Source organism: Streptomyces novaecaesareae, from assembly GCF_000716875.1.
Lineage (GTDB): Bacteria > Actinomycetota > Actinomycetes > Streptomycetales > Streptomycetaceae > Kitasatospora > Kitasatospora novaecaesareae.
In genome coordinates this window covers 57672-114748 of sequence record NZ_JNWQ01000005.1, presented here as the reverse complement: position 1 = coordinate 114748, position 57077 = coordinate 57672, and the positions used below count along the sequence as shown (strand labels likewise).

Below are 57077 nucleotides of genomic sequence, written 5' to 3'. Positions count from 1 at the left end.
GACCTCGGGCACGGCCGCAACTGGCCGATCGGCTACCACGACCTGGAACCCCACTACCGCGCCGCCGAACGGGAACTCGGCGTCGCCGCCGACGCCGAGGAGCAGCGCGACGCCGTCGGCCTGCCCATCCCGGACGACTACGACTTCCCGATGCGCGCCGTCCCGGGCAGCTTCCTCGACCGGCAGCTGGCCCGCGCGCTCGACGGCCGGACCGTCCGCGACCCGGCCATGCCCGGCCCCGCCCGACTCGCCGTCACCGGCACCCCGCACGCCCGCAACGGAGTCCCGACCCGACCGGGCTCCGCCGAGGGCCCGCTCTGCGCGGGCAGCGCCGGCTGCGTCCCGGCCTGCCCGACCGGCGCCAAGTACACCCCGCTGCGCACCCAGGCCCGCTGGGCCGCCGGGGTCGAGCTGCGCACCGAGGCGGTGGTCAGCCGGGTGTTCGCCGACCCGGAGACCGGGCGGGCCGGGGGAGTGGAGTACCTGTCGGGCGGCAGTGCCCACCGGGTCGAGGCGGACCTGGTCGTCCTCGCCGCGCACGCGATCGAGAACGCCCGGCTGCTGCTCCTCTCCGGCCTGGCCAACCGCAGCGACCAGGTCGGCCGGAACCTGATGGACCACCCGGCCCTGCTCACCTGGGGCCTGATGCCCCGCCCGGTCGGCCCCTACCGGGGGCCCGGCTCCACCAGCGGCCTGGAGGCCTTCCGCTTCGGCCCTGGCCGCGACCGCCGGGCGCCGTTCCGGATCGAGATCGGCAACTGGGGCTGGTCCTGGGCCGGCGGAGCGCCGGAGGCCGAGGCCACCGCCCTGCTCGCCGCCGGTGTGCGCGGCAAGGAACTGCGCGAACGCCTCGGCGACCGGCTCGGCCGCCAGTTCTCGCTCCAGTTCGAGCTGGAACAGCCCGCCGACCCCGCCAACCGGGTCACCCTCGACCCGGACCGGCGCGACCCGCTCGGCCTCCCCGGCCCGGCCATCCGCTACGACCTCTCCGACTACGTCCGCGAGGGCATGGCCTCCGCCCGGGCCGTGTCCGACCAGCTCTTCGCCCTGTTGGGCGCCGAGGACCACACCGCCTACCCGGCGGGCGGATGGCCGGGGCGGCTCGAACACCGGGGAGCCGTCCACGGCTACCGGGGCGCGGGCCACGCCGGCGGCACCCACCTCATGGGCGACTCGCCCGCCACCTCCGTGGTCGACCACTGGCAGCGCTGCTGGGACCACCCCAACCTGTACGCCGTGGGCTGCGGCTCGATGCCCTCGCTCGGCACCTCCAACCCCTCGCTCACCATGGCCGCCCTCGCGCTGCGCAGCGCCGAGCGGATGCACCGGGACCTGCTGGAGCTGCGCCGCCCGGCGGCCGTGACGCCTCCCCTGGTGGTGACGCCTCCAGTGGTGACGCCTCCGGCGGTGGTGACGTCCCCGACCACCGTCCGTACCCCCGAATCCCCCGAATCCCCTTCGCCCTCGGAGTCCTCATGACCGGCCTGCCGCTGCCGCCCGTACCGGAGCCGTACCACCTGCCCTTCCACTACGGCGCGCTGCACAACATCGGTGTGGACTACCTGGTCGATCGCGAACGGGCACGGGAGCTGCTCGGCAAGCGCCACCCCGGGCTGAACGTCGCCGCCTTCGACGGCGGGGCCTGTGTGTCGCTCAACTACCAGCTGTACTTCGCCCAGTACCCGAACGGCGGCGGCATCACCCAGGAGCTGGAGATCAACCTGATCGCCCACCCGGTGTTCGCCGAGGACCGGATCCCGCTGGTCAACTACGGCCAGTACGCCCGGGGTTACGACCAGACCAAGCTGCTCGGCATCGCCCGGCTGCACGTGCTCTGCGACAACCCGCTGGCCATCGACGCCGGGCGCCGCCTCTACGCCGAGCCCAAGCACCCGGGCTGGTTCGAGACCACCCTGCCCTCCCTCAACGCGCCCGCCGTGCGCGAACGCTGGTCCGTCTCCTGCCGTCGCGCCACCCTCGGGACCGACGGGCTGCGCCGCCACGAGGAGGAACTCCTCGCCCTGGACGTGAACCTGGCCGGCCTCACCCCCGAACCCGTCAACAACACCCCGATCACCGGCTACGGCACCGACGACGAGGGCAAGCTGCTCGCCGGCCCGCTCAACGTGTACCAGCCCTACCGCTACTACGCCCTGGACGACCGCAGCGCCGAACGCGTCCGTCTGGACCTCGGCAACCCCGCCGAGGAGTCCGCCCGCGACCTCGCCCACCTGATCGCCGACGCCCCGGCGGCCGGGGTGTGGACGTACCAGTCCCCGCCGGTCGCCGCCCACAACCGGGCCTACTACGTCCGCTGACGGCCGGCCACGCCACCACCGGACGCACCGCCGCCCGCAGGGGCGTCGTGTACGGCCGGGCCCGAGGTCGGCCGGGCCGCTGCTGCCAGGGTCGCGCCTCACGGCCCTGGACGACCTGGTCGACCTGGTGGCCGTGCGGCTGAGGGCGGGCGACCGCCCGTACGCGGCGGTGCTGACGCTGGCCCGCCGGCCGGAGCTGACCGTCGAGCGGCTGAACCGGCTGGGGCACCTGCCCGGGGCCTCGACCTGGCCGCGGCGGGGGATCACCCGGGCGCTGGCGGCGCGCCCGGACCGGTGAGCGCGGCCGACGCCTGCCCGCCAGGCTTCCGCCCGCCGGGTTGAGGCCCGTCGAGCTGATCCCCGTAGAGCTCCTGCCCGCCGCGTTGGGCCGTGGCGGTCCGGGCGGTGGTGGGTGCCCGGGACCAGCGGCCGGCGAGGATCGTGCCGACGAGCAGCTGGAGTTGGTGGTAGAGCATCAGCGGCAGCACCATCAGCCCCGCCGCCGGTCCGAACAGGACGGTGGCCATCGGCAGTCCGTTGGCCAGGCTCTTCTGCGAGCCGCACAGCACCGCCGCGATGCCGGCCGCCCGGTCGAGCCCCAGCAGCCGCGCACCGAGCCAGGTGGCCGCCAGGGTGGCGGCGAGCAGGCCGAGCAGCACCGCGAGGAGCCCGAGGAGGGCGGCCGGGGTCGCCAGGTGCCAGATGCCCTGGGCCACGGCGGTGCTGAACGCCGTGTAGACGACGAGCAGGATCGAGCCACGATCCAGTGGGGTCAGCACCCGTTTGTGCCGGGCCAGGAAGCCGCCGATCCACGGGCGCAGCAACTGCCCGAGCAGGAACGGCGCGAGCAACTGGAGCCCGATCCGCAGCAGCCCGTCGGCGGAGAGTGCGGCGCGCGAGCCCAGCAGCCAGGCTGCGAGCAGCGGGGTGAGCACCAGCCCGGCCAGGCTGGAGTAGGTGCCCGCGCAGATCGCCGCCGGGACGTTGCCCCCGGCGGCGCCGGTGAGCGCCACCGAGGACTGCACCGTCGAGGGCACCAGGCAGAGGAACAGCACCCCGGTCTGCAGCTGCGCCGTCAGCGGGACGGGCGTGAGCAGCGCGCCGGCCAGCCCGAGCAGCGGGAAGAGGCCGAAGGTGGTGGCCAGCACCAAGCCGTGCAACCGCAGGTGGCGTAGCCCCGCCAGCGTCTCCCGGGTGGAGAGCCGGGCGCCGTAGAGGAAGAACAGCAGTGCCACCGCGAGGTCGCAGGCCGCCTCGGTGACCCGCGCCGATCCGCCCGAGGCCGGGAACAGCGTGGCCAGGCCGACCGTTCCGGCCAGCGCGGCCAGGTACGGATCGAGTCGGCACCGCGGCAGTCGGTGATGGGCCGGAAAAGCCGTCACGGGCCACCTCCCACCACCGGACGGAGTGCGGGCCCGGCCGACGGGCCCGGCCCCAGCAGGCCGCCCACCAGGGAGCCCGCACCGTCGTGGTCACTGCCCGCCGAGCCGCTGCCGTTCTGGAGGTTGCCCGTCCGGTCGATCTCCACCCAGGAGTCGGCGTTCGAGTTGTCCACGACCGTGATCAGCCCGCCACCCGCCGCCGCGGGCGCTGCACCGCCCGCGAGCAGGGCGCACGCCCCGAGCAGCCCCACCGCGCCGGCCCGCAGCCCGCCGGCCCGCAGCCCGCCGGCCCGCAGCCCGCCGGCCCGCAGCCCGCCGGCCCGCAGCCCGCCGGCCCGCAGGGCGCCGACCCACGGCGCAGCGGCCGGCGGCGGGGAGGGCCCGCGCAGCCCCGGCCTCACGCCGGCACCGCCATCAGCCCGCGGGACCGGGAGATGTTCCGCTCCAGCAGCTCGGTCGACTCCCGGACGCCGACCTGCGGGCCCTCCGAGGCCGTGGCGGGCAGCCGCCCGTCGGCGCTCTTCAGCCCGGCCAGCGCCTCCTCCATCGCCCGGTGCGCCGCGAACAGGCACGGCGTGCTGTAGATGGCCACGTCCACGCCCAGGTCCGTCAGCTCCGAGAGCGACAGCCGGGGGGACTTTCCGCCCGCGATCTGGTTGAACAGCAGCGGCTTGTCGCCGACCGCCGCGCGGATCCGGCGGATCCACTCCTCGCTGCGCACGCCGTCGACCAGCACCACGTCGGCGTCGGTGGCGGCGAGCGCCCGGGCACGGCGCAGGATGTCCTCCTCCTCGGTGGCGTCGGTGCGGGCGACCACCACCAGGTCCGTCCGGCTGGCGAGGACCAGCTCCAGCTTCTCCAGGTACTCCTCCAGCGGGAGGACGAGCTTGCCGTCGGCGTGGCCGCAGCGGCGCGGCCGCTTCTGGTCCTCCAGGATCACGCCGGAGGCGCCGGTGCGTTCGAGCCGCCGCACGACGTGGCAGGCCACTTCGGGATCGACGTAGCCGTCGTCGATGTCGACCAACAGGTGGTGCCGGGGGAAGGCGCCGCGCAGCCGTTCGACGAAGCCGACCATGTCGGGCCAGGCGATGAAGCGGTGTTCGCGACGGTGTCGCCGGAGCGGGCGGGCGCGGACCCGCCGCTCGGGGGCTCAGGGCTCAGGGGCTCAGAGACTCAGGCGTTCGGCAGCGGCGGTACGGCGCGCCGCTCGCGCAGGGTCCGGAGCATCCGGCGGGTCGCCCTGGTGGCGACCGGCGGTAGCAGCTCCAGCGCCAGCCGCCGCGAGGTCGAGCGCTCGACCGGCGGCTTGACCTGGTAGTTGAGGCGCAGCACGGGGGACCCGGCGATGGTGTCCTCGTCCACGGTGTAGCCCCCGGCCCGCCAGTCCCGCCGCAGCAGGACCTCCCGGACGGCCGAGGCGTCGCCCCAGGTGCCGTAGAACTTCATCGGGGTGAGCAGGACCGGCCGCAGCCCGCCGGTGAAGACCGCCTCCCAGACCGCGGCCGAGACGCCGGGGGTGTGCTCGGAGCGGTAGTCGTCCAGGGCGACCAGGCCGTCCTCGGCGAGTGCGGCCCGGGCGACGGCGATGTCCCCGGCGACGTGCTCGTACAGGTGGGAGGCGTCGACGTGGACGAACCGGCAGCTGTCCGCGGGGATCCGGCCGTCGGCCAGCGCCGAGGTGGGCGCCTGCACGATCTCGGGCAGCTCGCGGTGGAAGGCGAGGTAGTTGGCCTCGAAGGCGCTTCGGGTGAGCGTCTTCCGGTAGGACATGGCCATCTCGGCGGCGTTGTCCTCGTCGTCCGCCTCGGAGTCGAACAGGTCGCAGACCGTCAGCCGCTCGCCCGGCTGCAGGTGGTCGCCGAGCAGGACGGCGCTGCGGCCCAGGTAGCTGCCGAGCTCCAGGATGTCGCCGGTGACGCCGGCCGCGCTCTGGGTGGACAGCAGGTGCCCGAAGGCAGCCCGGTCGAGACTGAAGAACCAACCGGGGATGTCGTCCCGCTTCAACGGCGCGGGGCGGGCGGCTGCGGGCTCGGCAGTGGGCACGGCGGCCTCCAGGGGGACGGCGGGGCGCGGTGGCGGGTCACGCCGCGGAGGGGACGCCGAGGACGTGAGGCGGATCATCATAGCCACGCCGGGGCCCGGTGGAACCAGGAACGGAAGGGCCTGATTCCGACGGCGTGCTCCCGGGTCGGCCAGGTCAGCCGGGGCGGCCGGGGCGGCCGCGTCAGCCGGGCAGGCCCGGAGGCCCGAGCCGCTCCAGCTCCGCGATGGTTCCGGCCAGCCAGCTCCGCTCGGCCGTCGAGGACGCGCGGGCGACCAGCAGCATCCCGCGCCGGAAGGGGTTCGGCTCGCGCTCCGCGGTGACCGGGTGGCCGTCGCCGTCGTAGAAGAAGCTGCTGGGTGCGGTGAGGAAGGCCAGTCGGCGGTGGAGGACGGCGGCCTGCCGGGCCGGGTCGGCGAGGTGGTGCAGGAATGCGGCGAGCGTGAAGAAGCGGATCTGGTCGGTGATCTCGGCCTGTTCCGGGTCGGCCAGCCGTCGCAGCAGCTCGGTCCGCCCCTGACCGGTCAGCTCCAGGGTCTGGCGCGGGGCGGCGCCGGTGCCGGGTTCGGTGCGGCGGGACAGCAGGCCGGCCTTCTCCAGCCGGGTGATGGCGGGGTAGAGCGCGCCGTCGCTGACCGGGCGGACGTGACCGGTCAGGCCGGTGATCCGGGACTTCAGTTCGTAGCCGTGCAGCGGCTGGTCGTACAGGAAGCCGAGGATCGCGAGGGTCAGCACGGTCGAAGCCCTTCCGTCGGAGTGCGCCCGGTGGAGTGCGCCCGCTGGAGTGACATATTACCTCTTGCCGATGTGCCTCGAAGCGAGGTATCTCTATTCGAGGCTGCCGTTCGGGACCGGGCCCTGGTCCCACCGGGGGCGGTGGAACAGCCGAATCAGGGGAGGAATCATGCGCGGGCATCCGGCCCGGCTCACGGCGCTGGCCGTACCCGTCTACGCGGAACTGCTCTCCGGGGTGATCGCCTCGGTGATCGGCACGTTCTGGGTGGCCGGCCTCGGTGGGGCCGCGGTCGCCGCCGTCACGCTGGCCGGCACCGTCGAGAACCTGCTGCTCGGGCTCGTCCTGGTGGTCGCCTCCGGAACCAGCGTCCGGCTCGCCCGCGCCCTCGGCGCCGGGGACCCCGCCGAGGCCGCCCGGACCACCCGCGCGGCCTGGCGGCTCTGCGCCGCGGGCAGCCTCGTGCTCGCCGTGCCCGGGTTCCTGCTGCGGGACCGGCTGGCGGGCGCCTTCCTGGACGGCGAGGCCGCCGCCCGCGCCGCCGAGTACTTCACCGTCGCCTTCCCGGCCTTCGTGCTGTTCTTCGGTCAGCGCGTCGCCGACGAGTTCTTCAAGGGCGCGGGCGACACCCGCACCCCGATGCGGATCGCCCTGCTCTCCAACGCGCTGCTGCTGGCCCTCGACCCCCTGCTCGTCCTCGGCCCCGGTCCGCTGCCCGCCCTCGGCGTCCCGGGCGCGGCGCTGGCCCTGGCGCTCTCACGCGCGATCGCCCTCGCCGTCACCCTGCGACTGCTGCTGCGCAGGCGCCCGGAGCAGCCGACGGGCGGCGGAACCGGGGGAGTGGGCGGCGCCGCGGTGCGGATCCTGCGGGCGGGGACGCCGTTCGGCCTGGACTTCACCGCCCGGATGGCCGTCGGCACGGCCCAACTCGGGCTCGTCGCGGGCTTCGGCGTCGCGGCGGTGGCCGGGTACGGGGTCGGCTACCGCGTCCTGCTCGTCGTCACCATGGCCTTCTACGCGCTGCGCCAGGCCGCCGCGATCGAGGCGGCCCGCCTCACCGGCGCCGGTGCGGGCGCCGCGCTGCGCACCCTGCACCGGGACACCGGCCGCCTCGCCGCAGGCCTCGGTGCGGTGGCGGCGCTGCTGTCCGCGGCGCTCGCCGTCCCGCTGACCGCGCTGTTCACCGACGACCGGGCGGTGGCGGCGCAGTCCGTCGGCTTCCTGCGGATGGCGGCGCTCTACCTGCTCCCGTACGCCCTGGTGGTGGCCCTCGGCGGGGTCCACCAGGGCGCGGGGGCCGGCCGGCCGCTGGTGTTCTCCGTCCTGTTCGGGCTCGGCGTCCAACTCGGCACCTCCGCGGCCTTGTCGGGGCCGCTGGGAGTGTCGGGCGTCTGGCTCGGACCGGCGGCCGGGGCGGTCGTGCAGCTCGCGCTGCTCTCGCTCCTCACGCGCGGCCGGGCGCTGTCGGCGCAGCAAGCGCAAGCGCAGGTGCAGGAACCTGAGGCGGCACCGGTGCCGATCCCGGGCGACGCGGCGCGGGCACGTCCGCCGATCGAGTGACGCACGGCGTCGCGCCCGTCCCCAACTCGCTGCCGTGGCCCGGGCGGAGACGCCGACCGGGAGTGCTCCCCGCTCACCGCGTCAGGCCGGCTGTGCCAGAGTGGCGGCCATGGCACTCACCCCGGACGGGCGTCCGATCCCGCCCCCGAACGCCGATGAACGCGCCATGTTGGAAAGCTGGTTGGACTTCCAGCGGGCCACCCTCGCCACGAAGGTCGCCGGGCTCGACGACCAGCAGGTGCGGCTGGCCGCCGTGCCGCCGTCGACGATGACCCTGCTCGGCCTGGTGCAGCACGTGGCCGAGGTCGAACGCCAGTGGCACCAGCGGGTGTTCGCCGGCCGGGACGTCCCGCCGGTGTACGGCGCGGACAACCCGGACGGCTACCGGCTGGACCCGGCACGGGGGTTGGCCGAGGCGCTGGCGGACTGGCGGACGGAGGTCGAGCTGGGACGCGAACTGACCGCCGGGGCGGCGCTGGACGCGGCCGGTCAGCTCTCCGCGCAGGACGGGGCGGTACTCGACTCGGAGACCGTCTCGCTGCGCTGGATCCTGGTGCACCTGATCGAGGAGTACGCCCGCCACAACGGCCATGCCGACCTGCTCCGCGAGTGCACCGACGGCGTCACGGGCGTGTGACGGACTCCCGCGCCGGCGCGCCGACCCGGCCCGGCAGTCGGGCGGCGAGCAGCGCCCCTGCTGCGGCCACGGCGGCCATCGCCAGCGCGGCGGGGGTCAGTGCCGCGCCCGGATCCGCCCGTCCGGCGGTGGTGGTGGCGAGGGCGATGCCCACGGCCGGGCCGATGTTCATCACGGTCTGCTGCAGCCCGCCCGCGACGCCCGCCTCGGCTGCGTTCGCGCCCCGCACCACGGCGGCGGTGGCCGTGGCCATCACCGCGCCGAAGCCGGCACCGAGCAGCAGGAAGCAGGTGGCGATCGCGACCGTCCCGGCATCGGGCCCGAGCCGGGCGGTGAGCAGTGCGCCCGTGGTGAGCAGGACCATCCCCGACAGCACCACGCTCCGTTCGCCGTGACGCTTCGCCAGCCGGGCCGAGCCGGCCGCCGCGAGGATCATCGCCACCGCGAGCGGCGCCGCCCGCAGACCGCTCTGCAAGGGGTCGAGCCCCAGCACGTCCTGCAGGTAGTAGCTGGCCGGGAACAGGACGCCCTGGAGTGCCGCCGAAGCCGCGAGCAGGACACCGAGCGGCGCCGCGACCGTCGGTGAGCGCACCAGGGCGGGCGGCAGCAGCGGGCGGGTGGTGCGCCGCTCGTGCCGGGCCAGGGCCGCGGCGAGGAGCCCGGCTGCCGCGAGGCCGAGGACCGTCGGGGCCGACCAGCCCGTCTCCGGCAGGCCGACCAGGGTGTGCACGAGGCAGGCCAGGGCCAGCGCGAGCAGGGCCGCGCCCGGCAGGTCGAGACCGCCGGAGCGAGCCGGACCCCCGGAGCGCCCGGCCGCGGACGGCGCCGCGAGGACCGGCATGGCCGCGGACGGCACGGCCAGGACCGCCAGGAGGGCGGCCGCCGCGGGCAGGACGCCGAGCAGGAAGACCGACCGCCAGCCGAAGTGCGCGGTGAGCGCGCCGCCGACCAGCGGCCCGGCCGCGCCCGCCAGCCCGATCGCGGCGGTGCGCACCGCGATCGCGCCGGACAGCCGGTCGGCGGGCCAGGAGGCGCGCAGCATGCCGAGGGTGGCCGGCTGCAGCAGGGCACCCGCCACGCCCTGGATCACACGCAGGGCGATCACCCAGCCGATCCCGGGGGCGAACGCGATCCCGGCGGAGCTCGCGGCGAAGCCCGTCACGCCGAGGGCGAAGACCCGCCGGTGCCCGTACCGGTCGCCGAGGCGGCCGGCGAAGACCAGCAGGGCGGCGACGGTGACGAGGTAGCCGGTGCCGGCCCACTGGACGGCCGTGACGGAGGCGTGCAGGTCGTGCCGGAGGGCGGGCTGGGCGACGGTCAGCACCGTGCCGTCGAGGGCGACCAGTACGGCACCGGTGACGCTCGCGGCGAGGGTGAGCCGTCGGTTGCGGTGCGGCGTCACCGGGTGGCCGGGCCGAGGTGGGCGTCCAGGGTGGTGCGCAGCACGGGTTCGATGGACTCGCCGCCGGTGATGAGCCGCAGGCTGCCCCAGGCCCGCAGCTGGGCGAGGCCGTGCAGGTTGGACCAGAGGGCGGCGGTGGCGGCGGCCGGATCCTCGGACTGCGGGTGCACCTCGGAGACCAGCCTGACGAAGGTCAGGAACAGCGGCATCGTGGTCCGGCGCAGCTCCGCACCGCTGCCCTCCAACAGGTCGTGACGGAACATCAACTCGAACATGCCGGGATTGGCGGCGGCGAAGCCGAGGTAGGCGCGGGCGAGCCCGTCGAGGCGGGTGCGGGCGTCGGCGTCGGTGGTGGCGGCGAGCGCGTCGGCGCCGGCGAGGGTGTCGGTGAGCCGGCCGAAGCCCTGCTGCGCGATGGCGGCGAGCAGCTCGCGGTGGGTCGGGAAGTAGCGGCGGGGCGCTCCGTGCGAGACCCCGGCGTGGCGGGCGATCTCGCGCAGCCCGAGCGCCTGGACGCCACCCGTGGCCACCAGCTCGACGCCGGCGGCCACCAGTCGGGCCCGGAGGTCCTTGTCGTGATCGGTCATGGACACTGTCTACCAGTCGGCCGTAGACAGTGTCTACTCGCCTGCCCGGAGGTACCGCCGGCCGGTGCGCCCGGGCAGAATCGGCGGCATGGACGAAGGCGGCGAGTCGGCCTGTTGGCTGGACCGGGTGTGCCCGGAGTGCGGCCGGCTACGCGAGCGGCCCGACCCGGTGCCGCGCGAGCCCGGGCCGGACCCGTGCGAGCCCGGGCCGGAACCGTGCCAGCCCGGGCCGGAACCGTGCGAGAACTGCGGCGCCGGAGCGGCCGAGGCCCCCGGGCACACGGCGCCGGGCAGCTGAACCCCGGTCCGGCCGAACGGCCGGACCGGGGCAGCGGACACGGAGCGGGTCTGGTCGCGGCCCGACGGCGGCCGGCTACTGCGGCGGCTCGTCGCGGAACTGGTTCTTCAGCTGCTCCTGAGACGTGTCCACCTGGCCGCTGTACTTGCCCTGGGTGCGCTCGTCGACGGCGTCGCCCGCCTTGTCGACGGCCTTGTCGGCTTGCTCCTCATGGCCCTTCAGCAGGCTCTTGAGCTTATCCATCATGGACATGTGGTCACACTCCCGGATGAGACGGCCCCACTCCTCCAATATCACCGCGCATCCGCCGACGCGCATCCCGCAGGGCGTGCGGCGGGCTTGGCAAGGCGATTCCGGTCCTGTCAAATCGGGAGTTCACGGCCCGTCGGAAGGAGTCGCTTTGAAGCTGCGCACCCGTCGCTCGACCTCCCCGTTCGACCGCACCACCCGGTACGACCGCCCCACCCCGACCCCAGCCCCGGCCCCGCCACCGCGCCCGCGCACCGCCGTCACCCGGCGCACCGCGGGCGCCGCGCTGACCGTGGCCGCCCTGGTCGTACCGTTACTGCTGGCCGGTGCGGGGAGCGCCGCCGCCGACCCGGACCCGGCGCGCCGGGGTGCCAAGCTGGCCGCCCGGCTGGTCGAGGCCAGCGACGCCGAGACCGCCCACGACACCCTGGCCGCGCTGCAGCGGATCGCCGACCGCAACGGCGGTACCCGGGTGGCCGGTTCGAAGGGGCACGACCAGTCCGCGCAGTACGTCTACGAGCAGGCCCGGCGGGCCGGGCTCAAGGTCTCCAAGCAGGAGTTCGAGTACACCTTCTTCGAAGCCCGTTCGCAGCGCCTCGACGTGCTGTCCCCGAAGGCCGAGTCGGTGCCGGTGATCGCCATGACCTACTCGGTGGGCGGCCCGGAGGCGGGCCTCACCGCAGAGTTGGCCGTCGCCCCGGTCGGCGCCACCACTGGCTGCGCACCCACCGACTACCCCGCGGGCGCGTTCACCGGCAGGATCGCGCTGATCCGGCGCGGCGGGTGCAGCTTCGCGCAGAAGCAGGCCGCCGCCGCGGCGGCGGGCGCGGCCGGGGCGCTCATCTACAACAACGCCGACGGCGACCTCAACGGCACCCTCGGGGACCCGACGGCCGGGAAGGTCCCGACCGGCGGGATCACCAAGGCCGCGGGCGAGGCACTGGCCGCCGAGGCCGCCGCCGGGCCCGTCCGGGTGACCCTCGACATCCGCACCTTCATGGAGCCGCGCAGGACCTGGAACGTCATCGCGGAAACCCGGGGCGGCGATCCGGACAACACCGTGATGGTCGGTGCGCACCTCGACTCCGTCCCGGCCGGCCCCGGCATCAACGACAACGGCTCCGGCTCGGCCGGCATCCTCGACGTCGCGCGGAACCTCGGCGGCCACCCGGTGAAGAACAAGGTCAGATTCGCCTGGTGGTCCGCCGAGGAGTTCGGCCTCAAGGGCTCCGAGGCGTACGTGAACTCACTCTCCGAGGCGGATCGGAAGAAGATCCGGCTCTACCTCAACTTCGACATGATCGCATCCCCCAACTACGCGCAGTTCGTCTACAACGGCTCCGGCAGCGCCGGCGGCGGTGCGGGCCCCGCGGGCCCCGCGGGCTCGGCGCAGATCGAGCGGGACATCACCGGCTACCTGGACGGCCTCGGCCTGCCGCACGACCCGACCGCCTTCGACGGCCGCTCCGACTACGGCCCGTTCATCGACGCGGGCATCCCGGCCGGCGGCACCGACACCGGTGCCGAGAAGATCAAGTCCCCCGAGCAGGCGGACCGTTACGGCGGCGCGGCGGGCACCGCCTTCGACTCCTGCTACCACAAGGCCTGCGACAACCTGGGCAACATCGACATGGAGGCCTTCGACGTCAACATCGACGTGATCGCCCACGCCGTCGGCACCTACGCCTGGGACCTCTCCTCGCTGCAGCGGCCCGTACCGGCCCAGCGCCCGGCCGCACCCGCTCCGACCGTGCAGGCCCCGACCGCAGCCGGGGCGAGCGACTCCGGTATCGACGGCGCGGGTGCCGCCGGAGCGAGCGGCCACGCCCACGGGGTGACGGCCTGAGGCCCGGGTGGGCCCGCTGCCGTCCTCGGGCGGCGGGCCCACCCGCCCACCGGAGCCGCTGGAACCGCCGGAGCGGCCGAATCCGCCGGAGCGGCCGTACGCTCCGTGCCTGCCGAACGCGGTGCAGCCATCCGCTCCCTCCCCTCCGTCATCGCCCCTGGTGGGCGCCGGTGCGGTCACCGTAGCGGAGACCACTGACAATCCGGCCCCGGGCCTGTACGGTGCCGCGCGGAGCGCATCCGCCGAGACCCGGTGGGTGCGTCGAGCGCGGTCCTGCCACCATGGGACCGAGATCACGAGACCGTGACACCCTCGGAGGAGTCAGCAACATGAGCACGCACTACGACGTCGTCGTCCTCGGCGCGGGCCCCGGCGGCTACACCGCCGCCGTCCGATCGGCACAGCTGGGCCTGAAGGTCGCCGTCATCGAGGCCAAGTACTGGGGCGGCGTCTGCCTCAACGTCGGCTGCATCCCCTCCAAGGCCCTGCTGCGCAACGCCGAGCTGGCCCACATCTTCACCAAGGAGGCCAAGACCTTCGGCATCAAGGTCGAGGGCCAGGTGACCTTCGACTTCGGCGAGGCCTTCCGCCGCAGCCGCTCGGTGGCCGACGGCCGGGTCAGGGGCGTCCACTACCTGATGAAGAAGAACGGCATCACCGAGTACGACGGCTGGGGCACCTTCGTCGACGACCGCACCATCCAGGTCGCGCTCAGCGGCGGCGGCTTCGACGTCGTCACCTTCGACCACTGCGTCATCGCCGCCGGCGCCACCACCCGCCTGCTGCCCGGCACCAGCCTGAGCGACCGCGTGGTCACCTACGAGGAGCAGATCCTCACCGAGCAGCTGCCGGAGAGCATCATCATCGCGGGCGCCGGTGCGATCGGCGTCGAGTTCGCGTACGTGCTGCACAACTACGGCGTGAAGGTCACCATCGTCGAGTTCCTGGACCGCGTGGTGCCGCTGGAGGACGTCGAGGTCTCCACCGAACTCGCCAAGCAGTACCGCAAGCTGGGCATCGAGGTGCTGACCTCCACCCGGGTCGAGTCGATCGACGACAGCGACCCGAACGCCAAGGTCCGCGTCACCGTCACCAAGGACGGCGAGCAGCGGGTGCTGGAGGCCGACAAGGTGCTCCAGGCGATCGGGTTCGCGCCGCGCGTCAACGGCTACGGCCTGGAGAACACCGGGGTCAAGCTGACCGACCGCAACGCCATCGCGGTGGACGGCCGCGGCCGCACCAGCGTCGAGCACATCTTCGCGATCGGCGATGTGACCGCCAAGCTGATGCTCGCGCACGCCGCCGAGACGATGGCCGTGATCGCCGCCGAGACCATCGGCGGGGCGGAGACCATGGAGGTCGACTTCGCCATGATCCCGCGCGCCACCTACTGCCAGCCGCAGATCGCCTCCTTCGGCTACACCGAGGCGCAGGCCCGCGAGCTGGGCTACGACGTCAAGGTCGCCAAGTTCCCGTTCACCGCCAACGGCAAGGCGCACGGCCTCGGCCACCCGATCGGCTTCGTCAAGGTCATCAGCGACGAGAAGTACGGCGAGCTGCTCGGCGCCCACCTGATCGGCCCCGAGGTCACCGAGCTGCTGCCGGAGCTGACGCTGGCCCAGCAGTGGGACCTGACCGTCCACGAGGTCGCCCGCAACGTGCACGCCCACCCGACCCTGGGCGAGGCCGTCAAGGAGGCCATCCACGGCCTTGCCGGGCACATGATCAACATGTGACGCACCGGACCCGGCACCGGACCTGACACCGGACAGCGCCCTGTCGAGCAGCCGCTCGGCGGGGCGCGCCGGGTTCGGGGGATTCGGGGCCGCCGCTGCTCAGGCCCGTCCCGCGATGAGGCCCAGCCGGCCGTCGAAGCGCCGGTAGAGCACCCGGCCGCGGCCGCTGACGGGGTGCGCGAAGAACAGGAACGGCAGCTCGGCGCCCTCCAGCCGGTCGACGGCCTGCGCCTCGGTGAGGCGGGGCGCGCCGTGCGGGCTGAGGGTGATCGGCGCGGTGCGGCGGCCGGGCGGGCCGGCGGCGACGGTGCGGGCGAGGCGGTAGCCGGTCGGGCCGACGCGGTAGACGACGGCGTCGGTCTCCGTCGCCGGATCGGTGAACAGGTGGATGTCGTAGTCCATCGCGTCCATGGTCCGGGCAGCCGCCTCCGGCGAACACCACACCAGCGAGGGCTCCTTGCGCCGGACGACCCGGCCGCCGGGGACGTCGCCGGGGCCGCCGGGGACGGCGGAGCAGGCGGGATCCGCAGGGACGACCGGGACGACGGGGACGACCGGGCCAACGGGAACGGCAGCGCCGGGGGCCGCCGCCCGGTGGGCCGGCCAGGGGCGCGGCGCCCAAGCGCCGGTGACGGCCCGGATCCTGCCGCGCAGCGCCTCGGCCACCCGGTCGAGGGAGTCGCCCAGCCCGGCCGCGACCTCCTGGACCCGGATCCGCCGGCCGTCCACCTCGGCGTTGGCCTGGGCCAGCACACCGTCGGCCACGGCCGCGAACCTGACCCGCAGCGCCTCCACCAGGGTCCCCACGCCCGGAGCCGCCGCCGCGGCGGCGACCCGGACCCGTGCCTCGGCCAGGTCCTCACCGGTCAGCCCCTCGAACGCCCTCACCGTGACCAACTCGCCCATCAACCAGGCCCTTCCGCTCCCTGTCGGCACACTCCGGCGACCAGGATCCCGGGCACCGGCGCACCCGGCCAGGGCCCAACGACCCCACCTCGGGGGCCGGATGGGCCAGGAGCGGCGAGGCCCCGGCGGGCGCGTGACGGGCGCGGCCCGGTCAGCCCAGCCGGGTGCGCAGCCAGGCCTTGACCTCGGGGGTCACCGGGTCGGTGATGTCGCCGAACTCCTCGTGCTTGAGGAGGAACTTGGCGACGTACGGGCAGATCGGCACGAGCCGCTTCCCGGCCGCGCGTACGTCCGTGAGCGCCTCCTGGACGAGGCGGGAGGCGAGGCCCTGGCCGGCGAAGGCCTCGTCGATCTCGGTGTGGAAGAAGACGCGCTGCTCCTCGTGGTCCCGGTACTCGGTGAATCCGGCGAGCTTGCCGTCCACGAGGATCTCGTAGCGGTTCCGGTCGTCGGCGCGCTCGACGACGGTGCTGGCGGAAGTGGTCACGGTGGGGCCCTTCGGTCGTCCGGGGTGTCCGTGGAGACGGGCTGTCTCCGAACTCGGGGTGCTCCTGAACCCGGGATGTCGCTGGAGTCGATCATCGGCATCCTGCCAGGCCGCCCCCGCCTTGGTCACCCCCCGCCGTCCCCACCCTCCGCCCGGCCCTTCGCACGGGAGTGCCCGTGGCCGCTGTGGTCGCGGAGGTCGGGTAGGTCGGGCAGGTCGCGGAGCTCGCCGAGCACCGCCCAGGCGACGGACACCACCGGCACCGCCACCACCGCGCCCAGGATGCCCGCCAGGACGGCACCGCCGGCCACCGACAGGGCGATGACCACCGGGTGGATCCGCACGGACCAGCCGAGCACCAGGGGGTGCAGCAGGTGGCCCTCGATCTGGCCGATGACCACGATCAGGACGAGCACCAGCAGCGCGGTCACCGGGCCGCGGGCGGCCAGCGCGACCACGGCGGCGACGGCCAGGGCGATCGGGGAGCCGATCAGCGGGATGAGCGCTGCCGCGAACTCCAGCACCATCAGCGGCAGGACCAGCGGCACCCGCAGGACGGCCAGCGCGATGCCGACCAGCACGGCGTTGGTCGCCGCCACGATCAGCACGCCACGCGTGTAGCCCGCGAAGGTCCGCCAGGCCGCGCGTCCGGCCCGGTCCCAGACCGTGCCGCTGTGGCCCGGGAGCTGCCGCCGGGCCCAGGCCCACATCCGGTCGCCGGAGTGCAGGAAGAACACCGAGCAGAACAGGGCGAGCGCCAGCCCGGTGACCAGTTCGACGACCCGGCCGGCGCCGCTGAGCGCGGTGCTGACCAGTGTCGCGCGGTGGGACGAGATGAACTCGCCGATCTTGGCCCGCAGGTCGGTGACGGTGCCCGGCCGCAGGTGGAAGGGGGCGCCGGTCAGCCAGTGGTCGATCCGGCCGAGGCCGCCGCGCAGCTCGTCGCTCAGCCGGCCCCACTCCGCGGCGACGGTCGTGCCGACCAGCGCCAGCACCCCGCCGACGACCACGATGGTGCCGACCAGGGCCAGCAGGACGGCGAGCGAGCGGGGAGTCACCCGGGCACAGAGGTCGACCAGCGGGCGCAGGACCGAGGTGATCACCAGCGCCACGAACAGGGCGACCACCGGCAGTTCGAGCCGGGCGAGGACGTCCACGACCAGGTAGGCGCCGACACCGAGCAGCCCCAGCCGCCAGGCGTACCCGGCCGCCGTCCGCAGCCCGGAGGGCACCCGCTCCCCGGACGGCGCCCGGTTCTCCCGGGCCGGCCCCGGACCGGTTCGACCCGGGGCCACCCGGGGACGGCGGCTGCCGAGCGGCCCGGCCCGCCGGGCCGGCCTGGCGCCGTTCATGCGCACGGGCGTCCTTCCTGGGCTGTGCCGTTCACCGGGCCGCCGCCGTGACGAACACCGCCGACGAACACGGCCGACGAGCCCTGTCGGCGGCTCCGGGGCGGCCGCTGCGCCGGGTGTGGTGGCGGACCGCTACCCGGCGCTGGCCGCCAGGGCTTCGCGCACGGTGACCAGGCAGGGATCGCAGTACCGGTCCGGCCCCGCGGCGTCGGCGCCGTCCCCCGCCGGAACGACCCGCTGCGACGGTTCGAGGAACCGCCCGCACAGCGATGACGTCGAGTCGTCCTTCGCCACCACGTGCCACACCACGGCGGGCGGGGAAACCGCCGGGTCGTGCTCGGCCCACATCTCGTACACGGCGCTACCTCCGGATCGCTGGGGCTCGGTCAGTCCATGCAACCCCGGTGTCTGCCGGTCGGCCACCGGGCCGGGACCGGTGGGATGGTTGTGGCCCGGTGCGCCGGCCTCCCGGGGGCGGAGCCGCGGCACCGCGGGCCCCGCTGCGCGGACACCGCCGGGCCCGGGGAGGGCCCGGCGGTGCCGGGGTCGTCGTGTGCGTGCGGGACGGATGGTCAGGCGCGACGGCCGCGCCTGCGGCGGGCGAGGAACACCACGCCGCCGCCGAGGGCCAGCAGTGCCACGGCCGAGGCCGCGATCGGCAGGGTGTTGGAGTCCGCGCCGGTCACGGCCAGGCCCGGGCCGGTCGCGCTGCTCGTGGGCGCCGCGACGGCGGTGCCGGAGCCGTCGGTCGAGCCGGCCGGGGTGGAGGCGGAGGAACCGGTCGGGGTGGCCGGGCCGGTCGGGGTGGTCCCGCCGGCCGGCTGGCCGGTGGTCGGGTCGAGCACGAGGGCCGCCGGCTGCGGGTTCTTGAAGTCGAACATGCCCTCGATGGAGCCGGCGTGCTCGTCGAAGGAGGCGTCGCCGATCCGCCCGGTCTTCCAGTTGTCCTCGACGAAGCGCAGGACCGAGGTCTGGTCGGTCTGGGCGTGGTCGACGAAGTTGGCCTTGGCGTACGGCGAGAGGACCATCAGCGGCAGTCGCGGGCCGTAGCCGCAGCGGTCGGCGTACCCGCCCCAGCCGGCGTCCTTGCCGCACTGGCCGGCGCCGCCGAGGCTGTCGTTGGCGGCGTCCCGGGAGCCGTTGACGGGCTCGGCGAACTTGTGGTCGTACCAGCCGTCCGAGTCGTCGTAGGCGATGACGACGGCGGTGGAGGCCCAGTCCTTGGACTTCTGCAGCTTGTTCAGGGTGTCCACGACGAAGTGCTGCTCGTCCAGCGGGTCGGAGTAACCCGCGTGGCCGTCCTGGTAGTTGGCGGCCTTGAGGTAGCTGACGGCGGGGAGGTTGCCGTGCTGCAGGGCGGTGTCGAAGTCGGCCAGGTCGTACTGGTGGTTGGCCTGGCCGTCGTGGCCGATCTCGTCGGCGTCCTTGGGAGCCAGGTGCTTGGGGTTGGCCGTGGACTTGTAGTACTGGAAGGGCTCGTGGTGCGGGTTGTAGTCGGTCTGCGACGCGCCCACGATGTTGGCGTGGGAGGTCCCGCAGACGGCCTTGCCGTCCTTGTCGCCGGTCGGCTTGAAGCCGCCCTGGAACCAACCCCAGCTGACGCCCTTGTCGTTCAGCAGGTCGCCGACGTTCCGGCCGGTCATCACCAGTTGGTTGTGCTGGGGGTTGGAGCAGTCGTCGAAGCCCGGGTCGGGGTCGTTGATGACGGTGCCGACGCCGTTGGCGTCCGGGGAGGAGACCACGTAGGCGTCGGTGGTCTTCTGGCCGGTCTTCGGGTCGACCGGGTAGCCGCCGTGGGTCTGGCCGGAGACCAGGTTGAGCGCGCCCGGGGTGGAGGGGCCGTAGGTGCTGCCGAAGAAGTTGTCGCTCATCGCGAAGCGCTGGGCGTAGTTCCACAGGGCGGTGACGGTGTTGCCGTCGTAGTAGTCCATCACCAGGCCGGGCTGGGTGAACATCGGCGCCTTGCAGTTCTCGACGTCCGTGTGCTCGACGAACTTGTCCATCTTGCCGCCGTCGAAGGCGAGTTGCTCGTCCTTGTAGGTGTGGTCCTGGTCGCAGGTGACGGCCTGGGCCGGGCCGAGCCGCTTCGGGTTGGTGCCGTTCGGGTTGCGGTGGAGCAGGTCGTCGGAGAGGCCGTCGACCTTCGGGGTGCCGGGCTTGGCGGTGAACTTCACCTTGTCGTCGGCGGTGTTGGCCGCGTTCGGGTAGGTGCCGAAGTAGTGGTCGAAGGAGACGTTCTCCTGGAATATCACCACCAGGTGCTTGACCGGGGTGGTGGTCTGCGGGGCGTCGGCCGCGAAGGCCGCGGGCGCGCCTGCGAAGGCGGCGAGCGAGGCCGCACCGGCCAGGGCGGCTCCGTGGCGGAGCCACCGGGTGCGGGTGGGTACTGCGTGCATGTCGGTACCTCGAACGTCAGATCATGTGTGTCGGAGTTGGGGCCCCGCCGGGTGGATCCGGGTGGATCTTGGTGCGGCGGTGGCGGCATGAAGCTAGACAAGCGAGGTGAACGCTATTTGCATGTACATGTGAACACAAGGTGAACCGGAGTGGTCCGAGGTGAAGCCTTCTGGCTTCCAATCGGTTCGGGTGCGTCGGATGGGCGACCGCCCGTCAGCCGAGCAGCGTAGCCCCGCCCCCGGCCGGCGCGCCCGCCGGGGGCGGGGCTACGCGTCGGGGGGCTGGGGGCGTGTACGGCCTGTCGCACTCCGTTTCGGACGGGCGCGCAGGGCCGCCGGGCGTTCACCGAACCGGACGGCCGTACGTGGACCCTTCCGTGGGCGGTTCCGGAAGCCCCGGATGCCGTTCACGTCCGCGTCAGGGGCAGTCCTCGTGGAGCCCGCAGAGCCAGGCCAGCGCCTGGTGGGCCCCGAGGACGTACATGTGGTCGGTGTCCTGCGCCAGCGCCCGGCGCAGGCCCACGGCGGCGGCCTGGCACTCCGCCAGCAGCTGCGCGCGGCACGGTCCGTTCGCGCCGACCGCGGCGACGGCGGTGACGGGCGCGGCGATCTGGGCGCCGGCGGCCCACCGGTAGGCGCCCAGCACGCCGTGCTCGAAGCCGGTCCACGGCCGGGGCCGCCGGTTGGCGGTGTCGATCGCGGCGAACACCTCGTCCAGCGGGCGCACTCCCACGGCCGGGATGGTCTCGTCACTGGTCATGTCGGCAACCTACGTCCGCCCGACGCGGTCCGCCCCCGGGCGCGACGGCCGGGCGCGGCCCCGGTGCACCCGACCGGCGGAGGAGGGCCGCCCGTGAGGGCCCGGCGGGGCAGCGGGGCCCGGCCCGGTAGTCTTTCCAGGTCGTGCCCGGTCGGCGAGGTTGCCGGGCCGGATGAACGGTGCGGGCCGGTCGCCCGCTGGTGGAGATCCCTGATGACTCGTCGTTTTGACTGCTCGGATGCGTCCGAGCGCGCAGCCGGGCTGCGCGAGGCCGTGGCGGCGGTGCGCCGCGGCGAACTCGTCGTGCTGCCCACGGACACGGTGTACGGGGTGGGCGCGGACGCCTTCTCCGCGGAGGCGGTCGCCCGTCTGCTGGCGGCCAAGGGGCGGGGACGGAACATGCCCTCACCGGTGCTGGTCGGCTCCCCGGAGGCCCTCGACGGCCTGGTCGAGGTGACGGAGCGGGCGCGCGAACTCGTCGCCGCGTTCTGGCCGGGCGGGCTGACCGTGGTCGCCCGCCACCTGGCCTCGGTCGAGCTGGACCTCGGCGAGACCGGTGGGACGGTCGCCGTTCGGATGCCCGCACACCCCGTCGCCATCGAACTGCTCGACGCCACCGGGCCGTTGGCCGTCTCCAGCGCCAACCTGACCGGCCATGACTCCCCGCAGGACTGCGACGCCGCCCAGGGCATGCTCGGCGACTCGGTGGCCGTCTACCTCGACGGGGGCCCGACGGCGGCCGCCGTTCCGTCCTCGATCGTGGACGTCACCGGCGAGGTGCCCGTCCTGCTGCGGGCGGGCGCGATCACCGCCGACCGCCTGCGCGAGGTCGTCCCCGACCTGCGGGAGAGCTGAGGGGTCAGGACCCGCACAGCCGGTTGAGCGTCGGGATGTCCGCGTTGATGTCCGCGATCACCTGGTTGGGGTCGGCCGCGACCATGCCGGTCAACCGGGCGTTCAGCTCCTGGAACTCGGCGGCCAGGCGGCGGATCGTCGAGCCGACCGTGCCCTGAGCGTCCAGGCCCGCGTCCATCAGGTCGCGGTACGCCTGGCCGGCCGCGTCCGCCTGGCTGCCGCGGGTGCTTCCGGCATTGCGGCGGTACGCGGCCAGCGCCGCCTGCGCCCGGTCACAGCCGCCGGGTTTGACCGCCGGAAGCGGCGGCTCCGGCACCGGTGTCACCGGCCGGGTCCGGATCGGTGACGGGCTCGGTGACGGGCTCGGCTCCGGGGCGGGCGGTTCGGGCTCCGGCGACGGCCTCGGTACCGGTGTGGGGGTCGGTGCGGGGAGCGGATCCGGCGGCACCGGGGCCGTGGTGGTGGTCACCGGGAGGCCCGAGGGCTGTGACGGCGCGTCCGGTGGCGCCAGGTAGGCGACCAGGGCCACGACTGCGGCCACCGCGCCCGCGATCGCCCCCACCGCTCCCCAGTCCGGACGGCGGGCCCGTCCGGTGCCCGGGGCCGGCGGGGGAGCGGGCGGCGCCGCCGATTCGCTGTCCGTCATGGACTCATCGTGGTGCGCCGCGCCGGGCCTCGTCCAGAACGCCGTGTGCCGACCTTCCTGAATCCGAACTCGCGCTCGGGCGAGGCGCGTTCGCCGCCCGGGTTGGCCCGGGCTACGCGCCGACGGCCGCGGGCCGGGCCAGCCACTCCTGCCAGGAGACCTCGCTGCCGATGAGGCAGGGCTGCCGGAAGGGCCACGCGTCGGCGATCCAGGTGGGGACGAGCGTGTCCAGCGCCCGCTCCAGCTCGGTGCCGACCCGGTCGTCCACCACCCACCAGGAGATCTCGGCGTCCGAACCGGCCTTCTGCGGCGGGTCGATGTAGACGCACCCGAGGAGGGCCGTCTCCGCGTCGTCGAACAGCGCGTAGTTGAACGACTCGTGAGCGGCGATCTCCCGCTCGTGCCGGACCAGGTCGTCCAGGTCCTGCTGGTAGGTCATGGTGGCGGCGGGCCACCCCCAGGCCTCGCCGTAGACGGCCCACAGCCGCTCCCGGGAGCCCATCACCGCGGGGTAGTCGAGCTCGGTGTCGGCCCCGGAGATCGGACGCAGGTGGTAGCCGCCGCCCGGCAGCGGGACGTGGACGGGGTGGACGAAATCCGCAGGCAACCAAGTCATGGGCCGGACAGTAGCCGAGCTGGGCTCCGACCTGCACGGATTAATCCCGCGGGGCCCGGACGTCCTCGCTCGCGGCCTTGTCCAGGGACAGCCGCGGCTGCGGGGCTCCGGCCTCCACCATCGCAGCCGTCTCGGCGGCCTCCGCCGGTTCGGGGCCGCTCTGCTCGATGCGGCCCAGCAACCGGGCGACGGAGTCGGTGCGTTCGCGCAGCGTGGCGACGTGTGCGGCCTGGCCCGGTTCGGCGGACGGCTCGGCCGGCAGGACCGGGATGCCGCGCTTGCGGGCGGTCGCGATCAGGCTCTCGCCGGCCCGGGCGGTGACGACCAGTGTCGCGGCGGCGAACACGCCCGCGTCCAGGGTGCGCGGCCGGCCGAGCAGACCGCGGTGGACGATCCTCGCCGGGACGGTCAGCTCGTCCAGGCGCTGCTCGACCGAGCCGCGTTCGAGGGCCGCGAGGACGACGGTGGCCAGCGCCTCCCCGGCCTTGGTGACGACCCACTTGCGGCCGGGCACCGGCGGCAGGAACTCGCGGACCCGGTCCACCTCCTGCTCCAGGGCGGTGGTGGTCAGCACCTCGAAGGCGTTGCGGGTACGGATCTCGACGACCTTGTCCCACGCGATCTCCTCGCCGTCGAAGCCGACCTCCGTCGGCCCCAGGTGGACGGCGCCGATGCCGTCGAGGAGCCCGAGCAGCTTCTGCACCACGGCGGGGGTCCGCGGGTGACGGCCGATCAGGGTGCCCACCGACAGCTTCCACGGCTCGGTGGCGGGAACGGGCGGCGGCGGGACGGAGCCGAGGGCCGTGAGCGCCCAGCGCCCGCCCGCCGCGGCTCGTCCGCCCCGCAGCACGGCCTGCCGCCCGGCCTCGCCCAGCTCGGCTGCGGCCCCTGCCGCCGCCCCGGCCGCCGCTCCGACCAACCGTCCCAGACCGCCCACCAGCTCGCCCCCGCGCACGTCCCGTTCCCCTCATCACACCGTCGTTCCGAAGGCCGCCATGCTACGGGCAGTACGGTCCGCGCCTCCTCCGGCCGCCCCCGGTGACGTTTGTCATGCCGTTCCGGCCACAGAACTCACTGACACCCGGCCGGCTCCCTGCGGCAGGCTCGACCCCGACGAGGGACGAAGACGACAGCGACGGACAGGGGAGCGGACATGAAGGTACTGGTGGCCGGGGCCGGACTCGGCGGGCTCTGCCTCGCGCACGGACTGCTGCGGGCCGGTGTGGACGTCCGGGTCCACGAGCGGGAGGACGGGCCGCACAGCCGCTACCAGGGCTTCCGGATCGCCCTGAACGGGCACGGCCTGGCCGCTCTGCACGCCTGCCTGCCGGAGCGGCTGCACGCCCTGCTGGCGGCCGTCTCCGGGCCGATGGCGGGCGAACGGCGAGCCGTGGACCACCTGCTCGGGGAGGTCCGCAGCCTCGGCCGCGCGGACGAGGGCACGGCCGCCGACCGGTACGTGCTGCGTCAACTGCTGCTGGCCGGGCTCGCCGACCGGGTCGAGTTCGGCAAGCCCGTGGTCGGCTACACCGAGCGGGCGGACGGCACGGTCGAGGCGCACTTCGGGGACGGCGGCAGCGCGGTCGGCGACCTGCTGGTGGGCGCGGACGGCGTGGGCTCGGCGGTGCGCCGCCAACTGCTGCCCGCAGCCGAGGTGGTCACCCTCCCCGGCAACGCCGTCCTCGGGCGTACCCCGCTCACCGAGCGGTTCGCCGCCCTCGTCCCGGGCTTCGGCACCGTCGTGCACGGCCCCGGCGCGAGCATGCTGCTCGGCCGCATGGAGTTCCGCCGGCCGCCGCGGCTTGCGGCCGCCGAGCTGGCGCCCGACGTCCGGCTGCCCGACACCGACAGCTACCTGCGCTGGGTGGTGATGCCGTCCGACGCCCTGCCCGCCGGGCCCCGCTCCTGGGAGGCCGTCCGCGGCGACCTGCTCGCCCTGCTCGACGGCTGGCACCCGGACCTCGTCGACCTGGTCCGTGCGGCCGACGTCGTCAACAGCTCGCCGCTGACGGTCCGTTACGCCGAGCCCGTGCCGCACTGGGGCGGCACCCGCCGGGTCACCCTGCTCGGGGACGCGATCCACGTCATGCCGCCGAGCGGCGGCCAGGGCGCCAACACGGCCCTGCGCGACGCCGCGCTGCTCGCCAGCACGCTCGCGGCCGTCCAGCGGGGCGAGACCGAGCTCCCGACGGCCGTCGAGCGCTACGAGCAGCGGATGCTGGAGTACGGCTTCGCCGCCGTCACCGAAAGCCTGGACCGGCTACCGGACTTCACCCCCGCGCGCCGGTAGCCGGTAGCCGGTAGCCGGTAGCCGGGGGAGGGCGGACGGCGCGGGCGTCCGGCCGCTCGGGTGAACGGGCGGCGCGGCATGGCCGACCGGTCGGGGGGCCGCCGGGCCGGGGGCGACGATCGCCGGGTTCCCGGCCGCCCGCACCCCGGGGGCAGACCTGCGGATCCTGCGCCGGCAGGAACGCCGGATCGACTGGGTACGGGACTCCAGCGGGACGGTCCTGCGCGAGCTGGTCGCCACCCACGCCGGTGCGGTCTGCCGGGCTACCCCGGACGGAGCAGTGTGGATCCCCGAACTGCGGCGGCGGCGCACGTCCGGCGGCCCCGAGACCTTCAAGCTCCCGGCGGTGACGGCGCTCGGCTGCTCGGGTGCCCGCGCTGCCCGACGCCGACGAGCTGCCGGGCTGCTCGTCCGGTCGTGACCCGAACGGCCCGGCCGGCTTGCGCCCCGCGGGAGCCTGCGCCGGGTCTGCAGACCGGCGTCCGCCCAGGACTGTTGGTATGACTGGGTTCGAGCCATTCCGTCCGGCTCCCATCCCCGAGGAGGCATCCTCATGGGTGCTGCAACAACCGACACCGACGTGGTGCACATTCTCCGGATCAACGCCGGCCTCGGCTGCGACGGCGACTCCGTCTCGCTGACCGCCGCGATGCAGCCGAGCATCGAGGAGGGAGCCCGATGAACACCTCCCCGGCGAGCCGCACTCCGGCGAGCCCCACTCCGGCGAGCACCTCCCCGGCGAGCACCTTCCCGGCCGGGATCGAGCGCGGCTTCGCGGCCGCCCGGCAGATCGCCGACTCGGTTCTGCTGGCGGGCTACGTGCTCTACCCGTACCGCGCCTCGGCGGCCAGGAACCGGCTGCGCTGGCAGTTCGGCGTCCTGGTGCCGCCCGAGTACACCGCGCAGGGCGGCGAGCACTCGCACCAGCGCACCGATTGCGTGATGGAGGCGCGCGCCAGCGACCGGCTGGCCGTCGAGCTGCGCTTCCTGCGCGTCCAGCGGCGCACCGTCGAACAGGCCACGGCCACCGGGGGGTTCGAGCCGGTGGAGCGGCTGGAGCTGGCCGACCGGGTGCTCGTCGAACGGGACGAGGCGGTCGAGGAGCGGATCGAAGTCCTCCTGGACGTCGACGAGTTGATCCGGGAGGGCGCGCAGCGGGCGTTCCGGCTGCCGGGCGTCGGCGGGACGGAGCTGCTGCGTGAGCACGGCGCCGCCGTCGGACGGCTGGTACGGCGGCGCGAACAGGTCGACGGCCTGGTGCGGTTGACCGCCGAGGAACTGCCGGGCCCGTACCAGGCGCAGCGGCTGACGGCGGTGGTGGAGAACGTCTCCGGCTGGGTGCCGCCCCGGCGGGCGAGCCGCGAGGAGGCGCTGCCGCGCTCCCTCGTCTCCACGCACCTGCTGCTGGGCTTGGAACACGGCCGGTTCGTGTCGGCCACCGATCCGCCCGAGTGGGCCCGCCCGGCCGTCGAGCGGTGCCGCAACCGGCACACCTGGCCCGTCCTGGCCGGGCCGGACGGCGGGTACGGGGTGATGCTGTCCTCGCCGATCATCCTGGAGGACCACCCGCGCGTCGCCCCGGAGCGCCTCGGCACCCTGGACGACGCGACCGAGATCGACGAGATCCTGGCGCTGGGCGAACAGTTGCCGCGGATCTGCTGACGACATGGGTGGCGGATCCGATGACCAGGTGGACGTGGTAATTACCGTGCCCAACCACGGGATCGGCCTGTGGATGGTCGGCGCGTTCGTGCTCACCTTCGTGGGCACCCGCGTGATCACCCGGCTGATCCGGGCCGGCCGCGGGCCCTTCCGCAACGTCGAGGTCGGTGGCACCCACGTGCACCACCAGGTGTACGGCATCCTCGCGATGCTGGTGGCCGGTGCGATGGAGTTCGCCTACCGGCCGGACACCCCCGGGGCGCAGGTCCTGGCCGCGCTGTTCGGCGCGGGCGCCGCGCTCACCCTCGACGAGTACGCGCTGTGGCTGCACCTGGAGGACGTCTACTGGTCGCGCGAGGGCCGCAAGTCCGTCGACGCGGCCTTCCTGGCGGTGGCGGTCGGCCTGCTGCTGGTGGCCGGGTTCAACCCGTTCGCCGACACCGGCCAGGGCACCGCCGCCCACCTGGCCTTCGCCGTGCTGCTGCTGGTCGACCTGGTGTTCGCCGTCGGAGCGATCCTCAAGGGCAAGACGGCGCTCGGGGTGCTCGGGCTGCTGGTGCCCCTGGTCGCGCTGATCGCGTGCCTGCGCCTGGCCAAACCCGGCTCGCCGTGGGCCCGCTGGCGCTACCCGCCGGGCTCGCGCCGGGCCGAGCGCGCCCTGCGGCGCTACCCGCCCGGTCGGCGGACCCGCATGGACGCCCTGAAGGACTTCGTCGGGGGCGTCCCCCGGCACTGAGGCCCGGGCCGGCGGCGGCGGAAACCGCCCCGGCCCGGGTCAGGCCAGGAAGCGGTGCAGCGAATCGGCCAGGGCCCGGACGAAGCGCTCCCGCCGCCCGGGGTTGCTCCCGGCGGGCCCCGCGGGAGGTGCCGGTCCGGCGCGGATGCGTGGTACGCCGTCGGAGTGCAGGGTGGACGGGTACGGTCCGGGACCGGCGGCGGCAGTCCGCCGACTCAAGGAGGCGCCATGCCCACCAGGAAGATCCTCCACCGGGCTCTGGCCCTGACCGCCCTGGCTGCCCTGCCGGCCGCCGCGTTCACGGCGCCCTCGCAGGCGGCCGCCACGGTGGCCTCCGCCCCGCAGGCGGTGGCCGCGGCCGCACCGACCTCCTTCGTCGACCTGGCGAGCCGCCCGCTGCCGTCCGACCACGCGGCGCACCGGATCACCGTCACCTACCGCAACGACTCGGGGGCGGACCGGACCGTGGCCCCGCAGATCCTCGTCGAGTCACCGGAGAACGGGCCCTTCCTCGCCCCGGCGGACATCAGACTGGAGGTGCTGAGCGGCGGCCACTGGACGACGGTGCGGCTGGCGAGCCAGACCGGCACGCTGTACACCGACCTCACCCGGGCGAAGCTGGTCCTGCACAGCCATCACACCCTGACCCAGCAGTACCGGCTCACCGTCGTCAAGGCGGGCCCGGGGACGATCCAGCCCAGGGTGGCGCTGTACGGTTGACGCCTTGGAGCGGGGTTCGGCGGGTTCGCGGTTGTTCGCCGCGGGCCGCCGAACTCGGCTTTCTGGGGCCGGAGTTCGGCTGTGTGGTGACTGGGGTCGGGGGGCGTGCCCTTTCGGTGTCGCGGTCCTAGGCAGCGGTTCGCGGATGTGCTGACATAGGCATGTCAAGCCGGGGTGGGGCTCGACGGGCCTCGGACCCTGCCGCGCCGCCTCCGACTCCGTGCACGATCGAAGGGGAAGCCCATGCTGCTCCGTGCGCTGGCCGCCGCGACCGCCGTCGCCGCCTCGCTGTCCGGCCCGTCGGCCTTCGGCGTCGACTCGCTCCCGACCCCGCCGGACCGGATCGTCATCGACGTCGCGACCGTCAACGGCTCCGGATGTCCGGCGGGAACGGCCGCCGTGGCCGTCTCCCCGGACAACACCGCCTTCACCGTCACCTACAGCAGCTACCTGGCCCAGGTGGGGGTGGGGTCGAAGCCGACCGACTTCCGGAAGAACTGCCAGCTCAACCTGCGGGTGCACGTCCCGCAGGGCTTCACCTACGCGATCGCCTCCGCCGACTACCGCGGCTACGCCCACCTGGAGAAGGGCGCGAGCGGCACCCAGCGGGCCGGCTACTACTTCCAGGGCCTGCCCGACACCGCCCACCAGAACCACCGCTTCGACGGCCCGAGGGACGACAACTGGCAGGCGACCGACACCGTCGACGTCGCGGCCCTGGTCTTCGCCCCCTGCGGCGAGGAGCGGAACTTCAACATCAACACCGAGCTGCGGGTCAGCTCCGGCACCTCGGACCCGACCCGCACCACCAGCTTCATGACCATGGACTCGACGGACGGCGACATCAACACCGTCTACCACCTCGCCTGGAAGCAGTGCCCCTGATCCTCGCCGGACGGCTGCCCGCTTCGGCCAGGTCGGTCTCGATCGCGCCGGGGGAGACGGTGTTGACGGTGATCCCGCGTGGACCCAGCTCCTTCGCCAGGGCCAGGCCGAAGGTCTCCAGTGCTCCCTTCGTCCACGCCCGCCCAGAGCGTCCGGGCGTCCCCCGCGTCCCCGAACCGCGCCCGGACCGCGAAGGCCCGGCCGTCGGCGGCGCGGATCCGTCGAACCGTCTCCGCGGCGGCCGACTCGTCGGTGCCGTAGTGCCCGGGGTGCGGGTGGCGGGGAGCGGGAGTTGGCTTGGGGGTGGGGGCCGAGGCGTCATGAGCGTGAAGGAGCAGGGCCATGGCTGTGGTGATGTCGATGCGCTGGGCCGGAACCACCCCGGCGCAGTACGACGCGGTGCGTGACGCGGTGCACTGGGAGGACCTCGCGCCGGCGGGCGGCCATCTGCACGTGGCCTGGTTCGACGGGCACGGCCTGAACGTGACCGACGTGTGGGAGTCCCAGCAGGCCTTCGAGGCCTTCTTCGCGGAGCGGCTGGCACCCGAGATCGAGAAGGTCGGCATCGCCGGTGAGCCCGCGGTCGAGTTCCATCCGCTCCACCGGCGCTTCGTCGCGCCCGGCGTCGCCGGGGCCGCTTAGCCGAGGGCGGTCCGGTCGGTGGTGGGCCGGGCAGCAGCGGTTCGGGTGGTGGTCCGGGCGGTGGATGCTTGACAAACTCAACCTTTCATCCCTAGTGTCGCTATTGCTTCATGTGGTGAAAGTTCCATGTGTCAAGCGCCAACGACGCCTCGAGACCGCGAGACCCTCATGAACGACAGCATTCCTTCAGTGGTCGCCCGACTGCGGGCCGAGTTCACCACCGGCCGGACCAGGCCGCTCGCCTGGCGGCTGGACAAGCTGGCCGCCCTGCGCACCCTGCTCACCGAGCAGGCCGAGGTGTTCCAGCAGGCCCTGCACGCCGACCTCGGCAAGAGCGCCGCCGAGGCGTACCGCACCGAGATCGGCTTCACGATCAACGAGCTCGACCACACCGTGGCCAACCTGGCGCAGTGGCTGGACCCGAGGCCGGCCGCCGTGCCCGAGGTCTTCCGCCCCGCCGAGGCCCGGGTCGTCCGCGACCCGCTGGGCGTGGTGCTGATCATCGCACCCTGGAACTACCCGCTCCAGCTCGCCCTGGCCCCGCTGGTCGGCGCCCTGGCCGCCGGCAACACCGCCCTCGTCAAGCCCAGCGAACTCGCCCCCGCGACCTCCGCGGCCATCGCCGAACTGCTGCCGCGCTACCTCGGCGAGGAGGCGGTCGCAGTCGTCGAGGGAGCCGTGCCGGAGACCACCGCCCTGCTGGAGCAGCGCTTCGACCACATCTTCTACACCGGCAACGGCGCGGTCGGACGGATCGTCATGACCGCCGCCGCCAAACACCTGACCCCGGTCACCCTGGAGCTCGGCGGCAAGAGCCCGGTCGTCGTCGAGCCCGGCGCCGACCTCGCCGTCACCGCCCGGCGGATCGCCCGCGGCAAGTTCCTCAACGCCGGCCAGACCTGCGTCGCCCCCGACTACGTCCTCGCCATCGGCGACACCGCGGCCGGCCTGGAGAAGGAACTGGCCGACGCCGTCAGGGAGTTGTTCGGCGACAACCCCGCCGAGAGCACGGACTACGGGCGGATCGTCAACGAGCGCCACTTCGACCGGCTCACCGCGCTGCTCGACGACGGGCGAACCGTCGTCGGCGGAGCGCACGACCGCGACGCGCGCTACCTCGCCCCGACCGTCCTCGCCGACGTCCCCGAGACCGCCCCGGTGATGCGCGCCGAGATCTTCGGCCCGATCCTGCCCGTCCTGACCGTCCCCGACCTCGACGCGGCGATCGCCTTCATCAACGAGCGCGACAAGCCGCTCGCCCTGTACGCCTTCACCGAGTCCGCGGACACCAAGCGGCGGCTGGCCGAGGAGACCTCCTCCGGCGCGCTCGTCTTCGGCCTGCCGGTCTCGCACCTGGCGATGCCGGAACTGCCGTTCGGCGGCGTCGGCGAGAGCGGCATGGGCCGCTACCACGGCGAGTACTCGATCGACACGTTCAGCCACCTCAAGGCCGTCGTCGACAAGCCGCTCGGCTGAACCCCCGGCCGAATCCCCTCCTGCCCCTCCTTCCCGTCTCGCCCTGGAGCGCCCGTACATGACCCCGAACGAGCACGTCGCCGCCGTCTCCACCGAAACCGCCCGGTTCGTCGCCGCCGTGCGGGCCGCCGACCCGGCGGTCCCGGTCCCCAGCTGTCCCGGCTGGACCCTCGCCGACCTCGTCCGCCACGCGGGCAGCGTCCAGCGCTGGTTCACCGTCCTGCTCCAGCGGCGCAGCCAGGAGCCGCCCACCAGCCGGGACGTCGAACTGAAGCTTCCCGAGCGGGCGGAGGACTACCCGGCCTGGCTCGCCGAGGCCGCGGCGGAGGCCGACGCGACCTTCGCGGACGGCGACCTCGACGCGCCGATGTGGGCGTGGGGCGTCGACCAGCACGCCCGGTTCTGGGTGCGCCGCATGCTCTTCGAGACCCTCGTCCACCGGGTGGACGCCGAACTCGCCCTGGGCCTGGAGCCCGGGATCGACCCGGTGCTCGCCGCGGACGGCGTGGACGAGTTCCTGACGAACCTCCCGTACGCGGCGATCTTCGCCCCGCGGACGGCCGAACTGCGCGGCGACGACCGGACGATCCGCTTCACCCGCACCGACGGGGACGGCCAGTGGCTGGTGCGCCTGCGCCCCGACGGCTTCGGCCTGGAGCCCGGCGACGCGCCCGCCGACGCCACGGTCTCGGCCACCGCCGCCGACCTGCTGCTCCTCCTCTACGGCCGCACCGACCGCACGGCGGCCGAGATCACCACGGCCGGCGACGAGCAGCTGCTGGAGCTCTGGTTCGCCAACTCCGCCTTCTAGGGCCGCTCCGGCGGAGCGCGGGCGCGAGCGCCCCTGCCGCGACCGAGCCGGCCCGGTGGTTCCATCCACCGGGCCGGCTCGCGTGCGTGGTGGGCGCTGACCCCGCTGCCCCGCTCGTCTCTCGGATCCCGCTGACCTGCGCAGCGGCCGGCCAACGCCGCGCCATCGACCGGCCGCCCGGATCGATGGCGCGGCGTTGGCGCGCTCTCGCAGGCTCGGTACGACAGCGGTTCGGACACCGGACCGCGGGACCGAGGAGGGGCGGATGGAAGCCGAACCGATGGACAGCCGAGCGGTCGCTGCTCCGGGCGCCGAGCAGCAGGAGGCCGGCGACTGCGTGTCGCGGCTGTTCGAACAGCGGGTGCGGGCCGACCCGGGCGGCGTCGCGGTCAGCGACCCGACGGGCACCGTGACCTACGCCCGGCTCAACGCCGACGCGAACCGGCTGGCCGACCTGCTGGTCGAGCGCGGCGCGGCCGCCGAGAGCGTGGTGGCGATCAGCCTGCCGCGCGGCCGCGAACTCGTCACCGCCGTGCTCGCGGTGCTCAAGTCAGGAGCCGGCTACCTGCCGCTCGACCCGGCCCTCCCGGCCCGGCGGCGCTCGGACCTGCTGGCGGCCGCCGGCGCCTGGCTGCTGATCGGGACCGGCACCGAGGACGGCGTGGAGACCGTCGACCCGGCGGCGCCGGAGCTGGCCGCCCGCCCGGAACACGACCGGCCGCAGGCCCCCGCCCCCGGTGACCTCGCCTACGTGATCTTCACCTCCGGCTCCACCGGCCGCCCCAAGCCCGTCGCCGTCACGCACGGCTCGCTGGCCCACCACGCGCAGGCGATCCGGGGCGCCTTCGGGCTCACCCCGGCCGACCGGGTACTGCAGTTCGCCAACCCCGGCTTCGACGTGCTCGGCGAGGAGCTCTACCCCGCGCTGGTCACCGGCGCGGCCGTCGCCGTCGCACCCGCTCCGGTGCCGCCGCCCGTCGAACTGGAGGGCTTCCTGTACGAACAGGGCGTCACCCTCGCCAACCTGCCCACCCCGTACTGGGACCAGTGGGCCCGGGACCTGGACGCCCAGCCGCGCCCGCTGCCCGCCGCGCTGCGCCTGCTGGTCGTCGGCAGCGACACCGCGTACACCCACACGCTCGCCGCCTGGCGCCGGCACAGCGCGGTGCCCGTGGTCAACGCCTACGGCCTGACCGAGACCACCATCACCGCCACCCTGCACGACCTCACCGACCGTCCGCTGCCCGAGACGGACACCCTGCCGATCGGCCGCCCGCTGCCCGGCGTCGAGGTGCACCTGCTGGACGCCGACTTCGCCCCCGTCCCGGCCGGCCTCCCCGGCGAGCTCCACCTCGGCGGCGCCCTGCTGGCCCGCGGCTACCTCGGCCGGCCCGAGCAGACCGCCGAGCGCTTCGTGCCCGACCCCTTCAGCGGCCGCCCCGGCGCCCGGCTCTACCGCACCGGCGACCTCGCCCGGCTCGGCGCCGACGGCGAACTGCACTTCCTGGGCCGCAGCGACGACCAGGTCAAGATCCGCGGCCAGCGGGTGGAGCCGACCGAGGTCAGTGCCGCCCTGCTGACCCACCCGGCCGTCCGCCAGGCGCACGTACGGGCCGTCTCCGACGAAGGCGGCGACACCCGGCTGGTGGCCTACGCCGTACTCGAACCGGAGGGGGCCACCGCCGCCGAACTGCGCGGACACCTCGCCGCCCAGCTGCTCCCGGCCATGGTGCCCGCCTCCTACGTGCTGCTCGACGAGCTGCCGCTGACCGCCAACGGCAAGATCGACCAGCGGGCCCTGCCCGTCCCGGCGCCGGCGGCCGCTCCGGCTGCCCCGGCTTCCCCCGCCGTGCCGCCGGGCGGCCTGGAGGCGCGGATCGCGGCGATCTGGTGCGAGGTGCTGAAGACCGACCGGGTCGGCGTGGACGACAGCTTCTTCGAGATCGGCGGGCACTCGCTGCTGCTCGTCCAGGTACAGCGCAAGCTCTCCGCCGAGCTGGGACGGCCGGTCAACGGCGTCGAGCTGTTCGCGCACCCCACCGTCCGCACGCTCGCCGCGCACCTGGCGGCACGGGAGGCGGGAGAGGGACCGGCAGCGGGAGCGGGTGAGGGACCGGGCGTCGGCGCAGGCGCAGGCGCAGGCTCGGGCTCCGACGAGCGGGCCGAGGCCCGGCGGGCCGCCCGCACCCAGCTCCAGCAGCGCCGCGCGGCCCGGCAGACCGCCGGGGGTGCCCGATGAGCGCGGTCGGTACGACGGACGCCGTCGAGCAGCCCGATCCGGACGGCCCCTACCTGGCCGTGGTCGGGATGGCCGGGCGCTTCCCCGGGGCGCGGTCCGTGGCGGAGTACTGGAGCAACCTGCTCAAGGGGCAGGAGTCGATCACCCGCTTCCCCGGGGCCGCGCCGCAGACCCCCGAGTACACGCCCGCCCTCGGACTCCTCGACGGGGCCGAGGAGTTCGACGCCGCCTTCTTCGGCTACTCACCCCGCGAGGCCCTGATCCTCGACCCCCAGCAGCGGCTCTTCCTGCAGTGCGCCTGGGAGGCCCTGGAGGCGGCGGGCTACGACGCCAAGGCGTGCGAGGGCGCGATCGGCGTCTACGCCGGCAGCAGCCAGACCGCCTACCTCGACACCCTGCTGGCCCACCGGGCGAGCCTCGGGCCGGTCAGCGAGTGGCAGCTGAGGCTGGCTACCGGCATCGACTTCCTGACCTCACGAGTCGCTCACAAGCTCGGGCTCACCGGGCCCGCGATCACCGTGCAGACGGCCTGCTCCACCTCGCTGGTCGCGATCCACGTCGCGGCGCAGGCGCTGCTGGCGGGGGAGTGCGACCTCGCGCTGGCGGGCGGGGCCTCGGTGCACGTGCCGCTGCGCTTCGGCGAGTACACCGAGGGCGGGGTCATCTCGCCGGACGGCCACTGCCGGGCCTTCGACGCGCAGGCCCGCGGCACGGTCGGCGCCAACGGCGTCGGCATCGTCGTGCTCAAGCGCCTCGCCGAGGCCCTCGCGGACGGCGATCACATCCACGCCGTGGTCCGCGGCACCGCCGTCAACAACGACGGCCCGGACAAGGTCGGCTTCACCGCCCCCGGCGTCACCGGGCAGTCCGAGGTGATCCGCGCCGCGCACCTGGTGGCCGAGATCGACCCCGCGACCATCGGCTACGTCGAGGCGCACGGCACCGCCACCCCGCTCGGCGACCCGATCGAACTCGCCGCCCTCACCGCCGCGTTCCGCCACGGCACCGACCGGCGCGGCTACTGCCGGATCGGCTCGGTCAAGACCAACATCGGGCACACCGACGCCGCCGCCGGCGTGGCGGGCTTCATCAAGGCCGTCCTGACCGTCGAGCACGGGCTCATCCCGGCGAGCCTGCACTGGAGCCGGCCCAACCCCGAAATCCCGTTCGCCGACAGCCCGTTCGTGGTCAACGCCGAACTGTACGACTGGCAGCCGACCGGGCACCCGCGCCGGGCCGGGGTCAGCTCCTTCGGCATCGGCGGCACCAACGCCCACGTGGTGGTCGAGCAGCCGCCGGCCCGGGCCCGCGCACAGGCCGCGCCGCGCCCGGAGCTGCTGGTGCTCTCCGCCCGGACGGCCCCCGCCCTGGCCGCCTCGGCCACCCGGCTCGCCGAACACCTGCAGCGCACCGGTGAGCGGCCGTTGGCCGACGCGGCCTGGACGCTCCAGGCCGGCCGCCGCGCCTTCGAGCACCGCCGCTTCGCCGTCGCGAACGACCACCGCGAGGCTGTGGAGCAGCTGCTCGACACCACGACCCCGGCCGGGCGGGCCACCGGCGAACCCCAGGTGGCCTTCGTCTTCCCCGGGCAGGGCGGGCAGCACATCGGCATGGGCCGGGAGCTGTACGAGCAGGAGCCGGTCTTCCGGGCCAAGGTGGACGAGTGCTGCGCACTGCTCGCCGGGGTGCTCGGACGGGACCTGCGGGAGGTGCTGCACCCGGTGGGGGAGGAGCAGACGGCGGCCGCCCGGGAAGCCCTGCGGGACATGGGCATCGCCCAACCCGCCGTCTTCGTCGTGGAGTACGCGCTCGCCGAGCTGTGGCAGCACTGGGGGATCCGGCCGACGGCCGTCGCCGGGCACAGCCTCGGTGCCTTCGTGGCCGCCTGTGTGGCCGGCGTCATGACGCTGCCGGAGGCCCTGCTGCTCGTCGCGGAGCGCGGCCGACTGCTGGGCACGCTGCCCGCCGGGGCGATGCTGGCGGTGCCGCTCGCCGAGTCGGCGGTCGGCGAACTCCTCGGCGGACTCCACGGCGGACTCCACGGTGAACTCCCCGGCGAACTCTCCGGTGACGGAATCGAGTTGGCGGCCGTCAACGGGCCCGAGCAGTGCGTGCTCTCCGGTCCCGAACCGGCCGTCCGGCGACTGCTGGAGCGGCTCACCGCCGAGGGAGTGGACGCCCGGCTGCTGCACATCGCGGCGGCGGGACACAGCGCGGTGGTCGAGCCCATCCTCGCGGAGTTCGCCGAGGCGCTGGCCCGGATCGAGCTCCGGCCGCCGACCCTGCCCTGGGCCAGTGACACCACCGGCGGCTGGGTGCCCGCCGACCGGGCACCGACGGTCGGGTACTGGACCGCCCACATGCGCGAGGCCGTCCGCTTCTCCGACACGCTCACCACGCTGCTCGCCGAGCCGGGCCGGATCCTGCTCGAAGTCGGCCCCGGGCGGACGCTGACCGGCCTGGCCCGACGCCACCCGGCCCGCGGCGAAGGGCAGTCGGCGATCCCGAGCCTGCCGCACCCGGCCGACGGCGAGACCGCCCTGCGGACGGCCCTGACGGCCGCCGGGCGGCTGTGGAGCGCGGGCGCGCAGCTCTCCTGGGAGGCCCTGCGGGGCGCCCGGGAGCCGTGGCGGACGCCGCTGCCGACCTACCCGTTCAGCCGGGACCGCCACTCGCCGCTGCCCGGCGACGCCGCGGCGGCCGCCCCGGCTGCTTCGGTCGGTGTACCGGCCGGTGGCGCGGACGGCGGCCCGGCGGACGGCGGCTCGGCCCGGACGGTGACCGCCGAGGGCGCTGAGGGCGCCGAGCGGAGGGCGCCGGGCGGGGGGAGCCCCGAGGAGCGGCTGGCCCGACTGTTCGCCCAGGTCCTCGGACTGGCGGCGGTCGGCCCGCAGGGCCACTTCTTCGAGCTGGGCGGTGACTCGCTGATCGCCGTGCAGCTCGCCTCGGCCGTCCGCGCCGAGTTCGGGGTGCGGGTGAGCGTCAAACAGCTCTTCGGCGCGCCCACCCCCGCCCGCCTGGCCCGGCTGCTGACCGCCGAGCAGGCCTGAACCACCGGTCCGCGTGACCGCACCGGTCCGAGCGACCCGCATCGGTCCACCTGACGCATCGGTCCACCTGACCGCACCGGTCCGCGTGACCGCCGACGACACCGAGGGAGAAGCATGTTCGAGGACGACGACGGCCGGGAGTACCAGGTCGTCCGCAACACCGAGGGGCAGTACTCGCTCTGGCCGGCGGGCCGGGAGCTTCCGCCCGGCTGGGCGGGCGAGGACGCGAAGGGCTCCCGGGCGGAGTGCCTGGCCAGGATCGGCGAGCTGTGGAGCGACCTGCGCCCGCTGAGCGTGCGCGAGCGGGCCGGGCGATGACCGCTCCGGCCTCCGGTGGCGGGGTGGCGCCCGGTCTCTGGCGCCACCCCGGCTTCCGCAAGCTCTGGGGCGCGCAGGCGGTGAGCGTGCTGGGTGCGCAGATCACCGAACTCGCCCTGCCGCTCACGGCGGTGACGGTGCTGCACGCGAGTGCCTTCCAGGTCGGCCTGCTGGCGGCCGTGCAGTACCTGCCGTTCCTGGTGATCGGCCTGCCGGCCGGGGCCTGGGTCGACCGGCTGCGCCGCCGGCCCGTGATGGTGGTGGCGGACCTGGCGCGCTTCGCCGTGCTGCTGGCCGTGCCGCTGGCCGCCTGGTTCGGCGTGCTGCAGCTGTGGCTGCTCTTTCCGGTGGCCGCGGTGATCGGTGTGCTCACCGTCTTCTTCGATCTGGCCGCGCAGTCCTTCCTCCCCGCCCTGATCGGGGAGGAGCGCCTGGTGGAGGGCAATACCAAGCTCCAACTGGCCCAGACGTCCGGCCAGTTGGCCGGGCCGAGCGCGGGCGGCCTGCTCGCCCAGCTGGTCGGTGCGCCGGTCGCGGTGGCGGCCAACGCGGTCGGCTACGCCGTCTCCGGGCTGCTGCTGCTCGCCGTACGGGTGGACGAGGAGAAGCCGCGGCGGGGCGCCGGCCCGGGCCTGATCGCCGAGATCCGGGAGGGGCTCGGGTACGTCTTCCGGCACCCGCTGCTGCGGCCGATCGCGCTGAGTGCCGGGATCGGCAACCTGTTCGGCCTGTTCGGAATGGTCCAGGCCGTGCTCGTGCTCTACTGCGTCCGCGAACTCCAGCTCTCCCCCGGGGAGTTGGGCGGAGTGCTGGCCGTGGCCAATGCGGGCGTGCTGCTCGGCGCCGCCGTCAACGGCCGGGTCGTACGGCGCTGGGGCGTCGGCTCCGCGCTGCTCGGCGCCACCGTCGCGATGGGGCTGGCCCTCCTGTTGCTGCCGCTGGCCGGGCCCGCCACCGCGCTCCCGGTGCTGGGCGCGGCGATGGCGCTGTCCGGGCTGTGCGCCGCCGTGTTCAACGTCAACCAGGTCAGCCTCCGGCAGGCCGTCACCCCCGCCGAACTGCGCGGGCGGATGACCGCGACGCTGCGGTTCGTGGTCTGGGGGGTGATCCCGCTCGGCACCTTCCTCGGCGGCGCGCTGGCCGGCCCGCTCGGGCTGCGCGGGGTGCTCTGGCTCGCCGGGGCGGGGGCCGTCCTGGCCGGGCTGCCGCTGCTGACCCCGGCCGTGCGCGCCCTGCGCGACCTGCCCGCCGCCGTGGCGACCGACCCCGTGGCGACCGAGCCCGCTGCGACCGAGCCCGCTGCGACCGACCCCGCCCAGGCCGGCCCCGCGGCCCACGCCGGCGGCCCCACCAAGGCCGACGGCCCCACCAAGGAGGACCAGCATGTCTGAGCACCCGAACCCGGGCTCCCCGCGCTGGCTGGTCACCCGCCATCGGCGGCCCGAGGCCGCGATCCGGCTGTACTGCTTCGCGCACAGCGGCGGGGCGGTCGGCGAGTTCGTCCGCTGGGGCGACGAGCTGCCCGAGGTCGAGGTCTGGGGCCTCCAACTCCCCGGCCGGGGCTCGCGGGTCGACGAGGAGCCGTACACCGCCGTCGAACCGCTGGTCGCCGACCTGGTCGAACAAGCCTCCTTCGACGGCCCGTTCGCCTTCTTCGGGCACAGCCTCGGCGCCCTGCTCGCCTACGAGACGGCCCGTGCCCTGCGCGACCGGGGGCTGCCCCAGCCCGAGTGCCTGCTGCTCTCCGCCCACCCCGGCCCGCACCTGCACCGCCGACTGCCGCCGCTGCACCACCTGGGCGACCAGGAGCTGTTCGCCGCGATCCAGGGCCAGTACGGCTCGCTCCCCGAGGAACTCACCGAGGACCCGGAGCTGCTGGCCCTCGTGATGGCCCCGCACCGGGCCGACTTCGAGATCGTCGACACCCACCGCCACCGGCCCGGCACACCGCTCGGCCTGCCCCTGCACGTCTTCGGCGGCACCGAGGACCGGCTGACGCCCGAGGACCTCGCCGCCTGGGAGCGGCACAGCGACGGCCCGCTGCGGCTGCACCTGCTGCCCGGCGGCCACTTCTACCTCCGCGAGCAGCGGACCGCCCTGCTCGACCACCTCCGCCGGGTGCTGCTGACCCCGGCCACCGCCGCCCCGGCCACCGCGGTCACCCCGTCCCCCGACCACCTGTGAAGGCTGCCATGACGAACGCTGCGATGACGAACGACGCCACCGGCCCCGGCCCGACCGGCTTCCTCGCCGAGCTCCAGCTCGGCCGGCTGCGCTGGGACCTGATCAGCCCCTTCCCCCGGCAGAGCCCCGCCGACCGGGCCCGGGGCGACGCCGCCGTGGCGGAGCTGACGGCCTTCCTGCGGGCCGCCGTCGACCCGGAGGAGGTCGACCGCAGCGGCGCCCTGCCGAAGGACTTCCACCAGGAGTGCGCCGAGCGCGGCTACTTCCGCCTCCAGGACGCCCCCGAACAGGGCGGCCTCGGCCTGTCCGCGCAGAACGCCTTCCGGATGATCCAGGCCGCCGCCAGCTGGTCGGTGACGGCCTGCTACGCGATGGCCGTGCACCTCGGCCTCGGCGCCGGCGCCTACCTGCCGGTGCTGGCGGAGGGCGAGTTGAAGACCGAACTGGCGGGGCTGCTCGCGGACGGCGCGATCTCCGGCGACGCCGACACCGAGCCCGCCGGGGCGGTCAACCGCTCCCGCACCACCACCGCCGTGCCCACCGGGGACGGCCGCGGCTACCTGCTCACCGGCGAGAAGGTGTTCATCCAGAACGGCCCGATCGCCCGGCTGCTGCGCGTCTCCGCCACCGTGAGCGAGGGCGGCCGGGAGACGATCCGGCTGTTCTTCGTGGACACCACCGACCCGGGCTTCGCCGTCAAGTCCTGGCACGAGTACCTGGGCCTGAAGGGCCTGCCCAACGCGGCGCTGACCCTGGACGGCGTGTTCGTCCCGCACAGCCGGGTGTTCGCCCCGGCGGGCCTGGCCCCCGACGCGGAGTGGCGGCTCGCCCCGGCCCTGCACAGCATCAGCGTGCGCGGACGGATGTACCCGATCTCCGCGCCCGCCCTGGCGGTCGGGCGCCTGAGCGTGCACTGGAGCCGCGAGTTCGTGCGGCGCCGGTCGGTGGCCGGGCGCGGCCTGGAGCAGTACGAGGAGATCCAGCGCATCGTGGCGACCGGCCTGGCCGAGGTCTTCGCGATGGAGAGCGTCGTCGAATGGTGCCTGCTCGCGGAGGACGCCCACCCGGGCATCGACCTCGACCCGGAGCAGACCGCCGCCAAGAACATCACCTCGCTGACGGCCTGGCGGATCATCGACCGCACCCTCTCGCTGCTCGCCGCCGAAGGATACGAGACCGCGCGCAGCAAGGCCCGGCGCGGGGCTCAACCGCTGCCGGTGGAGCGCTACTTCCGCGACGCGCGTGCGCTGAGGGTGGCCGGCGGGGTGGACTTCCTGGTGGACCACTGGGCCTCCCGGCGCGCCCTCTCCCGGCACTACCCCGAGCCGCTGCCGGTGGCGGCCGAGCCCGTCGGTCGGCCCTGGCAGACCGAGACGCTGGCCCCGCGCAACCGCGGGCACCTGCGCTTCGTCGCCGAGCAGGCGGTGGAGTACGCGGCCGTCGCCCGGGGCCTGGCCGAGCGCCACCACGACCAGGAGGAGCTGTTCGCCCGCGAGCACACCCTCATCCTGCTCAACCAGGTCAACGCCGAACTGTTCACGATGTCCGTCGTGCTCGCCCGGGCCGCCGCCCTGGACCCCTCGGGCAGCGGCCCGAGCCAGGACCTCGCCGACGTCTACTGCGCCGACGCCCGCCAGCGCGTCGCCGACGCCCGGCGGCGCCTGGCCGAGGACGAGCAGGAGCAGCCCGGGTACGGCGCGCTCGCCGACCGCTGGCTGCACGGCGAGGGCCTGGACTTCCTGCTGCGCGACACCGTCACCGACACCCCTGCGGCCGGCTGAGCCGTACCCCTGCCCCGGCTGCACCCGCTTCGGCCGTACCCGCCCCGGCCGTAACCCGCCAACCGCTCTGAAAGGGCCGTCCATGTTCGAGCTCTCCCGCTCGCAGGAGATCGTCTGGCTGCACGAGGAGCTCTTCCCCGACAGCCGCGCGTACAACTTCACCGCCGCCCTCGACCTGCGCGGACCGCTGGACGAGGCGGCGCTGCGCCGCAGCCTGGCTACCGTGCTGGAGCGCCACGAGGGCTTCCGCCTGGAGCTGGTGCCCGACGGCTTCCCGCCCCTGCAACGGGTCAACCACGACTGCGGCCTGCGCTGGCGCACCGTCGACCTGCGGGGCGAGCCCGACCAGGAGGCGGCCTTCGAGGCGCTCTGGCGCGAGCAGCACGACGACCCGTTCGACACCGCCGCCGCGCCCATGGTGCGCTGGACGCTCGTGGCGCTCGGCCCCGACCACCACCGCCTGCTCCAGACCGAGCACCACCTGGTGCACGACGGCTGGTCGTTCGGCCTGGTCCTGCGGGACGTCTTCGCCACCTACCGCGAGCTGACCACCGGTGTGCCCGCCGCACTGCCCACGCCGCGCTCGTACGCCGAGCACGTCCGCGAGCAGCTGGCCGCGCAGGCCGAGCCCGGGCACCAGCGGGAGGCGGTGGCCTACTGGCGGGAGACCCTGGCGGGCGCGGCCTTCGACCTGCCGCTGCCCGGCCTGGTGGACAGCGCGCGGGTGCGCGAGGTGCCGCACGGCGAGCAGCTGCGCTACCTGCTGGAGCCCGAACTCGCCGACCGGCTGCGGGCCGTGGCCCGGCGGGACGGCCACACCCCGTTCTCGATCCTGCTCACCCTCTTCGCCGAGCTGCTGCACCGGCACAGCGGCCGCACCGACCTGGTGATCGGCAGCGCCGTGGGCAACCGGCCGCCCGGCCACGCCGAGACGGTGGGGATGTTCGTCAACACGGTGCCGCTGCGGGTGCGCCTGGACCAGGCGGACACGGCGCTGACGGCCGTCGACGACGTCACCGAGGTGCTGTTCCGCTCGCTGCCGCACCAGGGCGTGCCGATCCAGGACCTCGCCCGGGAGCTGGGCGCGCACTCCGCCGCGGGCCTGGACAACCCGCTCTTCCGGGTCATGTTCAGCGCGCACGACGCGCCGCTGCCGCAGCTGGACGCCCTCGGCCTGGAGGTCTTCGTCCACGAGGGCTACAACACCGGCACCTCGCGCTTCGACCTCGACGTGGTGCTGATCCCCGATGCCCGGCGCACCGTCAACTCCCGTACGGAGGACGCCGGAATGCTGCTGATCTGGGACCACGCCTCGGACCTCTTCACACCCGGGCAGATCGACGCCCTGCACACCGAACTGACCGCCATGCTCCGCGGCTACCTCGCCGCCTCCGACACCCCGCTCGCCGCCCTCTGACGCCCGCACCGCGACGTACCGACCGTGAGGACAACGACGTGACCACCGCCACCACCCCGCTGCCGAGCCTCGCCCGGGGCGGCGCCCCCGCCCCCGCCCCGGGCACGGGCGAGGGCCCGCTCGACTGGTTCGACAGCCGGCTCGCCAAGGATCCGGACGCCCCGGCCGTGGTCTGCGGCCCCGACACCTGGAGCTACCGGCAGCTGGACCGGCACGCCCGGCTGATCGCCGAACGGCTGCACGGCCTGGCCGGCCCCGGCGAACTGGTCGGCGTGCGGCTGGAGCGCTCGCCGCTGCTGGTCGCCGCCGCCGTGGCGCTGGCCCGGCTCGGTGCGGTCTACCTGCCGCTCGGCACCGAGCCCGCCGAGGAGCGGCTGCGCGCCCTCACCGAGCAGGCCGGGATCGGCTGCCTGCTCACCGAGGCCGGCGCCGAGCCGCCCGCCGGCTGGCACCTGGAGCAGCCCGCCGAGCTGCCGGGCCTGGGCGTGGCGAGCCGCGGTGAGGGCCCGGCGCCCCGGCGCACCGAGGCCTTCTACGGGGTGACCACCTCCGGCTCCACCGGCACCCCGAAGATCGTGCTGGTGCCCGGGGCCGCGCTCGCCAACCTGGTGCGCTGGACCTGCGACCGGCTCGCCATCGGCCCCGGCAGCCGGGTGAGCCTGCTGATCGGCACCACCTTCGACCCGCATCTGATGGAGCTCTGGACGGCCCTGTGCTCGGGCGCCGCGCTGCACATCGCGCCCGAGGAGGCCCGGGGCTCCACCGCCGGGCTCTTCGACTGGTGGCGGGAGGCGGCCGTGACGCACTGCATCCTGCCCACCCCGCTGGCCGACCTGGCCTTCTCACGTCCGTGGCCCACGGGGCTGGCGCTGCGCCACCTGTCCGTGGGCGGCGACCGGATGCGGGTGCGGCCCCCCGCCGGGTGCACGGCCGTGGTGCGCAACATGTACGGCCCCGCCGAGGCCACCGTGCTCACCACCGCGCACCGGCTGGAGGCCTCGGCAGCCGGTCCGGACGGCTCGGCCGGTTCGGACGGTGCGGACCGCGTGGAGCCGGTGCCGATCGGGGTGCCGATCAGCGGCGTCACGGTCGGCGTCGCGGGCCCGGACGGGGAGCTGCTGCCGCGCGGCGAGAGCGGTGAACTACTCATCGGCGGAGCCGGGTTGGCGCTCGGCTACCTGGACCGGGCGCGCACCGCCGAGCGCTTCGTCCCCGGCCCGGACGGCCTCGGCGGGCGGGTCTACCGCAGCGGCGACCGCGTGCGGATGCGGGCCGACGGAGTGCTGGAGTTCCTGGGCCGCCTGGACGACCAGGTGAAGATCAGCGGCGTCCGGATCGAACCCGCCGAGGTCGAGGCCGCCCTGGAGGCGCACCCCTCGGTGCGCCGCGCCGTGGTGGTCCCGGTGCGGGGCGCCGGCGGGGCGCTCCGGCTGGCCGCCTTCCTGCGCCCCGCCGAGGGCGCCGAGCCGGCTGAGGCCGAGGTGCTCGCGGCCGCCCGGGCCCGGCTGCTGCCCCAGGCGCTGCCCGCCCTGGTCCGGGTCCTCGCCGACCTCCCGCTCAATGCCAACGGCAAGATCGACCGCGCCGCGCTGGCCGCGCTCGTCGCTCCTGCGGCGGTGGAGCCGGCGGTGGAACCGGAAGCGTTCGCGGAACCGGCGGCAGTACCGGAGCCGGCGGAGGTATCGGAACCGGCGGCGGAGCCGGAGGCGGCCGGGGCCGCCCCGGAGGGCTTCCTGCTCGCCACCTGCCGTGCCCTGCTCGACCGGCCCGAGCTCACCCTCGACGCCAACTTCGCCGAATCCGGCGGCACTTCACTGGCCGCCGCGCACCTGCTGGCCGCCATCGAGGAGCAGTACCGGATCCGCTGCCGGGCCGCCGAGGTGATGCGCCAGCCCGACCTCGCCGCGCTCGCGGAGCTCATCCGCCGCCGCGTCTCCGAAGGCCGATGAGAGAACTGATGGACCGTCAACTTCCGGAAGGCCCACCGATGGACCGATCGAACCTGACCGAGCGCTACCTCGCCGAGGTCGCCGCCCACGGCGCCAAGGCCGCCGAACTCATCGGCCGCCAGCCCGAGATCGAGCTGCTCACCACCAACTACAACGGCTTCCTCTCCCGCCCGCTCTTCCTCGGCCACGAGGAGAAGACCCGGCTCGCCGCCGACCTGGAGCTCTTCCGCGGCGCCCTGCTGAGCCTGCCCGACCGGCTCTTCGGCGGGGACCTGGCCGCCTTCGGCGAGGCCGTGGGCGTCACCGGGGTACGGCTGGAGACGATGCTGCGCAGCCGGGGCGCCTCGGTGACGCGAATGGCCCGGACCGACCTGTGCGTGGACGAGACCGGCTTCAAGCTGCTCGAAGCCAACATGAGCAGCGCGCTGGGCGGCATGGACAACGCCGTGATGGCCCGGGCCCTGCTGGAGCACCCGCTGCTCGCCGACTTCGCCGAACGGCACGGCCTCGGCTGCCTGGACACCATGAGCGAGCTGGTCGCCACCATGTACGCCGAGACCGGCCTGGGCGCCGAGAGCCGGCCCGTGGTCGCGATGGCCGACTGGCCGAGCAGCTACCAGGACCGGTGGGCCCCGATCCTGGCCGAATTCTGCGCCCACCTCCAGGACTTGGGCGTGGACGCGCACGCCTGCCACCTCGGCGAGTTCGAGTACCGCGACGGGCGGGTGTGGCTCGGCGAGCGGGCGGTGGACATCGTGCTGCGGATCTTCATCAACGAGGACCTGCTGGAGTCCGCCGAGGCGCCGGCGCTGATGGGCCGGGTGCTGGACGCCGCCGACCGCGGCGAGGTGCACCTCTTCGCCCCGCTGGAGGCCGAACTGTACGCGAGCAAGGCGGCGCTGGCGATGCTCTCCGACGAGCACAACCGGGGGCTCTTCGGCGCGGACGAACTCGCCGCCCTGGACCGCCTGCTGCCGTGGACCAGGATGGTGCGCCCCGGTGCGGTGACGCTGGAGGACGGCACGACGGCCGACCTCCTCGACCACGCACTGGCGCACCGGCACGAGCTGGCGCTCAAGCCGACCGTCTCGCACGGCGGCCACGGGATCGTGCTCGGCTGGGACGAGTCGGTCACCGCCGAGCGTTGGCACGAGCAGGTGACGGCCGCGCTCGGCGGCCCCTACGTGCTGCAGCGCCGGATCAGGCCGGTCACCGAGCTGTTCCCGGACGAGCACGGTAGGTTGCAGCCCTGGCTGATCGTCTGGGGTGTCTTCACGATGGCGAACGGCTTCGCCGGGGTGCTGGCCCGGGGCACGGCGGTGGAGAGCGGGGTCGGTGTCGTCAACGTCGCCAACGGCGCCTTCTCCGGCTCGGCGCTGTACGAGCTGCCGCCCGTCTGAGCCGCCGCCCGTCTGGGCTGCTGCCCGTCTGGGCCGCTGCCCGTCTGAGCCGTACTGGGGTTCACCCGGAATTCGGCCCGACGACCGGCTGCGTCGGTCTCGTGTTGCGATCGTCGGACGGACACCGGGTGTCCGCCGACACCGAGAGGAACAGGGGAGGGTCACGTGCGGGTCCTGCTGCTGGGGCCGGTCGAACTGTGTGCCGAAGGGGGCGCGGTGCTGCCCATCGGCAGTGCCAAACGGCGCGCCGTGCTGGCCGGGTTGGCCCTGGAGTTCAACCGGACCGTGCCCGTCGGGCGGCTGATGCGGCTCGCCTGGGAGGGCACCCCGCCGCCACGGGCCCGGCAGGCGCTCCAGGGCCATGTCGCCGCGCTGCGCAAACTGCTGGGCGGCGGGCTGGAACTGCTGACCCAGGACAACGGATACCGGCTCACCGGCGCGGCCGACCAGGTGGACCTGTACCGCTTCGAGGAGTTGGTGGGCCGGGCCGCCCACACCGACGACCCACGGATCAAGGCCGGCCTGCTGCGCGACGCCCTCGCGCTGTGGCGCGGCTGCCCGCTCGCCGACCTGCCCGCCGGGGAACGCCGCGAGACCGCCGCCCGCTGCCTCGACGAGCAGCACCTGGGCGTGCTCGAATCCTGGGCCGAGGTCGAACTCGCCCTCGGCCGGGGCGGGGAGGCGATCCCCTCGCTCGACCAGGCCGTGCGGGCCGACGGCCTGCGGGAGTCGCTGGTCCGGGTGCTGATGCTCTGCCTCCAGCAGGACGGGCGGCAGGCCGAGGCGCTGGAGCGCTACCACCGGACGCGCGAACGGCTGGTGCTGGAACTCGGCGTCGAGCCGGGCTCGGGCCTGCGCGAGGCCTTCGAGCAGGTGCTGCGGGCGGAACCGCCCGCACCGCCCGCGCGCCCGGCCGCGCCCGCCGCGCTGTCTTCGCCGGCTCCGGCTCCGGCTCCGACTGCACCTCCGACTGCGGCTCAGGAACCGGCCGTGCCGCCCGCCACGGTGACCGTCCCGTGGCCGGCTCCGGGAGCGGCCGCAGGCCCGGCGCTCCCGCTGTCGCCGCGCCAACTCCCCCGCGCCGGAGGCGGGTTCGTCGGCCGCGAGGAGGAGTGGAACTGGCTCGACCGGGTGCGGGAGGCCGACCCGGAGGAGCCCGCACTTGCGGTCGTGGTCGGCCCGGCCGGGGTCGGCAAGACCGCCCTCGTGGTGCGCTGGGCCCACCACGCGGCCGCCCACTACCCCGACGGCCAGCTCTTCGCCGACCTGCGCGGGTACGACACCCGTGCCCCCGAACAGCCCGAGAACGTCCTGGGCGGATTCCTGCACGCACTCGGCGTCCCCGCCGCCGAGATCCCCGCCGACGGCGCCGACCGCTCCGCCCTCTTCGCCGAACTCACCCGCACCCGACGGCTGTTGCTCGTGCTCGACAACGCGAGGGAGGCGGCCGACGTACGCCCGCTGCTGCCCACCGGCGCGGGCTGCGCCACCGTGATCACCAGCCGGTCCGCGCTGGCCGAGCTGGTCGCCCGCGAGGGTGGCGCCTGGCGGTCGCTGGACTGCCCGGGGCCGCAGGACGCGCTCGCGCTGCTCGCCGCCGCGATCGGCCCCGCCCGGGTCGCCGCCGAGCCCGAGCAGGCGGCCCGGCTGGTCGAGCTGTGCGACCGCCTGCCACTGGCCGTCCGGCTCGCCGGCGCCCGGCTGGCGGCCCGGCCCGGCTGGCGGATCGCCCACCTCGTCCAGGAGATCACCGACCAGCAGGCGCACCCCGACGGCCCGGACCACCCCGGCGGCGCGGGCGTCACGGCCGCCCTCACCCTCAGCAGCCGGCTGCTGCCCGAGGCGGCCGCCCGGCTGCTGTCCCTGCTCGGCGCCCACCCCGGAGCGGAGATCGACCTGCTCGGCGGCGCGGCCCTGCTCGGCTGCCCGGCCGAGGAGGCCCGGCAGGCCTTCGGCAGCCTGGCCGGCGCCCACCTGATCGGCGAGCCGCACCCCGGGCGGTACCGCCGCCACGCCCTGGTCGCCCAGTACTGTCGCCGCCAGCTCGCGGAGCGGCACGGGCCGCCGGAGCGCGCGGCCGCCGCTGCCCGGCTGACCGACTACCACCTGGCGGCCGTCGCCACCGCCGCCGGCCGGCTCACCCCGTACCCCTGGCTGCTCTCCCGGCACCGCGAGCACCGGCCGCTGAACCTCCCGGTCATGCCGGACAACGCCGCCGGGCTCGTCTGGTTCCGCGAACAGGAACCCGTGATCCGGGCGCTGGTCGAGGAGGCGACCGCCCGGGGCGACCACGACCGGGCCTGGCGGCTGGCCGAGAACTGCAGCACGCCGTACTACACCCACCCCGACTTCCTCGGCCGGTGGCGGACGGTCGCCGTCGCGGGGCTCCGGGCCGCCGAGCTCGCGGACGACCCCGAGGGGGTCTGGCGGCTGCGCCGGGTGCTGGGCCTGGCGCAGGTGAAGGGGCAGGAGTGGGCGGCCGGCCTCGCCGAGCTGGAGCGCGCCGCCGCGGCCGCCGCATCGGCGGGCGGCGGCTGGCGCCGACGGCTGCCGACCGCGCTCGCCCTGGGCGAGGGCCTGCTCGACGCCGGGCAGCCCGACCGGGCCCGGCCGCTGCTCCAGGAGGCGGCCCGGCTGGCGGAGGCCGCCGACCGTCCGCGTACCGAGGCCACCGCCAGCTACCACCTGGCCGCCACCCTGCTCGCCCTCGGCGAGCCCGGGACGGCCCTGGAACACGCCCGGCGCGGCCTGGCCCTGCTCGCGGGCGGGTCGAAGCCGGACCTGGTCTGGATGCTGACCATCCAGGCCCACGCCCTGCGAGCGCTCGGCCGGCTGGAGGAGGCCCTGGTCTCGGCCCGCCGCTCGCTCGACCTGAGCGACCGCCACGGCCCGGCCGCGGGGGAGGCCGGCATCAGGCGGCTGCTCGCCGGCCTGCTGGCCGCGCTCGGCCGCCGGGAGGAGGCCGCCACCCACTTGGCCCGGGCGGCGCAGCTGCTGGAGGCCTCCCGTTCGGAGACCGCGGTCGAGGTGCGGCGCGAGCTCGGGCTGCTGACGGGCGCGGCGCGTCCCCGGTGAGGCGGTGGGGCGGTGGTCGGCTCGGTGGGCAGCCCGGCCTGGGTCAGCGGCCGGGCCGGCCGGCGGCCAGCTTGCCGCTGAGCCGTTCGGTCGGGCGGCCCTGGCGGGTGGCCAGGTCGAGGGCGTGCCGCCACCGGGCCTGGGCCTGTTCGTGGCGGCCGAGTTCGGCCAGCACGTCGCCGACGAACTCCGCGCAGTACCCCTCGACCCGGTGATTGCCCTGGGAACGGCCCAGTTCGAGGGCCTGGCTGCTCCAGGTGATCGCCTCCCCGGCGCGGCCGAGCCCGTGGAGGGCCTCGGCGTACGTCTGGGTGGAGATCACCAGGAAGGGGTCGGCCGTCCGGCCGGCGAGCAGGCGCAACGACTCCTCGACGGCGGGCAGCGCGGCCGCGGGGCGGTCCAGCCCGAGCCAGGCGTGGGCGATGTTGTTGAGCGACTGGCCCAGCAGGCGGTCGTCGGCGAGTTCCCGCGCGGCGGCCACGGTGGCCTCCAGGTGGGGTACGGCCTGCTCGGGCCGCCCGTCCGCCACCAGGAGGTTGGCCAGCCTGGTGCGGGTCAGGTGGCTGAGGGCCGGGTCGCCGAGCCGGTCGGCCAGCAGACAGGCCCGCTCGGCCGGGCGCAGGGCCTCCCGGAGCCGGCCCTGCTCCTTGAGCGCGCCCGCGTGGTCGGCGTACAGATCGGCCCACCGGTCGGCCGTCCCGGCGGCCTCGGCGGCGGCCAGCGCGATCGCGACGGTCTGCTCCCACTCCCGCAGCAGGCCGCCGTCGTCGTAGTAGAGGAGCCCGGCGTTGACGGCCAGTCGGCAGCCGTGGTCCACCAGCCCCCAGCCCTGGGCGAGCCTGACCAGCTCGCGGATCGCGGGCTCCTCACGGCGGAACCAGTCGAGCGCCCCGGCGGGGCCGGAGAACTGCGGAACGCCGCCGGACGGCGGCGAATCCGCCTGGTGCCAGCGGGTGTTGGGGCGGGCGGTGGCGGCCGCGGCGGTGGTCGCGGCGAGGTAGTAGTCCAACAGACGGGCGCGGGCGGCCCAGATCCGGACGACGGGCGGTTGCCCGGGGTCGGCCGGGTGCCCGGGGGCTGGCGTCCGGGCGGGCTGCAGCAACTGGCGGGAGTAGAGCCGGACCAGATCGTGCCGGGCGTACCGGCCGGGCGCGGTCTCCTGGAGCAGGTGGGCGGAGTCGAGCGTGGTGAGCGCCGCGCGGACCGACCGGAGGTCCGTGCCCGCGAGGGCGGCCGCCGCGTGGGTGTCGATCTGCTGGCCCGGGTGCAGCCCGAGCACGCCGAACAGCTCCAGCGCCGGGACGGGCAGGGTGCGGCAGCTGAGTTCGAGCGCGGCCTCGATGCTCAGCGAGCCCGCCACGGCCAGCGCGGCCAGCCGCGACCGCTCGTCGGACAGCTCCTCGGCCAGCGCCGCCACCGGCCACCCCGGGCGGGTGGCCAGTCGGGCCGCCGCGATCCGCAGCGCCAGCGGCAGCCCCTCGCAGAGCTCCACCACCCGTGCGGCCGCCGAGGGTTCGGCGGCGAGCCGTTCCGCGCCCGCGACCCGGGCCAGCACGGCCAGCCCTTCCTCGGCCGTCAGCAGACCGAGCGGCAGCACGGCCGCGCCCTCCAGCGCCACCAGCTCGCACAGCCGCTCCCGGCTGGTGACCACCGTCAGACAGCCGGCGCCGCCGGGCAGCAGCGGGCCGACCTGCTCGGCGTCGCGGGCGTTCTCCAGCACGATCAGCGCCCGGCGCTCCGCCAGCACCGTCCGGTACAGCGCCGTCCGGCCCGCCAGATCCTCCGGGACGCAGGCCCGGGACACCCCGAGCGAGCGCAGCAGCGCGGCGAGCGCCTCCTCCGGGGTGAGCGGCGCACCCTCGTCGAACCCCCGCAGGTCGACCCAGTGCCGGCCGTCCGGGAAGGAGCGCGCGAAGCGGTGCGCCCAGCGCAGCACCAGCGCGGTCTTGCCGACCCCGGCCGGGCCGGTGACGGCCAGCAGGCCGTCGGCCAGCCCGACGGCCTGCCCGGCGTGCTCCTCCAGCCAGGCCAGCTCGTTCGCCCGGCCGGTGAATCCGCGGGCCTCGCGGGGGAGTTGGCTGACGGAGTGGTCGGGGGCGGTGGCGTCGGGCGCTGTGGGTGCGGGCGGCGTGGGTGCGGGCGGCGTGGGCGGCGCGGCGGTCGGTGCCGCCGGCCGTGGCGCGGTGAGGGAGCCCGGCGCGCCGGCCGAGCGCGGTGCGGCCGGCGGCCACGGGACGGCGGCGGCGACGGGCTCCGCCGTGCGGACCGGTGCGGCGGGGCGAGCGCCGCGGGCCCGGCGGGCGGGCCGGGCGGCCCCGGTCCGGCCGCCGGCCGCGGGCTGGCCGCTGCCCCCGGCCGGGCGGGTGGGCGCGCCGCCCGCCGGGACGGTGCCGAGCACTTCGTCCAGGGCCGCCCGTAATTCGGTGCCCGGGTCGACCCCGGCCTCCTCGGTCAGCCGGGCGTGAACGTTCCGGTAGACCGCCAGCGCCTCCGGGTCGCGGCCGTCCTGGTGCAGACAGAGCATCAGCAGCCGGGCCAGGGACTCGCGCAGCGGGTGCGCCGCGAACGCATCGGCCAGTTCGGCCGTGACGAGCGCCCCCTGTCCGGAGCGCAGCAGCCGCTCGGTCAGCTGCTCCAGGGCTCGCAGCCGGGTGCCCTCGAAGTGCTGCGCCGAGCGCTCGCGCAGGGCCCGGGAGCCGCAGTCCGCGAGCGCAGGGCCGCGCCACTCGCCCAGTACCCGGCGCAGCAGCCGTACCGCCGCCTGGTCCTCCTCGGCCTGGGCGCGCGCCAGCAGACCGTCCTGGCGGTGCGCGTCGATCTGGTCCGGGTCGGCCTGCAACAGGTACCCGGGCTCCCGGGTGATCAGCCGGACGCTGTCGTCGAACAGCCCGCGCAGGCTGGCCACATGACCCTGCAACACGGCCTTGGCGCTCGGCGGCGGTGCCTGGTCCCACACCATGTCGAGCAACCGCTCGACCGGCACCACCCGGTTGACCTCCATCGCCAGCGCGGCCAGCACGGCCCGGCGCCTGGCACCCCCGATGTGCACCGCAGAGCCGTCGCCCGCCCGAAGTTCCACCGGCCCCAGCAAGAGGATCTCCACGAGCTCTCTACTCCTCCGAGGCCGCCTGGACGGCGTGAGTCATGACAACTCGGAATGTAGACGCACCATGCTCCGGGAATCCAATCGGCGGGTGAACACCCGGCGTATAGGCGGGGAGGAAGTCAACCCTGCCACTCCTCGGCCAGCAGTCCGAGGATCACCTGGTCGGCGAAGTCCCCGTACACCCACGCCGAGCGGCGCAGCGTTCCCTCGACGGTGAACCCGGCCCTGGCGGCGGCCCGGAGCATCGGCGTGTTGTCCGCGAGCGTCTCCAGCTGGAGTCGGCGCAGGCCGAGCACCGGGAAGCCGTAGTGGCACAGCACCCGCAGGACGTCCGCCGCGAGCCCGCGCCCCCGGTGGCCCGGCCGCAGCGCGACGCCCAGGTGGGCGTTGCGGTTGTGGGTGTCGATGCCCCAGAGCAGGGCCTCACCGGCCAGTTCCCCGGAGGCCGTCTCCACCACGGAGAAGGGCACGGCCTCGTCGGACGGCCCCGCGACCACGTAGGGAGACTGCGCCGAGCCCGGCGGGACGGGCCGCCAGGGCCGGGAGTCGGCCCGCGAGCGGGTGGCGACGTCGTCGTACAACTCGGCCTGGAACACGGGGATGTCGGCCTCGTGCCGGGCCCGGAGAGTGATGTGAGCACCCTGTAGCATGTCACATTGTTATCACCGTGGCGGCGCCCCGGCCACGGAATTCCCGGCGGGCCGCCCGTGCCGTGCCTGCACGGGCGCCCGGGGCAGGTGAGGGTTGGTGACGCCTAGACGCCCAGTGCGGCGGCGGCGAGAGCGGTGCCCTCGACACGTGCGCGGATCTTGGCGAAGGCGGTCTCCCGGGACGTGGACGTGTCGTCGGCGAACGGGGAGAAGCCGCAGTCGTCGCAGGTGCCCAGGCGGTCGACGGGCAGGTGCCGGGCGGCGGTCAGCACGCGGTCGCGGACCTGCTCGGGCGTCTCCACCTGAGGGTCGATCGGATCGGTGACCCCGACGAAGATCCGCGCCTGCGCGGGAAGGTGGTCGGCGAGGACGGAGAGGACGGTGTCCGGCTCGGGCTCGCTGGCGAGCTGCACGTAGAACGCGCCGACCTTGAGCCGGAGCAATACGGGGAGCAGCGCCTTGTAGTCGACGTCGAGACTGTGGGTGGAGTCCTGGTCGCCGCCGGGGCAGGTGTGCACGCCGATCCTGGCCTGCTCGGCGGGGGTGAAGCGCTCCAGGACCCGGTTGTTGATCTCGATGAAATGCTCCAGCAGGCCCCCGCTCGGGTCGAGCTTCAGGGAGAGGCGAGCCTCGGTGAAGTCGAGCTGGACGCGGTGTGCGCCAGCCTCCAGACAGCCCCGGATGTCGGTCTCGGCCGCGGCCGTGAGGTCGTCGAGGAAGGTCTCGCGCGGGTAGCCGTCGATGCCGTCCGCCGGGTAGAGCAGGCTGAGCGCGGAGGGCGCGATGACGGCCTGCTTCACCGGTACGGTCGCGTGCTGCAGCGCCGCCCGCAGGTACCGGTCGGCGTGGACGCCGTAGCGCAGGGGCCCGCCGGTCAGGCGGGGCAGCTGCCGGTGGTGTCCGTCGGCGAAGGGGATGACGGCGCCGTCGGGCGCCAGCTGGTCCAGGCCGGTCAGCGGGTAGGTGGCGAAGCTGGGCTTGGACTGCTCGCCGTCGGTGACGACCGGTGAGCCGATCTCCTCCAGGCGGCGGATGGTGTCCGCGACCGCACGGTCCTGGGCGGCGGCGAGGTCGTCGTCCCCGATCCGGCCTGCCGCATGGTCGGCCATGGCCGTGAGCAGTTCGACGGGCCGCGGGATGCTGCCGATCGGCTCGGTTTCGATCACTGCCGTGCCATTCCTGTCCACAATGTTCCCCATCCGTGAAATGTGCTCAGTCGGGGTGCCCAAGCTACCCGACTCGGCTTCCTGGCAAGGAAATTGAGCTGAAAAGGGGGCGCGCGAACAGTGGCACGCGCGCCGGTGTGCGCCGTCTCACCCAGTAGGTTCTCCTGCGGACTGCACGGTCGGCTTGCTCCGCCGGGGAGCACCGGGAGCACCGGGAGCGCCGTGCGCCGGTCAGGAGCTGGTGAAGCATGCGGGTGTCGAGCAACGACGTGGTCGGCAGTGGCGAGCCGTTCGCGGGGGAGGGCGCCGCGTGAGCGCCGCCCCCGGCCGTCCGCCGTCCGGTCGGGCCGGTGCCCCGCGGATGCGGCCGTGGCGCTTCGTGATGGCGTTCGGCACGGTCAGCCTGCTGATGGACTTCGTCTACGAGGGCGCCCGCTCGGTCACCGGGCCGCTGCTGGCCTCGCTGGGCGCCTCCGCCCTGGCGGTGGGCGTCGTCACCGGTGTCGGCGAGGCGGCCGCGCTCGTCCTGCGGCTGGTCTCCGGGCCGCTGGCCGACCGCACCCGCCGGTTCTGGGCCTGGACGGTCGCCGGCTACGCCCTGACCGTGGCCACCGTCCCGTTCCTCGGCCTGGCCGGCACCCTGGGGGTGGCGAGCGCGCTGGTCATCGCCGAACGCGTCGGCAAGGCGGTGCGCTCGCCGGCCAAGGACACCCTGCTCTCCCACGCGACCGCCGCCACCGGGCGCGGCCGCGGCTTCGCCGTGCACGAGGCGATGGACCAGGTCGGCGCGCTGATCGGCCCGCTCACCGTCGCCGCCGTCCTGGCGGCCACCGGCGGCGACTACGCCCCGGCCCTCGGAGTGCTGGCCGCGCCCGGCGTGATCGCCCTGGCCCTGCTGGTCCGGCTGCGCCTTCGCGTCCCGGACCCGGCCGGGTACGAGCCCACCGACTCGCCCGAGCCCGCTGACTCGCCTCAGCCCGCTGACTCTCGGCCCGGCGCGGCGGCCAACCGGCCGCTGCCGCACGCCTTCTGGCTGTACGCCGGTTTCACCGCCGCCACCCTGTGCGGCTTCGCCACGTTCGGCGTGCTCTCCTTCCACGTGGTCGAGCGCCACCTGCTGTCCACGGCCGCCGTGCCGGTGCTGTACGCGGCCGCCATGGCCGCCGACGCGGTCGCCGCCCTGGCCACCGGCTGGGCCTACGACCGGTACGGCGCCCGCACCCTCGCGGTGCTGCCGGTGCTGGCCGCCGCCGTCCCGGCGCTGGCCTTCACCGACACCCTGGCCGCGGTCGTGGCCGGCGCGCTGCTGTGGGGCGCCGCGATGGGCGTGCAGGAGTCCACCCTGCGCGCCACCGTCGCCGACCTCGTCCCGCCCGGGCGCCGGGCCACCGCCTACGGCCTGTTCGCCGCCGTGGCCGGCGCCGCGACCCTGGCCGGCGGCGTCCTCGCCGGAGCCCTGTACGCGTACTCCATCCCCGTGCTGATCACCGTCACCGTCGCCATCCAGGCCGGGGCCCTCCTCCTGCTCGCGCTGGGCCGCCCGCGCCGCGGCTGACCAGCGCCGACCGCCTCGCGAGCACCCCGGTCAAGAGTTGGCAATGATTTTCATATCTTCCCCAAGCGGACTTGATGTCGATGCGGGGCGCGGCGTCGACGCAGGGTCTTGACACCGCCGGGCCGCAGCCTCCAGGATCGGCTCGTGAACCTGTCAGACAGCCAGACAGGAGGCTCGATCCCGCGGCGCGTCAGCGCGATGGAAGCGGTGTTCGGCCACCTGCGCAGCGCCATCGAGCGCGGTGAGTACGCCGTGGGGGACAAGCTTCCGTCCGAGGCGGAGTTGTGCCGGACCCTGGAGGTCAGCCGGCCCGTGCTGCGGGAGGCGCTGCGGGCCCTCCAGACCATGGGCCTGACCGTCTCCAGGACCGGCAAGGGAACCTTCGTCGTGGCGAACACGGTCGAGGACCCCACCTTCGGCGACTACGCCGCCAGCGATCTCCTGGAGGTGCGCCGTCACGTCGAGATCCCGGTCGCCGGGTACGCCGCGCTGCGCCGCACCCCGGAGGACCTGGACCACCTCGCCCACCTGCTCGACCGGATGGAGCGGGAGACCGACACCACCGCGTGGGTCGCGCTGGACACCGTCTTCCACCTGGCGGTGGCCGAGGCTTCCCGCAATCCGGTCTTCCGCAAGGTCATCGAGGAGATCCGTGACGCACTGGCGCGTCAGTCGACCTTCCTCAACGAGCTGGGCGGTCGGCGCGAGCAGTCCAACTGCGAACACCGGGCGATCGTCGAGGCGCTGATCGACGGTTCCGAGCGCGACGCGGTGGCGGCCATGTCGCACCACCTGCACCGCGTCGAGAAGACCCTCACCGACATCGTGCGCCCCGGGCGTGCGGAGTCCCCGACGGAAGGCAGACCAGAGGCGTGAGCGAGCAGTTCCTCAAGGACGAGAAACTCCCCACGACCCGTCACGTCGATGCCGGAGACACCGGCTACAGCAAGTCCCTGAAACCCCGGCACGTCAACATGATCGCGATCGGCGGTGCGATCGGCACCGGGCTCTTCCTCGGCGCGGGCGGACGCCTCGCCGAAGCCGGGCCCTCACTGTTCGTCGCGTACGCCGTCTGCGGCGTCTTCGCGTTCCTCGTCGTCCGCGCGCTCGGCGAACTCGTCCTGTACCGCCCGTCCTCCGGCGCCTTCGTGTCGTACG

The 57077-nt window shown here is 74.8% G+C and carries 49 protein-coding genes and 2 pseudogenes (2 of these 51 cut by a window edge); 30 read left to right on the top strand and 21 right to left on the bottom strand.

All coding sequences use genetic code 11. The features are described 5' to 3' along the window. From OP86_RS03435 to OP86_RS36395, 3 genes are all read left to right on the top strand, one after another. A protein-coding gene (locus OP86_RS03435) for a GMC family oxidoreductase (RefSeq protein WP_063832279.1) crosses the window boundary here: on the top strand, positions 1-1479 show its 3' portion. Its footprint begins 381 nt before the window's first position; only the last 1479 of its 1860 coding nucleotides appear in the window; its start codon lies off the left edge, out of view; the stop codon is at positions 1477-1479. After that, the gene (locus OP86_RS03430; protein ID WP_030060633.1) at positions 1476-2318 is read left to right on the top strand and encodes a hypothetical protein; all 843 of its coding nucleotides are present in this window, start codon (positions 1476-1478) and stop codon (positions 2316-2318) included. The genes OP86_RS03435 and OP86_RS03430 overlap by 4 nt, the downstream gene beginning before the upstream one ends. Before the next feature lie 127 nt (positions 2319-2445). Beyond that, positions 2446-2616 (top strand): hypothetical protein, encoded by a 171-nt coding sequence (locus tag OP86_RS36395; protein ID WP_157849654.1) that lies wholly within the window; start codon positions 2446-2448, stop codon positions 2614-2616. Here OP86_RS36395 and OP86_RS03420 read toward each other — a convergent pair. The 5 genes and pseudogenes from OP86_RS03420 to OP86_RS03400 form a co-directional block, all read right to left on the bottom strand. Further along, complete coding sequence (locus OP86_RS03420; RefSeq protein ID WP_051829624.1) at positions 2582-3700, bottom strand: bile acid:sodium symporter family protein; 1119 nt, start codon at positions 3698-3700, stop codon at positions 2582-2584. The genes OP86_RS36395 and OP86_RS03420 overlap by 35 nt on opposite strands. Continuing rightward, on the bottom strand, positions 3697-4101 hold the full coding sequence (locus OP86_RS36390) for a hypothetical protein (protein WP_078653557.1): 405 nt from the start codon (positions 4099-4101) through the stop codon (positions 3697-3699). Before OP86_RS36390 ends, OP86_RS03420 begins: the two co-directional genes overlap by 4 nt. Next, a pseudogene (locus tag OP86_RS03410) lies at positions 4098-4793 on the bottom strand (isocitrate lyase/phosphoenolpyruvate mutase family protein); the annotation flags it as partial. The pseudogene OP86_RS03410 and the gene OP86_RS36390, both read right to left, overlap by 4 nt. Before the next feature lie 80 nt (positions 4794-4873). Beyond that, positions 4874-5743: a class I SAM-dependent methyltransferase gene (locus OP86_RS03405; RefSeq protein WP_033330825.1), complete on the bottom strand. Its 870-nt coding sequence runs from the start codon at positions 5741-5743 to the stop codon at positions 4874-4876. A gap of 181 nt (positions 5744-5924) precedes the next feature. Continuing rightward, on the bottom strand, positions 5925-6476 hold the full coding sequence (locus OP86_RS03400) for a PadR family transcriptional regulator (RefSeq protein ID WP_030060640.1): 552 nt from the start codon (positions 6474-6476) through the stop codon (positions 5925-5927). A gap of 169 nt (positions 6477-6645) precedes the next feature. Here OP86_RS03400 and OP86_RS03395 point away from each other — a divergent pair, with 169 nt between their 5' ends. Next, a complete protein-coding gene (locus OP86_RS03395; RefSeq protein ID WP_051829623.1) occupies positions 6646-8034 on the top strand; it encodes an MATE family efflux transporter in 1389 nt (462 codons plus the stop codon). Between the two features lie 109 nt (positions 8035-8143). Beyond that, on the top strand, positions 8144-8671 hold the full coding sequence (locus OP86_RS03390) for a DinB family protein (RefSeq protein ID WP_078653554.1): 528 nt from the start codon (positions 8144-8146) through the stop codon (positions 8669-8671). On the opposite strand, the gene OP86_RS03385 is transcribed toward OP86_RS03390, so the two are convergent. From OP86_RS03385 to OP86_RS03375, 3 genes are all read right to left on the bottom strand, one after another. Then, positions 8658-10073 carry an MFS transporter gene (locus OP86_RS03385; protein ID WP_030060643.1) on the bottom strand — a complete coding sequence of 472 codons (1416 nt, stop codon included), beginning with the start codon at positions 10071-10073 and terminating at the stop codon, positions 8658-8660. The genes OP86_RS03390 and OP86_RS03385 overlap by 14 nt on opposite strands. Then, positions 10070-10660, bottom strand: coding sequence for a TetR/AcrR family transcriptional regulator (locus OP86_RS03380; RefSeq protein ID WP_030060644.1), 591 nt, complete (start codon positions 10658-10660; stop codon positions 10070-10072). Before OP86_RS03380 ends, OP86_RS03385 begins: the two co-directional genes overlap by 4 nt. Positions 10661-11033: 373 nt before the next feature. Then, a complete protein-coding gene (locus OP86_RS03375; RefSeq protein WP_030060645.1) occupies positions 11034-11210 on the bottom strand; it encodes an antitoxin in 177 nt (58 codons plus the stop codon). A 283-nt stretch (positions 11211-11493) separates the two neighbouring features. Here OP86_RS03375 and OP86_RS03370 point away from each other — a divergent pair, with 283 nt between their 5' ends. Further along, positions 11494-13053: a M28 family peptidase gene (locus OP86_RS03370; protein WP_425337750.1), complete on the top strand. Its 1560-nt coding sequence runs from the start codon at positions 11494-11496 to the stop codon at positions 13051-13053. A gap of 329 nt (positions 13054-13382) precedes the next feature. Beyond that, positions 13383-14789, top strand: coding sequence for a dihydrolipoyl dehydrogenase (lpdA, locus tag OP86_RS03365; protein WP_030060647.1), 1407 nt, complete (start codon positions 13383-13385; stop codon positions 14787-14789). Positions 14790-14888: 99 nt separating this feature from the next. On the opposite strand, the gene OP86_RS03360 is transcribed toward lpdA, so the two are convergent. The 6 genes from OP86_RS03360 to OP86_RS03335 form a co-directional block, all read right to left on the bottom strand. Beyond that, positions 14889-15695, bottom strand: coding sequence for a sigma 54 modulation/S30EA ribosomal C-terminal domain-containing protein (locus tag OP86_RS03360; RefSeq protein ID WP_033330821.1), 807 nt, complete (start codon positions 15693-15695; stop codon positions 14889-14891). Between the two features lie 151 nt (positions 15696-15846). Further along, a complete protein-coding gene (locus OP86_RS37060) occupies positions 15847-16182 on the bottom strand; it encodes a GNAT family N-acetyltransferase (RefSeq protein ID WP_030060649.1) in 336 nt (111 codons plus the stop codon). A gap of 125 nt (positions 16183-16307) precedes the next feature. After that, complete coding sequence (locus OP86_RS03350; protein ID WP_063832277.1) at positions 16308-17534, bottom strand: AI-2E family transporter; 1227 nt, start codon at positions 17532-17534, stop codon at positions 16308-16310. Between the two features lie 132 nt (positions 17535-17666). Further along, positions 17667-17891, bottom strand: coding sequence for a hypothetical protein (locus OP86_RS03345; protein ID WP_030060651.1), 225 nt, complete (start codon positions 17889-17891; stop codon positions 17667-17669). Between the two features lie 215 nt (positions 17892-18106). Further along, positions 18107-19930 carry a phospholipase C gene (locus OP86_RS03340; protein WP_051829622.1) on the bottom strand — a complete coding sequence of 608 codons (1824 nt, stop codon included), beginning with the start codon at positions 19928-19930 and terminating at the stop codon, positions 18107-18109. A 418-nt stretch (positions 19931-20348) separates the two neighbouring features. Beyond that, complete coding sequence (locus OP86_RS03335) at positions 20349-20690, bottom strand: hypothetical protein (RefSeq protein WP_030062278.1); 342 nt, start codon at positions 20688-20690, stop codon at positions 20349-20351. 213 nt (positions 20691-20903) lie between these two features. Between OP86_RS03335 and OP86_RS03330 the strand changes: the two genes are divergently transcribed. Next, positions 20904-21545, top strand: a complete 642-nt coding sequence (locus tag OP86_RS03330) for an L-threonylcarbamoyladenylate synthase (protein WP_033330818.1) — start codon at positions 20904-20906, stop codon at positions 21543-21545. A 4-nt stretch (positions 21546-21549) separates the two neighbouring features. Here the strand turns inward: OP86_RS03330 and OP86_RS36385 are convergent, their stop codons facing one another. From OP86_RS36385 to OP86_RS03310, 3 genes are all read right to left on the bottom strand, one after another. Continuing rightward, positions 21550-22191: a hypothetical protein gene (locus tag OP86_RS36385; RefSeq protein WP_157849653.1), complete on the bottom strand. Its 642-nt coding sequence runs from the start codon at positions 22189-22191 to the stop codon at positions 21550-21552. 112 nt (positions 22192-22303) lie between these two features. Next, entirely contained in the window at positions 22304-22807 is a 504-nt protein-coding gene (locus OP86_RS03315; RefSeq protein WP_030062282.1) for a GNAT family N-acetyltransferase, read from the bottom strand. Between the two features lie 40 nt (positions 22808-22847). After that, complete coding sequence (locus OP86_RS03310; protein WP_033330812.1) at positions 22848-23762, bottom strand: hypothetical protein; 915 nt, start codon at positions 23760-23762, stop codon at positions 22848-22850. A 198-nt stretch (positions 23763-23960) separates the two neighbouring features. Between OP86_RS03310 and OP86_RS03305 the strand changes: the two genes are divergently transcribed. The 6 genes and pseudogenes from OP86_RS03305 to OP86_RS03285 all read left to right on the top strand — a co-directional run bounded on the left by OP86_RS03305 (position 23961) and on the right by OP86_RS03285 (position 29100). Next, positions 23961-25097, top strand: a complete 1137-nt coding sequence (locus OP86_RS03305) for an FAD-dependent oxidoreductase (RefSeq protein WP_033330810.1) — start codon at positions 23961-23963, stop codon at positions 25095-25097. Positions 25098-25650: 553 nt separating this feature from the next. Beyond that, positions 25651-25767, top strand: a pseudogene (locus tag OP86_RS35540) (hydrogenase expression protein HypE); the annotation flags it as partial. Positions 25768-25775: 8 nt separating this feature from the next. Continuing rightward, positions 25776-26759 carry a hypothetical protein gene (locus OP86_RS03300; protein WP_051829621.1) on the top strand — a complete coding sequence of 328 codons (984 nt, stop codon included), beginning with the start codon at positions 25776-25778 and terminating at the stop codon, positions 26757-26759. Between the two features lie 28 nt (positions 26760-26787). Beyond that, positions 26788-27495: a hypothetical protein gene (locus OP86_RS03295; protein ID WP_209440334.1), complete on the top strand. Its 708-nt coding sequence runs from the start codon at positions 26788-26790 to the stop codon at positions 27493-27495. 228 nt (positions 27496-27723) lie between these two features. Then, on the top strand, positions 27724-28215 hold the full coding sequence (locus tag OP86_RS03290; RefSeq protein WP_245231770.1) for a hypothetical protein: 492 nt from the start codon (positions 27724-27726) through the stop codon (positions 28213-28215). A 243-nt stretch (positions 28216-28458) separates the two neighbouring features. Continuing rightward, positions 28459-29100: a DUF4360 domain-containing protein gene (locus OP86_RS03285; protein ID WP_030062291.1), complete on the top strand. Its 642-nt coding sequence runs from the start codon at positions 28459-28461 to the stop codon at positions 29098-29100. On the opposite strand, the gene OP86_RS37705 is transcribed toward OP86_RS03285, so the two are convergent. Continuing rightward, positions 29060-29422: an SDR family oxidoreductase gene (locus tag OP86_RS37705; RefSeq protein WP_245231769.1), complete on the bottom strand. Its 363-nt coding sequence runs from the start codon at positions 29420-29422 to the stop codon at positions 29060-29062. The two genes, OP86_RS03285 and OP86_RS37705, sit on opposite strands and share 41 nt — an antisense overlap. A gap of 20 nt (positions 29423-29442) precedes the next feature. Between OP86_RS37705 and OP86_RS03280 the strand changes: the two genes are divergently transcribed. The 13 genes from OP86_RS03280 to OP86_RS32755 all read left to right on the top strand — a co-directional run bounded on the left by OP86_RS03280 (position 29443) and on the right by OP86_RS32755 (position 49442). Then, positions 29443-29742, top strand: a complete 300-nt coding sequence (locus OP86_RS03280) for a hypothetical protein (protein ID WP_030062292.1) — start codon at positions 29443-29445, stop codon at positions 29740-29742. Between the two features lie 168 nt (positions 29743-29910). Next, a complete protein-coding gene (locus OP86_RS03275) occupies positions 29911-31218 on the top strand; it encodes an aldehyde dehydrogenase family protein (RefSeq protein ID WP_209440333.1) in 1308 nt (435 codons plus the stop codon). Between the two features lie 58 nt (positions 31219-31276). Next, positions 31277-32029: a maleylpyruvate isomerase family mycothiol-dependent enzyme gene (locus OP86_RS03270; RefSeq protein ID WP_033330805.1), complete on the top strand. Its 753-nt coding sequence runs from the start codon at positions 31277-31279 to the stop codon at positions 32027-32029. 265 nt (positions 32030-32294) lie between these two features. Then, positions 32295-34268 carry a non-ribosomal peptide synthetase gene (locus OP86_RS03265; protein ID WP_051829620.1) on the top strand — a complete coding sequence of 658 codons (1974 nt, stop codon included), beginning with the start codon at positions 32295-32297 and terminating at the stop codon, positions 34266-34268. Continuing rightward, positions 34265-37318, top strand: a complete 3054-nt coding sequence (locus tag OP86_RS03260) for a type I polyketide synthase (protein WP_051829619.1) — start codon at positions 34265-34267, stop codon at positions 37316-37318. Before OP86_RS03265 ends, OP86_RS03260 begins: the two co-directional genes overlap by 4 nt. A 114-nt stretch (positions 37319-37432) precedes the next feature. Further along, positions 37433-37636, top strand: coding sequence for an MbtH family protein (locus tag OP86_RS03255; protein WP_030062298.1), 204 nt, complete (start codon positions 37433-37435; stop codon positions 37634-37636). Next, complete coding sequence (locus tag OP86_RS03250; RefSeq protein WP_051829618.1) at positions 37633-39027, top strand: MFS transporter; 1395 nt, start codon at positions 37633-37635, stop codon at positions 39025-39027. Before OP86_RS03255 ends, OP86_RS03250 begins: the two co-directional genes overlap by 4 nt. Next, the gene (locus OP86_RS03245; protein ID WP_051829617.1) at positions 39020-39820 is read left to right on the top strand and encodes a thioesterase II family protein; all 801 of its coding nucleotides are present in this window, start codon (positions 39020-39022) and stop codon (positions 39818-39820) included. Before OP86_RS03250 ends, OP86_RS03245 begins: the two co-directional genes overlap by 8 nt. A gap of 8 nt (positions 39821-39828) precedes the next feature. Then, complete coding sequence (locus tag OP86_RS03240) at positions 39829-41601, top strand: acyl-CoA dehydrogenase family protein (protein ID WP_078653552.1); 1773 nt, start codon at positions 39829-39831, stop codon at positions 41599-41601. 82 nt (positions 41602-41683) lie between these two features. Further along, entirely contained in the window at positions 41684-43018 is a 1335-nt protein-coding gene (locus OP86_RS03235; RefSeq protein WP_030062303.1) for a condensation domain-containing protein, read from the top strand. Positions 43019-43056: 38 nt separating this feature from the next. Next, positions 43057-44967 (top strand): AMP-binding protein, encoded by a 1911-nt coding sequence (locus OP86_RS03230; protein WP_051829615.1) that lies wholly within the window; start codon positions 43057-43059, stop codon positions 44965-44967. Between the two features lie 38 nt (positions 44968-45005). Next, positions 45006-46367: a hypothetical protein gene (locus OP86_RS03225; RefSeq protein ID WP_030062306.1), complete on the top strand. Its 1362-nt coding sequence runs from the start codon at positions 45006-45008 to the stop codon at positions 46365-46367. A 165-nt stretch (positions 46368-46532) separates the two neighbouring features. Then, positions 46533-49442: an AfsR/SARP family transcriptional regulator gene (locus tag OP86_RS32755; RefSeq protein ID WP_051829614.1), complete on the top strand. Its 2910-nt coding sequence runs from the start codon at positions 46533-46535 to the stop codon at positions 49440-49442. Between the two features lie 43 nt (positions 49443-49485). Here the strand turns inward: OP86_RS32755 and OP86_RS38640 are convergent, their stop codons facing one another. From OP86_RS38640 to OP86_RS03205, 3 genes are all read right to left on the bottom strand, one after another. Further along, positions 49486-52545, bottom strand: coding sequence for an AfsR/SARP family transcriptional regulator (locus OP86_RS38640; RefSeq protein WP_037777709.1), 3060 nt, complete (start codon positions 52543-52545; stop codon positions 49486-49488). A 122-nt stretch (positions 52546-52667) separates the two neighbouring features. Continuing rightward, positions 52668-53198, bottom strand: coding sequence for a GNAT family N-acetyltransferase (locus OP86_RS03210; protein ID WP_030062522.1), 531 nt, complete (start codon positions 53196-53198; stop codon positions 52668-52670). Positions 53199-53302: 104 nt separating this feature from the next. Further along, entirely contained in the window at positions 53303-54364 is a 1062-nt protein-coding gene (locus OP86_RS03205; protein WP_033330800.1) for a cobalamin-independent methionine synthase II family protein, read from the bottom strand. A 310-nt stretch (positions 54365-54674) separates the two neighbouring features. Here OP86_RS03205 and OP86_RS03200 point away from each other — a divergent pair, with 310 nt between their 5' ends. The 3 genes from OP86_RS03200 to OP86_RS03190 all read left to right on the top strand — a co-directional run. Next, positions 54675-55919 carry an MFS transporter gene (locus OP86_RS03200; RefSeq protein WP_245231768.1) on the top strand — a complete coding sequence of 415 codons (1245 nt, stop codon included), beginning with the start codon at positions 54675-54677 and terminating at the stop codon, positions 55917-55919. A gap of 198 nt (positions 55920-56117) precedes the next feature. After that, complete coding sequence (locus tag OP86_RS03195; RefSeq protein ID WP_030062525.1) at positions 56118-56795, top strand: FadR/GntR family transcriptional regulator; 678 nt, start codon at positions 56118-56120, stop codon at positions 56793-56795. Next, positions 56792-57077, top strand: the 5' portion of a protein-coding gene (locus tag OP86_RS03190) for an amino acid permease (RefSeq protein WP_030062526.1). Its footprint extends 1160 nt past the window's final position; only the first 286 of its 1446 coding nucleotides appear in the window; the start codon lies at positions 56792-56794; its stop codon lies off the right edge, out of view. Before OP86_RS03195 ends, OP86_RS03190 begins: the two co-directional genes overlap by 4 nt.

Excerpts from the sequence above, each read along its gene's own strand:
- OP86_RS03430 (WP_030060633.1), top strand. The coding sequence starts at position 1,476 with ATGACCGGCCTGCCGCTGCCGCCCGTACCGGAGCCGTACCACCTGCCC.
- OP86_RS03395 (WP_051829623.1), top strand. The coding sequence starts at position 6,646 with ATGCGCGGGCATCCGGCCCGGCTCACGGCGCTGGCCGTACCCGTCTAC.
- OP86_RS03390 (WP_078653554.1), top strand. The coding sequence starts at position 8,144 with ATGGCACTCACCCCGGACGGGCGTCCGATCCCGCCCCCGAACGCCGAT.
- OP86_RS03380 (WP_030060644.1), bottom strand. The coding sequence starts at position 10,660 with ATGACCGATCACGACAAGGACCTCCGGGCCCGACTGGTGGCCGCCGGC.
- OP86_RS03375 (WP_030060645.1), bottom strand. The coding sequence starts at position 11,210 with ATGTCCATGATGGATAAGCTCAAGAGCCTGCTGAAGGGCCATGAGGAG.
- lpdA (WP_030060647.1), top strand. The coding sequence starts at position 13,383 with ATGAGCACGCACTACGACGTCGTCGTCCTCGGCGCGGGCCCCGGCGGC.
- OP86_RS03360 (WP_033330821.1), bottom strand. The coding sequence starts at position 15,695 with ATGGGCGAGTTGGTCACGGTGAGGGCGTTCGAGGGGCTGACCGGTGAG.
- OP86_RS03350 (WP_063832277.1), bottom strand. The coding sequence starts at position 17,534 with ATGAACGGCGCCAGGCCGGCCCGGCGGGCCGGGCCGCTCGGCAGCCGC.
- OP86_RS03340 (WP_051829622.1), bottom strand. The coding sequence starts at position 19,930 with ATGCACGCAGTACCCACCCGCACCCGGTGGCTCCGCCACGGAGCCGCC.
- OP86_RS03335 (WP_030062278.1), bottom strand. The coding sequence starts at position 20,690 with ATGACCAGTGACGAGACCATCCCGGCCGTGGGAGTGCGCCCGCTGGAC.
- OP86_RS03330 (WP_033330818.1), top strand. The coding sequence starts at position 20,904 with ATGACTCGTCGTTTTGACTGCTCGGATGCGTCCGAGCGCGCAGCCGGG.
- OP86_RS36385 (WP_157849653.1), bottom strand. The coding sequence starts at position 22,191 with ATGACGGACAGCGAATCGGCGGCGCCGCCCGCTCCCCCGCCGGCCCCG.
- OP86_RS03315 (WP_030062282.1), bottom strand. The coding sequence starts at position 22,807 with ATGACTTGGTTGCCTGCGGATTTCGTCCACCCCGTCCACGTCCCGCTG.
- OP86_RS03305 (WP_033330810.1), top strand. The coding sequence starts at position 23,961 with ATGAAGGTACTGGTGGCCGGGGCCGGACTCGGCGGGCTCTGCCTCGCG.
- OP86_RS03300 (WP_051829621.1), top strand. The coding sequence starts at position 25,776 with ATGAACACCTCCCCGGCGAGCCGCACTCCGGCGAGCCCCACTCCGGCG.
- OP86_RS03290 (WP_245231770.1), top strand. The coding sequence starts at position 27,724 with ATGCCCACCAGGAAGATCCTCCACCGGGCTCTGGCCCTGACCGCCCTG.
- OP86_RS03285 (WP_030062291.1), top strand. The coding sequence starts at position 28,459 with ATGCTGCTCCGTGCGCTGGCCGCCGCGACCGCCGTCGCCGCCTCGCTG.
- OP86_RS37705 (WP_245231769.1), bottom strand. The coding sequence starts at position 29,422 with ATGACGCCTCGGCCCCCACCCCCAAGCCAACTCCCGCTCCCCGCCACC.
- OP86_RS03280 (WP_030062292.1), top strand. The coding sequence starts at position 29,443 with ATGGCTGTGGTGATGTCGATGCGCTGGGCCGGAACCACCCCGGCGCAG.
- OP86_RS03275 (WP_209440333.1), top strand. The coding sequence starts at position 29,911 with ATGAACGACAGCATTCCTTCAGTGGTCGCCCGACTGCGGGCCGAGTTC.
- OP86_RS03270 (WP_033330805.1), top strand. The coding sequence starts at position 31,277 with ATGACCCCGAACGAGCACGTCGCCGCCGTCTCCACCGAAACCGCCCGG.
- OP86_RS03265 (WP_051829620.1), top strand. The coding sequence starts at position 32,295 with ATGGAAGCCGAACCGATGGACAGCCGAGCGGTCGCTGCTCCGGGCGCC.
- OP86_RS03260 (WP_051829619.1), top strand. The coding sequence starts at position 34,265 with ATGAGCGCGGTCGGTACGACGGACGCCGTCGAGCAGCCCGATCCGGAC.
- OP86_RS03255 (WP_030062298.1), top strand. The coding sequence starts at position 37,433 with ATGTTCGAGGACGACGACGGCCGGGAGTACCAGGTCGTCCGCAACACC.
- OP86_RS03250 (WP_051829618.1), top strand. The coding sequence starts at position 37,633 with ATGACCGCTCCGGCCTCCGGTGGCGGGGTGGCGCCCGGTCTCTGGCGC.
- OP86_RS03245 (WP_051829617.1), top strand. The coding sequence starts at position 39,020 with ATGTCTGAGCACCCGAACCCGGGCTCCCCGCGCTGGCTGGTCACCCGC.
- OP86_RS03240 (WP_078653552.1), top strand. The coding sequence starts at position 39,829 with ATGACGAACGCTGCGATGACGAACGACGCCACCGGCCCCGGCCCGACC.
- OP86_RS03235 (WP_030062303.1), top strand. The coding sequence starts at position 41,684 with ATGTTCGAGCTCTCCCGCTCGCAGGAGATCGTCTGGCTGCACGAGGAG.
- OP86_RS03225 (WP_030062306.1), top strand. The coding sequence starts at position 45,006 with ATGGACCGATCGAACCTGACCGAGCGCTACCTCGCCGAGGTCGCCGCC.
- OP86_RS03210 (WP_030062522.1), bottom strand. The coding sequence starts at position 53,198 with ATGCTACAGGGTGCTCACATCACTCTCCGGGCCCGGCACGAGGCCGAC.
- OP86_RS03195 (WP_030062525.1), top strand. The coding sequence starts at position 56,118 with ATGGAAGCGGTGTTCGGCCACCTGCGCAGCGCCATCGAGCGCGGTGAG.